The sequence below is a fragment of the Halomonas sp. AOP5-B2-8 genome (assembly GCF_052376475.1).
Classification (GTDB): Bacteria; Pseudomonadota; Gammaproteobacteria; order Pseudomonadales; family Halomonadaceae; genus Vreelandella; species Vreelandella casei.
This window is the reverse complement of record NZ_JBQSVS010000007.1, coordinates 166,494-218,139: the sequence shown is the minus strand read 5'-3', so window position 1 is coordinate 218,139 and position 51,646 is coordinate 166,494. Positions and strand designations below refer to the sequence as shown.

The 51,646-nt window shown below is 55.1% G+C and carries 44 protein-coding genes, 4 tRNA genes and 1 pseudogene (1 of these 49 running past the window's edge); 25 read left to right on the top strand and 24 right to left on the bottom strand.

The genetic code is table 11. The annotated features are described in order from the left end of the window. Window positions 1–27 precede the first annotated feature (27 nt). The 4 genes and pseudogenes from ACT3RP_RS17030 to uvrA form a co-directional block, all read right to left on the bottom strand. Window positions 28–294 (bottom strand): annotated as a pseudogene (locus ACT3RP_RS17030) (SDR family NAD(P)-dependent oxidoreductase); the annotation flags it as partial. Window positions 295–449: 155 nt separating this feature from the next. Next, window positions 450–1,028 (bottom strand): hypothetical protein, encoded by a 579-nt coding sequence (locus ACT3RP_RS17025; protein ID WP_483394206.1) that lies wholly within the window; start codon window positions 1,026–1,028, stop codon window positions 450–452. Continuing rightward, on the bottom strand, window positions 1,028–1,771 hold the full coding sequence (locus tag ACT3RP_RS17020) for a Crp/Fnr family transcriptional regulator (protein WP_096276611.1): 744 nt from the start codon (window positions 1,769–1,771) through the stop codon (window positions 1,028–1,030). Before ACT3RP_RS17020 ends, ACT3RP_RS17025 begins: the two co-directional genes overlap by 1 nt. 162 nt (window positions 1,772–1,933) lie before the next feature. After that, window positions 1,934–4,780 (bottom strand): excinuclease ABC subunit UvrA, encoded by a 2,847-nt coding sequence (uvrA, locus tag ACT3RP_RS17015; protein ID WP_096276609.1) that lies wholly within the window; start codon window positions 4,778–4,780, stop codon window positions 1,934–1,936. A 204-nt stretch (window positions 4,781–4,984) separates the two neighbouring features. Between uvrA and ACT3RP_RS17010 the strand changes: the two genes are divergently transcribed. The 4 genes from ACT3RP_RS17010 to ACT3RP_RS16995 all read left to right on the top strand — a co-directional run bounded on the left by ACT3RP_RS17010 (window position 4,985) and on the right by ACT3RP_RS16995 (window position 8,767). After that, window positions 4,985–6,364 carry an MFS transporter gene (locus ACT3RP_RS17010; protein ID WP_483394205.1) on the top strand — a complete coding sequence of 460 codons (1,380 nt, stop codon included), beginning with the start codon at window positions 4,985–4,987 and terminating at the stop codon, window positions 6,362–6,364. 78 nt (window positions 6,365–6,442) lie between these two features. Beyond that, a complete protein-coding gene (ssb, locus tag ACT3RP_RS17005) occupies window positions 6,443–7,093 on the top strand; it encodes a single-stranded DNA-binding protein (protein WP_483394204.1) in 651 nt (216 codons plus the stop codon). 52 nt (window positions 7,094–7,145) lie between these two features. Continuing rightward, entirely contained in the window at window positions 7,146–8,036 is an 891-nt protein-coding gene (locus tag ACT3RP_RS17000; protein WP_483394203.1) for a sugar nucleotide-binding protein, read from the top strand. Continuing rightward, window positions 8,033–8,767 (top strand): lysophospholipid acyltransferase family protein, encoded by a 735-nt coding sequence (locus tag ACT3RP_RS16995; RefSeq protein ID WP_096276601.1) that lies wholly within the window; start codon window positions 8,033–8,035, stop codon window positions 8,765–8,767. Before ACT3RP_RS17000 ends, ACT3RP_RS16995 begins: the two co-directional genes overlap by 4 nt. 171 nt (window positions 8,768–8,938) lie before the next feature. On the opposite strand, the gene fabB is transcribed toward ACT3RP_RS16995, so the two are convergent. From fabB to ACT3RP_RS16940, 11 genes are all read right to left on the bottom strand, one after another. Continuing rightward, on the bottom strand, window positions 8,939–10,162 hold the full coding sequence (gene fabB / locus ACT3RP_RS16990; RefSeq protein WP_441685826.1) for a beta-ketoacyl-ACP synthase I: 1,224 nt from the start codon (window positions 10,160–10,162) through the stop codon (window positions 8,939–8,941). A 13-nt stretch (window positions 10,163–10,175) separates the two neighbouring features. Further along, window positions 10,176–10,691 (bottom strand): 3-hydroxyacyl-[acyl-carrier-protein] dehydratase FabA, encoded by a 516-nt coding sequence (gene fabA, locus ACT3RP_RS16985; RefSeq protein WP_096276597.1) that lies wholly within the window; start codon window positions 10,689–10,691, stop codon window positions 10,176–10,178. Between the two features lie 294 nt (window positions 10,692–10,985). Then, window positions 10,986–11,495 carry a DUF2878 domain-containing protein gene (locus tag ACT3RP_RS16980; protein ID WP_444672405.1) on the bottom strand — a complete coding sequence of 170 codons (510 nt, stop codon included), beginning with the start codon at window positions 11,493–11,495 and terminating at the stop codon, window positions 10,986–10,988. After that, window positions 11,496–12,764, bottom strand: a complete 1,269-nt coding sequence (locus tag ACT3RP_RS16975) for a class I SAM-dependent methyltransferase (protein WP_483394202.1) — start codon at window positions 12,762–12,764, stop codon at window positions 11,496–11,498. Further along, the gene (locus ACT3RP_RS16970) at window positions 12,761–13,516 is read right to left on the bottom strand and encodes a DUF1365 domain-containing protein (RefSeq protein WP_483394201.1); all 756 of its coding nucleotides are present in this window, start codon (window positions 13,514–13,516) and stop codon (window positions 12,761–12,763) included. Before ACT3RP_RS16970 ends, ACT3RP_RS16975 begins: the two co-directional genes overlap by 4 nt. A 17-nt stretch (window positions 13,517–13,533) precedes the next feature. Further along, entirely contained in the window at window positions 13,534–14,901 is a 1,368-nt protein-coding gene (locus ACT3RP_RS16965; RefSeq protein ID WP_444625730.1) for an NAD(P)/FAD-dependent oxidoreductase, read from the bottom strand. Beyond that, on the bottom strand, window positions 14,898–15,683 hold the full coding sequence (locus ACT3RP_RS16960) for an SDR family NAD(P)-dependent oxidoreductase (protein WP_483394200.1): 786 nt from the start codon (window positions 15,681–15,683) through the stop codon (window positions 14,898–14,900). The genes ACT3RP_RS16965 and ACT3RP_RS16960 overlap by 4 nt, the downstream gene beginning before the upstream one ends. Before the next feature lie 36 nt (window positions 15,684–15,719). Continuing rightward, the gene (locus tag ACT3RP_RS16955) at window positions 15,720–16,151 is read right to left on the bottom strand and encodes a nuclear transport factor 2 family protein (RefSeq protein WP_483394199.1); all 432 of its coding nucleotides are present in this window, start codon (window positions 16,149–16,151) and stop codon (window positions 15,720–15,722) included. A gap of 37 nt (window positions 16,152–16,188) precedes the next feature. Continuing rightward, window positions 16,189–17,601 (bottom strand): deoxyribodipyrimidine photo-lyase, encoded by a 1,413-nt coding sequence (gene phrB, locus ACT3RP_RS16950; RefSeq protein WP_483394198.1) that lies wholly within the window; start codon window positions 17,599–17,601, stop codon window positions 16,189–16,191. Between the two features lie 78 nt (window positions 17,602–17,679). Beyond that, window positions 17,680–18,600, bottom strand: coding sequence for a MerR family transcriptional regulator (locus ACT3RP_RS16945; RefSeq protein ID WP_176483346.1), 921 nt, complete (start codon window positions 18,598–18,600; stop codon window positions 17,680–17,682). A gap of 246 nt (window positions 18,601–18,846) precedes the next feature. Next, window positions 18,847–19,020 (bottom strand): hypothetical protein, encoded by a 174-nt coding sequence (locus ACT3RP_RS16940; protein WP_176483345.1) that lies wholly within the window; start codon window positions 19,018–19,020, stop codon window positions 18,847–18,849. 225 nt (window positions 19,021–19,245) lie between these two features. Here ACT3RP_RS16940 and ACT3RP_RS16935 point away from each other — a divergent pair, with 225 nt between their 5' ends. Continuing rightward, a complete protein-coding gene (locus ACT3RP_RS16935) occupies window positions 19,246–20,148 on the top strand; it encodes a TIGR01777 family oxidoreductase (RefSeq protein WP_441685836.1) in 903 nt (300 codons plus the stop codon). Between the two features lie 13 nt (window positions 20,149–20,161). On the opposite strand, the gene rapA is transcribed toward ACT3RP_RS16935, so the two are convergent. Further along, window positions 20,162–23,107, bottom strand: a complete 2,946-nt coding sequence (gene rapA / locus ACT3RP_RS16930) for an RNA polymerase-associated protein RapA (RefSeq protein ID WP_483394197.1) — start codon at window positions 23,105–23,107, stop codon at window positions 20,162–20,164. Window positions 23,108–23,219: 112 nt separating this feature from the next. Further along, entirely contained in the window at window positions 23,220–24,023 is an 804-nt protein-coding gene (locus ACT3RP_RS16925) for a TlpA family protein disulfide reductase (RefSeq protein WP_483394196.1), read from the bottom strand. A gap of 77 nt (window positions 24,024–24,100) precedes the next feature. Here ACT3RP_RS16925 and ACT3RP_RS16920 point away from each other — a divergent pair, with 77 nt between their 5' ends. From ACT3RP_RS16920 to ACT3RP_RS16910, 3 genes are all read left to right on the top strand, one after another. After that, window positions 24,101–24,337, top strand: a complete 237-nt coding sequence (locus tag ACT3RP_RS16920; protein WP_096276573.1) for a hypothetical protein — start codon at window positions 24,101–24,103, stop codon at window positions 24,335–24,337. Then, a complete protein-coding gene (locus ACT3RP_RS16915; RefSeq protein WP_444625734.1) occupies window positions 24,324–25,871 on the top strand; it encodes a phospholipase D-like domain-containing protein in 1,548 nt (515 codons plus the stop codon). Before ACT3RP_RS16920 ends, ACT3RP_RS16915 begins: the two co-directional genes overlap by 14 nt. A 159-nt stretch (window positions 25,872–26,030) precedes the next feature. Further along, entirely contained in the window at window positions 26,031–27,239 is a 1,209-nt protein-coding gene (locus ACT3RP_RS16910) for an ABC transporter substrate-binding protein (RefSeq protein ID WP_483394195.1), read from the top strand. Window positions 27,240–27,353: 114 nt separating this feature from the next. Here the strand turns inward: ACT3RP_RS16910 and ACT3RP_RS16905 are convergent, their stop codons facing one another. The 6 genes from ACT3RP_RS16905 to typA form a co-directional block, all read right to left on the bottom strand. Continuing rightward, window positions 27,354–28,679 (bottom strand): branched-chain amino acid ABC transporter permease, encoded by a 1,326-nt coding sequence (locus tag ACT3RP_RS16905; protein ID WP_444625735.1) that lies wholly within the window; start codon window positions 28,677–28,679, stop codon window positions 27,354–27,356. Then, window positions 28,679–29,683 carry a branched-chain amino acid ABC transporter permease gene (locus ACT3RP_RS16900; protein WP_193063255.1) on the bottom strand — a complete coding sequence of 335 codons (1,005 nt, stop codon included), beginning with the start codon at window positions 29,681–29,683 and terminating at the stop codon, window positions 28,679–28,681. Before ACT3RP_RS16900 ends, ACT3RP_RS16905 begins: the two co-directional genes overlap by 1 nt. 16 nt (window positions 29,684–29,699) lie before the next feature. Next, window positions 29,700–30,359, bottom strand: a complete 660-nt coding sequence (locus ACT3RP_RS16895) for an ABC transporter ATP-binding protein (RefSeq protein ID WP_226938602.1) — start codon at window positions 30,357–30,359, stop codon at window positions 29,700–29,702. Between the two features lie 181 nt (window positions 30,360–30,540). Then, window positions 30,541–31,311, bottom strand: coding sequence for an ABC transporter ATP-binding protein (locus tag ACT3RP_RS16890; protein WP_483394194.1), 771 nt, complete (start codon window positions 31,309–31,311; stop codon window positions 30,541–30,543). A 49-nt stretch (window positions 31,312–31,360) separates the two neighbouring features. Continuing rightward, on the bottom strand, window positions 31,361–32,806 hold the full coding sequence (locus ACT3RP_RS16885) for a sodium-dependent transporter (protein ID WP_483394193.1): 1,446 nt from the start codon (window positions 32,804–32,806) through the stop codon (window positions 31,361–31,363). Window positions 32,807–33,080: 274 nt separating this feature from the next. After that, the gene (gene typA, locus ACT3RP_RS16880; RefSeq protein ID WP_444625738.1) at window positions 33,081–34,931 is read right to left on the bottom strand and encodes a translational GTPase TypA; all 1,851 of its coding nucleotides are present in this window, start codon (window positions 34,929–34,931) and stop codon (window positions 33,081–33,083) included. 234 nt (window positions 34,932–35,165) lie between these two features. On the opposite strand from typA, the gene ACT3RP_RS16875 reads away from it, so the two are divergent. The 16 genes from ACT3RP_RS16875 to rpsG all read left to right on the top strand — a co-directional run bounded on the left by ACT3RP_RS16875 (window position 35,166) and on the right by rpsG (window position 51,103). After that, window positions 35,166–36,173 (top strand): biotin--[acetyl-CoA-carboxylase] ligase, encoded by a 1,008-nt coding sequence (locus ACT3RP_RS16875; protein ID WP_483394192.1) that lies wholly within the window; start codon window positions 35,166–35,168, stop codon window positions 36,171–36,173. Then, window positions 36,170–37,009, top strand: a complete 840-nt coding sequence (locus ACT3RP_RS16870; protein ID WP_096276552.1) for a type III pantothenate kinase — start codon at window positions 36,170–36,172, stop codon at window positions 37,007–37,009. Before ACT3RP_RS16875 ends, ACT3RP_RS16870 begins: the two co-directional genes overlap by 4 nt. Window positions 37,010–37,140: 131 nt before the next feature. Beyond that, a tRNA-Tyr gene (locus ACT3RP_RS16865) sits at window positions 37,141–37,224 on the top strand. 145 nt (window positions 37,225–37,369) lie between these two features. After that, window positions 37,370–37,443: transfer RNA gene (locus tag ACT3RP_RS16860), tRNA-Gly, on the top strand. Between the two features lie 13 nt (window positions 37,444–37,456). Next, a tRNA-Thr gene (locus ACT3RP_RS16855) sits at window positions 37,457–37,531 on the top strand. Between the two features lie 162 nt (window positions 37,532–37,693). After that, window positions 37,694–37,769 (top strand) — tRNA-Trp (locus ACT3RP_RS16850). Between the two features lie 71 nt (window positions 37,770–37,840). After that, window positions 37,841–38,224, top strand: coding sequence for a preprotein translocase subunit SecE (secE, locus tag ACT3RP_RS16845; RefSeq protein WP_193063244.1), 384 nt, complete (start codon window positions 37,841–37,843; stop codon window positions 38,222–38,224). Window positions 38,225–38,232: 8 nt separating this feature from the next. Next, window positions 38,233–38,766 carry a transcription termination/antitermination protein NusG gene (gene nusG, locus ACT3RP_RS16840; RefSeq protein WP_096276548.1) on the top strand — a complete coding sequence of 178 codons (534 nt, stop codon included), beginning with the start codon at window positions 38,233–38,235 and terminating at the stop codon, window positions 38,764–38,766. 110 nt (window positions 38,767–38,876) lie between these two features. Further along, window positions 38,877–39,308, top strand: a complete 432-nt coding sequence (rplK, locus tag ACT3RP_RS16835; protein WP_007112017.1) for a 50S ribosomal protein L11 — start codon at window positions 38,877–38,879, stop codon at window positions 39,306–39,308. A gap of 2 nt (window positions 39,309–39,310) precedes the next feature. Further along, entirely contained in the window at window positions 39,311–40,003 is a 693-nt protein-coding gene (gene rplA, locus ACT3RP_RS16830; RefSeq protein WP_193063242.1) for a 50S ribosomal protein L1, read from the top strand. 323 nt (window positions 40,004–40,326) lie between these two features. Continuing rightward, entirely contained in the window at window positions 40,327–40,833 is a 507-nt protein-coding gene (gene rplJ / locus ACT3RP_RS16825; RefSeq protein WP_096276544.1) for a 50S ribosomal protein L10, read from the top strand. Between the two features lie 112 nt (window positions 40,834–40,945). Further along, window positions 40,946–41,314 carry a 50S ribosomal protein L7/L12 gene (gene rplL / locus ACT3RP_RS16820; RefSeq protein ID WP_096276542.1) on the top strand — a complete coding sequence of 123 codons (369 nt, stop codon included), beginning with the start codon at window positions 40,946–40,948 and terminating at the stop codon, window positions 41,312–41,314. Window positions 41,315–41,592: 278 nt separating this feature from the next. Next, window positions 41,593–45,669: a DNA-directed RNA polymerase subunit beta gene (rpoB, locus tag ACT3RP_RS16815; RefSeq protein WP_193063240.1), complete on the top strand. Its 4,077-nt coding sequence runs from the start codon at window positions 41,593–41,595 to the stop codon at window positions 45,667–45,669. A 10-nt stretch (window positions 45,670–45,679) separates the two neighbouring features. Further along, window positions 45,680–49,894, top strand: coding sequence for a DNA-directed RNA polymerase subunit beta' (gene rpoC / locus ACT3RP_RS16810; RefSeq protein WP_444625740.1), 4,215 nt, complete (start codon window positions 45,680–45,682; stop codon window positions 49,892–49,894). A 225-nt stretch (window positions 49,895–50,119) separates the two neighbouring features. Further along, a complete protein-coding gene (gene rpsL / locus ACT3RP_RS16805) occupies window positions 50,120–50,494 on the top strand; it encodes a 30S ribosomal protein S12 (protein ID WP_008959173.1) in 375 nt (124 codons plus the stop codon). 138 nt (window positions 50,495–50,632) lie between these two features. Beyond that, entirely contained in the window at window positions 50,633–51,103 is a 471-nt protein-coding gene (rpsG, locus tag ACT3RP_RS16800) for a 30S ribosomal protein S7 (RefSeq protein WP_096276536.1), read from the top strand. On the opposite strand, the gene ACT3RP_RS16795 is transcribed toward rpsG, so the two are convergent. Beyond that, window positions 51,036–51,203: a pentapeptide repeat-containing protein gene (locus ACT3RP_RS16795; protein ID WP_444672415.1), complete on the bottom strand. Its 168-nt coding sequence runs from the start codon at window positions 51,201–51,203 to the stop codon at window positions 51,036–51,038. The two genes, rpsG and ACT3RP_RS16795, sit on opposite strands and share 68 nt — an antisense overlap. Window positions 51,204–51,348: 145 nt before the next feature. On the opposite strand from ACT3RP_RS16795, the gene fusA reads away from it, so the two are divergent. Then, a protein-coding gene (gene fusA / locus ACT3RP_RS16790) for an elongation factor G (RefSeq protein ID WP_444625741.1) crosses the window boundary here: on the top strand, window positions 51,349–51,646 show its 5' end (the start). Its footprint extends 1,826 nt past the window's final position; only the first 298 of its 2,124 coding nucleotides appear in the window; its start codon is at window positions 51,349–51,351; the stop codon falls past the right edge of the window.

The following is a 51,646-nucleotide window of genomic DNA, read 5'->3' as shown; positions in this document are numbered from 1 at the left end:
ACATGCCCCGGGGGATTTTTTTTTGCATTACCATTCAATAGGCTTACCATTCCAATCCCAAAAACTTCCGCTGTCATCGGGAGTCCTCTGTGAAATCACCGCGAGCAGCTGTTCGGCTACAAATGCGGGACTAAAAAGCTTTTCGCTAGGCACTCTTGCCTGAAAGGGTTTAGAGAGGGCGGTATCGGTGGTGCCTGGATGCAGGCAAAGTACGACCGTCTGTTTGTTAAGCCGCTTAAGTTCTATGGCGGCGGTTTTGAACAGCATATTGTGTGCGGCTTTGCTGGCACGGTAGCAGCGCCGTATAGTGATGAGGCAGCAAGCTAAACATGAGAGGCCTTTGAATGTCCGCTAGATCAAGGCTTCCATTGAAACGTCATGTGCAGAGCTTGTCGAGAGAATGGCGTGATCAGTCAGGGGCGTTAATTGAGTACAACGCTCTGCCGCGATTATTTAGAATCACCCGCACCTTCACACTGGCCAAGCATATGATTAATGGCGGTGTCGGCTCCTTTCAAGCTAAAGGTCATGTACCAAGGCTCTCGGTCTTCTTGATCAAAGCCAAGAAACAGCTGCTCACCCTGACGCATATCGGCCATTAACGTCGTGAAGTCGCTTAAGTAAAAATGTGCGTAAAATCCATCGTCGCCGCGTTCGGTAATAAACTCGGCCATGGTATCTATCACCGGCTGCTCATCGATGCGTAGCCGAGAGGGTACTAAGTTCACCGTGCGGCTCTCATCCTGCTGCTGATCAAGCGTGACGCGCATTTCTAGCCACGGTAGATCGCATATGCCAGCCGTCGCGTTTAGGCTCAGCGTCGCGTCCGAGTAGCTAGAGGCTTCAACCGCACGATAGTGCTGTTCACCATCCAGCGAGAGTGTCATTGACTGCCAATCTTCATGGCTTTGCATGTCATCGGTATTAAACGTCACCGCGTTTGCCAAGGGCGTAGCGGCCATCCATGTGATGGCCGTCATAGTAGCAAGCGTTATCGAGCAAGAGCGCAGAGGGTGAATCGCAGACATTATACAGCGTCCCCTAATAGGGGACGGACGTTGTCGTTGAGATAGCAGTTGTCAAACTCACCTTCGTCGCTGAGTGCTTGTAAGTCCGGAATCGTTAAATGATGGCGATCGCGAAAGACCAGCCCATCATCACTGAGCGCGGTGAAGGTGCGGCTAACGTGTACCGGGCTGAGGCCAAGCACATCGGCCAACTGCTCTTGTGAAAGCGGTAGGCGAAACTGGTTGCTAATATCCGGGTTAGTTTGGCGCAGCCGCAGAAACATCTCGTAAAGAAAATGGGCCATTTTCTGACGAGCGCTGCGTCTAGCGAGGGTGATCAACCGTTCGGTTAGCAGTGCCTGCTGGCGGCTACTAATGGCAAACATAACGGATGTGAGTGGCAGCGACTGACGAAATATTTCCAGCATGCGCTTATGCGGGAAATGGCAAATAACGCCATCCTCAATCATGCGCACACTCTCAAGCCGTTGCGAGAATGCAAACTCGCTTAGCCCAATAATATCGCCAGGCAAAAATACTTCAAGAATTTGTCGATCGCCGTTTTCAAGGTGACGATAAGAATAGGCCCAGCCGCTTTTCAACGTGCAGAACTCATTGGCGGTATCGCCCACCTCCCAAAGTAGCGTGCCTGACTTAATCTCAGTAGGGCTTTCCTCGAGGTTGATGAGCAGCTGTTTCTCCTCATCGGTTAGCGAGCAATAGTGGCTAAAATGACTGATAATACAGCTTTTTTCATGGCCCATAACGTGTCCCTTTAAGAGAGAGCAAGTATTTCTCTCTCCTGTTTTTGCTCAATACTACAAAAATATGGCTACCAAAAATGCATGGCCACTATACCCCTCTTGTCGCCAGGAGGGGCTCCCTTGTTACCCTGTGCAACTAAATTTAGCCGCCTTCTCTGGCGGTCAGCGTTTAGTCGCGCGATTACCGCGTGCCAGCAATGGTGCTAAGAAGTGGCCAGTATGCGAGACCTCAAGCTTGGCGATCTGTTCAGGCGTGCCTTCTGCAATAATCTGACCGCCACCTGAGCCACCCTCGGGACCTAGATCAACAATCCAGTCAGCAGTTTTGATCACGTCCAAATTATGCTCAATGACCACGATGGTGTTGCCATGGTCGCGCAGGCGGTGGAGCACCGTGAGCAGTTGGCGAATATCTTCAAAATGCAGGCCGGTGGTGGGCTCATCCAAGATATACAGGGTTTTACCCGTATCACGTTTGGCTAATTCACGAGCGAGTTTAACCCGCTGTGCTTCACCACCCGATAGGGTCGTCGCGCTTTGCCCCAGGCGAATGTAGGAGAGCCCTACATCTAGCAACGTCTGTAGGCGACGAGCAATGGCGGGCACCGGGCTAAAGAACGCCAAAGCATCTTCCACTGTCATGGCCAGCACTTCGTGAATCGTTTTGCCTTTGTAGTGGATATCAAGCGTTTCACGGTTATAACGCTTGCCTTTACACACGTCGCAGGGCACGTAAATATCCGGCAAGAAGTGCATTTCCACCTTGATCATGCCTTCGCCCTGGCACGCCTCACAGCGCCCGCCCTTGACATTAAAGCTGAAGCGCCCTGGCTTATAGCCTCGCGAGCGCGCTTCCTGGGTGCCCGCGAACAGCTCGCGAATCGGTGTGAAAATGCCGGTATAGGTCGCTGGGTTGGAGCGCGGCGTTCGCCCAATCGGGCTTTGGTCAATATCGATAACCTTATCCAGCTGATCGAGCCCCTCAATTTTTTGATAAGGCGCCGGGGTTAGCGTCGTTGCACGGTTCAGTTCTCTTGCCGCAATCGGCATTAAGGTGCCGTTGATCAACGTCGATTTGCCTGACCCAGAGACGCCGGTAATCGCGATAAACAGCCCTAATGGCAGTGTCAACGTAACGTCTTGCAAGTTGTTGCCAGTGGCGCCACGCACAATCAGCTGTTTTTCCGGGTTGCCGGGAATGCGCCAAGGCGGTACGGCGATTTCACGCGTGCCAGAAAGATATTGACCGGTCAGCGAGTTAGGGTTGTCCATCACATCTTGCGGCGTGCCCTGGGCGACAATCTCACCGCCGTGGACGCCAGCCCCTGGGCCAATGTCCAGCACGTGGTCAGCGGCACGGATGGCGTCTTCGTCGTGCTCGACAACAATCACGGTATTGCCCAAATCGCGCAGTCGCTCAAGGGTTTTCAACAGCCGGTCATTGTCGCGCTGGTGCAAGCCAATTGAAGGCTCATCAAGAATATACATAACGCCGACGAGGCCAGCGCCAATCTGGCTGGCTAAGCGAATACGCTGCGCTTCACCGCCGGAAAGCGTGTCAGCGCTGCGCTCCAAGTTGAGATAGTCCAGCCCTACATTGACCAAAAACTCTAGCCGAGCGTGGATCTCATGAACGATTTTATCGGCAATCTCACCCTTGCGCCCCGGTAAGCTGAGGTCGGCAAAGTAGCGCCATGCTTCGCCAATCGGGAAACGCACAATCTCGGCAATGTTGTGATCATCCACGTACACATGGCGCGACTCTTGGCGTAGTCGCGAGCCACTACAGGTAGCGCAGGGCTGCACCGCGATATACTTAGACAGATCATCGCGCACCATGTTGGACTCGGTTTCCCGATAGCGGCGCTGCATATTGGGCAGAACGCCCTCGAAAGCATGCTCGCGGGTGACTTTGCGACCACGATCACCCACGTAGACAAACGGCACCTGCTCATCACCGCTGCCGTTTAAGATAATTTCCTGCTCGTGGCGAGCGAGCTCCTTCCACGGGGTTTCAAGCTCAAAGCGATAGTGCTGAGCCAACGCCTGGAGCTGAGTGAAGTAGTAAATATTGCGTCGATCCCAGCCTTTGATAACGCCCTCCGCCAAGGAAAGCTCAGGATGGCTGATCAGCTTGTCAGGATCGAAATACTGCTGCACGCCCAGGCCATCACAGGTGGGGCAGGCGCCGGCTGGATTGTTGAACGAGAACATGCGCGGCTCAAGCTCTGCCAGCGAGTAGCCGCACACCGGACAGGCAAAGCGCGAGGAGAAGGCAAGATCACCGCGCTCACCGTCCATGAAGTGAATCATGGCGGTCCCATCGGCTAGATTTAGCGCTGTTTCGAAAGATTCCGCCAGCCGTTGAGCAAGGTCATCGCGCACTTTAAAGCGATCAACCACCACGCTGATATCATGCTTTTTGCGCTTATCGAGCGGTGCAATGTCATCGAGTTCAAGCACCTGGCCGTCGACGAGTGCGCGAACAAACCCCTGGGCCCGCAGCTCAGCTAATAATTGAAGGTGCTCACCTTTGCGACCTTTAACGACCGGCGCCAGCAGCATAAGCTTGGTGCCTTCGGCGAGATTCATGACCTGATCGACCATCTGCGAGATAGTTTGCGCTTCTAAGTCTTCACCGTGTTCTGGGCAGCGCGGCGTTCCCGCGCGGGCAAACAGCAGGCGCAGATAGTCATAAATTTCGGTAATCGTGCCCACGGTTGAGCGTGGGTTGTGGGAAGTGGACTTCTGTTCAATAGAGATCGCAGGCGAAAGCCCTTCAATGTGATCCACATCGGGCTTTTCCATGATCGACAGGAACTGACGCGCATAGGTGGAAAGCGATTCCACGTAGCGGCGTTGGCCCTCGGCATATAACGTATCGAACGCCAACGACGATTTGCCCGACCCAGAGAGGCCGGTAATCACAATGAGCTTGTTACGGGGCAGTTCCACATCGATCTGCTTGAGGTTGTGGGTGCGGGCACCCCTGACCAGAATGCTGTCCATCAACACCTCGAATCGCGCGGTAAAAACGTGATTATACGTTTGTCGTGCCCCTCCCGGCAAAACCGCATTATTAACCTGCGGCAACGTGCGACGTTTCCAGCGTGAGCGCAAACCGCTAGAATGGAGGATTATCTCAAAACGTTATGCTTATTCACCGCATGTTTATCCATCACGTAGCTATTTTTCATTGTACACAGGGGCATTATGCGCAAGGTTTCCGCGTTATTGCTGGGCTCTGAACGCCGTGCAATTAGCGGTTTGGCCGGGCTTTATGCGTCTCGTATGCTGGGTTTGTTCATGGTGCTGCCGGTGTTGGCGCTATACGCCGACACGCTGGAAGGATCGACACCTCTGCTAGTGGGCGTGGCGCTGGGTATTTATGGTCTAACTCAGGCGACGCTGCAAATTCCGTTTGGCTTACTTTCAGACCGTATCGGTCGCAAACGGGTGATTGCACTGGGGCTGGTGATTTTTGCGCTTGGCAGCATGGTGGCGGCCCTTTCCGACACCATGGTGGGCATCATCGCCGGGCGGGCCCTCCAGGGCGGGGGCGCCGTTGCAGCGGCTATTATGGCGCTTCTTGCCGATCAAACCCGTGAAGAGGTTCGTACGGCCGCTATGGCGATCATTGGGTTATCGATTGGCGTATCGTTTGCGATTGCCATGGTGTTAGGCCCTTGGCTGGCGGCCTGGGCAGGATTAGCCGGCGTTTTCTGGTTTACTGCGCTACTGACGCTGGTGGGGTTGCTAGTGCTGTGGCGTTGGGTGCCTGCCGCGCCACGCCGTCGCCGCCATCGTGATGTCAGCATGGATCGTCAGCAGTTCAAAAGCGTGATTATGCGCCCCGATTTATGGCGGCTTGACGTGTCGATTTTTTCACTGCATTTGGTACTGATGGCGATCTTTGTGGCGGTTCCTTTCCGTCTATTGGGTGCCGGTGTTCCGATTGAGTATCATGGGCTGTCTTATCTAGGCATTATGGCACTCTCGTTTGTAGCTATGGTGCCGCTCATTGTTGTGGCGGAAAAAAAGCAGCAAATGCGGCTGATGTGTTTGCTGGCAATCGGCGCTATTGTCATTAGCTTGGCAGGGCTCGGGTTGCCATTCTTCGCAGGAGATTGGCTGTTTGTATGGCTGTTTGTGTTCTTTACCGGCTTCAATTTGCTGGAAGCCACATTACCTTCCATGCTCAGTAAGTTGGCGCCAGCCGGAGCGAAAGGCACGGCGATGGGGGTTTACTCTACCAGCCAGTTTTTAGGTGCTTTTTTAGGCGGTACTCTGGGGGGACTTTTGGCCCATTTCGGAGGGCTCAATGCAGTCTTTATTGGCTGTGCAGGGCTGGCCCTTTGCTGGTGGGTGGCAATGTGGTGGATGCCGTCGCCACCGCCGCTATCCAGTGAAATAGTTGCGTTAGATGACACGCATGCGGATACGCTGGACCTACTCATGGAGCATTTAGCCGACGTGGTCGGTGTTGAAGACGTTATGCTGGTGCCGGAAGAACGCTTGGTCTATTTGAAAGTGAATCGCCAGCAGCTGGATCGAGCGACATTGACTAGGCTAATGTCGCCACCCCAATCATAACCAAGCAGGGCCGCGACATTGGCCTTGGCTGGCAATTAACCCTACGTGACACTTATTAAAAGATAAAAGGAGCACCTTATGGCTCGCGGTATTAACAAGGTCATTTTGATTGGTAACCTCGGGCAAGACCCTGAGATGCGCTTCACGCCAAGCGGTACAGCCGTGGCAAATTTGAACGTGGCGACCAGCGATACATGGATGGATCGCCAGAGCGGTCAGCGCCAAGAGCGCACCGAATGGCACCGTGTCGTTATGTTCAATAAGACGGCCGAAATCGCCCAGCAGTACCTGAAAAAAGGCTCTAAAGTCTACATCGAAGGGCGCCTGCAAACGCGTAAATGGCAGGATCAGAACGGCCAGGATCGCTACTCAACTGAAATCGTTGCTAACGATATGCAGATGCTGGATGGCCGTACGGGTGATTTCCAGGGCGGCGGCGCGCCGCAAAATAGCTATCCTCAAAATAACGCTGCTCAGAACGGCCCTGCCCAGAATGCACCGGCTCAGAATAGCCCGGTTCAAAATCATGCCGCACCGAGCAGCCCGGCCCAGCATAATCAGGGGGGCGGTTATTCTCAGCAGAATAGCCCTCAGTCGACGCCTCGCCCCGCGCAGCCAGCACCGTCGCATCAGGGCAATCAAGCACCTCAGCCTCACCAGCAAAACAACAGCTATGGCGCTCCAGATCCGGGCAACTTCGATGACTTCGACGACGAGATTCCGTTCTGAGAGCGCTATTAACCGCGCACCTTAGAATGAGGCGTGACGAGGAGAGGCTGTCTTGAAGCTGCTGATACTGGATGCCGGACATTGCCTGAGCCTGGCATTGGCCCGGGAAGTAAGTCGTCGCACCGACACAGAGCTGGTCATTGAGCAAGGTATGTCTATCACGGCGTCACGTCTTGAGACAATCGCGCCTGACGCTGTGATTATTCCGCCGCTGGCACGTCCGCTGGAGATGGCGCCAGCGGAGGTCACGGCTCATGCTGATGCGGTTGATGCCTGTTTGGATGCCTGCATATCGCAAGACGTAGCGCTGATATGGTGTGTCTCTGATCAGCTCTATGAAGATGGTTTGGACGTTCCTATCGACGAACATGTCGTGCCTGCCCCGCGAGACGAAAGCCTGCGTCGGCTGGTGCAGGCCGGGGATCGTATCCGCGCCGAGCTGCAGCGTCATTTGATTGTGCGCCTAGGCCCGCTGTTTGCTTTAGAGGGCAGCCATGCGTGGCTCAATGACATCATCGATAGTTTGGTCGCTCAAGAAGCGGTACGCGCGGCGGAAGACGTGATTTTTTGCCCGACATCTGCAGATGCTGTCGCGATGGCGCTAATCGGCATGCTTCAGCAACAGATCGGTGGTGCGAATGCTTGGGGGGCGTATCATCTTGCCGGCACCGAGCCCGTCAGCGCTTTTACGTTCACCTCGATGATACGCACTCAGCTGTTAACGCACCTTGAAGGGCGTGGCGAGCAGATTGTGCTGGGTGAGGTGCAACCGCTGAAGCACCATCACGATGCTAAGCTACGGCGCGTTTTAAACTGTCGGCGAGTGCTCGATGTCTTCGGTGTTCATCAAAAACCTTGGCGTTTAGAGGCGGGGCGTATGCTCGATGCATGGTGTTTGACCCGTGAGAATGACCGTGCTGACGATACAGGAGCATCGGCTTGATAAATGTGGTTCGCAGCCTGATCTTTTATGCTGGCTATTTTCTAGCTATGCTGATGATTGGCGTACTCTTTTTACCGATCGCTCCCTTTTTGCCGCTGTCGGGCCGCTATCGATTACTGAATTTGTATAACTACTTCTTAATGGTGTGGTTTCGAATCGCGTGCGGGGTGAGCTACGATATTCAAGGGCGAGAAAATCTGCCTAGCGGCCCCTGTGTGATTCAAGCCAATCATCAGTGCGAATGGGAAACCGTGTTTCTACAGGTGATGAAACCACCGGTATGCACCGTGCTGAAACGCGAATTACTGCGTCTGCCTATTTTTGGCTGGGGGCTACGACTGTTGCGCCCAATTAGCTTGGATCGCTCTAAACCAGCGCGAGCGATGAAGCAGGTGTTGACTCAAGGCGTTGAGCGGCTGGGCACCGGGCTATCGGTACTTATTTTTCCGGAAGGCACGCGGGTTGACCCCGGTCAGCGTAAACGTTACAACAAAAGTGGCAGCGTAGTGGCATGCCGTGCTGGCGTGCCGGTGTTGCCCGTTGCCCATAACGCAGGGGAGCGTTGGCCTGGGCGTCATTGGGTTAAGCGTCCTGGCGTGCTGCGTGTGCGCATTGGCAAGCCCATTGAAACAGCGGGGCGTATGCCCGATGAAGTGCTCGCCGAAGTAGAAGTATGGATCGAGGCACAGCTGCAAGAAATTTCTGAGGTGCCACGACCTACCTCTCGATAACGACATAGCTTTTAACAACATTGTTTTTAACAACATTGTTTTTAACAACATTGTTTTTAACAACATTGTTTTTAACGACATAGCTTTGAACCAATAATGGCGCCCATAGGGCGCCATTATTGTATCAACCGTCGATATTACCCTGCGGTACTTATCAAGCCGGTCGTCGCCCTAGCGTCCATCGTTATAGCGTTGGAAGACCAAGCACGCATTGGTGCCGCCAAAGCCAAAGCTATTAGATAACGCACGCTCGATGGTCACGCCATCTCGGCGTTCGGTGACAATATCAAAGCCATCAGCCTGCTCATCCAACTCTGTGATATTCGCCGAAGCCGCTACAAAGCTGTGCTGCATCATCAGCAGTGAATAGATCGCTTCCTGCACGCCAGTAGCGCCTAACGAGTGGCCGGTGAGCGATTTAGTTGAGCTCATCGCAGGCGTTGTGTTGCCAAAGACCATGCGTATGGCTTTTAACTCCGCAACATCACCTACCGGCGTCGACGTGCCGTGGGTATTGATGTAATCAATAGTGCCGTCAACCGTGGCCATCGCTTGATGCATGCAGCGCATGGCACCTTCGCCGGAAGGGGCGACCATATCATGGCCGTCGGAGGTCGCGCCGTAACCCACCAGCTCGCCATAGATCTTGGCGCCGCGCGCTTTAGCATGCTCCAACTCTTCCAGTACCAGCATGCCGCCGCCGCCTGCAATGACAAAGCCATCGCGCGCTTTATCGTAGGGGCGCGATGCCTTATCAGGCGTGTCGTTGTAGTGGGTCGAGAGAGCACCCATGGCATCAAAGAGGCAGGAAAGTGTCCAGTGCTCTTCTTCACCGCCGCCGGCAAACACCACGTCCTGCTTGTTTAGCTGAATTTGCTCCATTGCACTGCCAATACAGTGTGCAGACGTCGCACAGGCAGAAGAGATAGAGAAATTCACGCCTTTGATTTTGAACGGCGTCGCTAAGCACGCAGAAACGGTGCTACCCATTGTACGCGTGACTCGATAAGGCCCAACGCGGCGCAGGCCTTTTTCGCGCAGCACATCGGCTGCCTCGACTTGGTTGGCGCTTGAGGCACCACCAGAGCCGGCAATAAGGCCAGTACGCTCATTGGATACCTGTTCGTCACTGAGACCCGCATCTTCGATAGCTTGCGCCATAGAAACATACGCGTAGGCCGCGGCGTCACCCATAAATCGACGCAGCTTACGGTCGATCAGCGCGTCAAGGTCAATATCGACGCTGCCCGCTACATGGCTACGGAAGCCACGCTCAGCATACTCTTCCTTAAAACGAATACCGCTACGCCCATTTTTGAGCGCGTCCAGGACCTGTCGTTGGTCATTGCCAAGGCAAGATACAATGCCAAGGCCGGTGACTACCACTCGTCGCATGGGAGCCTCCTGTTCAGAAATTCGCAGTGGAGGTGAATAGGCCAACGCGCAGATCATTAGCCTGATAGATGTCGCGTCCGTCGACGGTTACCGTTCCGTCGGCGATACCCAAAATGAGGCGGCGGGTAATAATACGCTTAATATTAATACTATAGGTCACTTTTTTAGCCTCAGGCAGGATCTGTCCGCTGAACTTGACCTCACCACAGCCCAGCGCGCGTCCGCGACCTGGATGGCCTAGCCAGCCCAAATAGAAACCGACCAGTTGCCACATGGCATCAAGGCCTAAACAGCCAGGCATGACAGGATCACCAGGGAAGTGGCAGTCAAAAAACCACAAATCAGAGGCGATATCCAGCTCAGCGATCAGTTCGCCCTTGCCATGCTCACCGCCTTCTTCGTGAATGTGCTTGATGCGATCAAGCATCAGCATGTTAGGAGCTGGAAGCTGTGCATTTCCAGGGCCAAAGAGCTCGCCACGCGAGCAGGCCAGCAGTTCTTCGCGATTAAAGGAATGTTGCTTGGTCACTGAATCGTTCCGAGTATCAAGATGGTTGTTGGCCGCATGCGGCACCTAGAGCCGAGGCATAGCACCGGAGCATAACACGTGAGTCTAGCGTCAACGCTCGGCCCGCAAGGCAAAGCCTAGTCTACTTCCCGAAACCGCTGAATGCACGCCATCCTCTACCTGCCCTGTATTTTTACCACTTCCTTGCTGCGTCTGAAAGCGTGTAATAAGAGATGGCAATTCCATTAAATAGGAGGAGTTTGCGATTTCGTACTTTAAATAGAGCATTATGGCTTGCTAAAGGCGAGGTAATCATTAGAGGCTACTTTGCCGAATAGTAATATACCGGCTAATGCCGTAACAAAGCGTTGCCCATACAAGCGCATGAACGGGAAGAAGCCAGGGAGCTAGGCTCACTCCCGCGAGCAGTGCGCCGCCGTAATAAGACAGCGGGGCGCTGACGGCGCCACACAGTGCGGCCAGCCACGGGAAGCGCCACAGCCAGGCAAGCGAGTGATAAGCCAGCGTGGCAAACAGTGGCCATAGCATCCACAGCCAAAGCGGTATTAGGCCAAACACTAGTGCTTGGTTATGAAAATCAAAGCCGCCTAGTAGGCGTAAGCTGCCATCAATGACCAGCCCGAGCAGCGTAAACACGGCGATAAATTGCCATTCCCCTGGCCGCCTGAAGCGCCACAGGTGCCATGTTAATAATCCGCCTCCTGCAACCGCTGCAACCCATGGGCCACCTAACACGCAGAGCAGCCAGCCCGCCTCAAAGCGCAGGGCGTTAAACAGCAGTGCTTGCCATCGGCGTGCTGCCATTTACAGTGCGCCCGTTAACGGCGTTGGTTTGGCGGCTGGTTTCGCCAGCAGGAGGTGGCAGGTGCCGATAGAGCGTTCAATAAAGCCGCCCTCGCAATAGCACAGATAATAGCGCCACATGCGGATAAAACGCTCGTCATAGCCCAGCTTGCGCACTTGCTCAAGGTTGGCTTCAAAACGATGGCGCCATTCGCGCAGCGTGCGCGCATAATGTGGGCCGATTTCGTCTAATGCCAGCACGTTAAACGACGTTTTGCGCATAACGCTGCTTAGCATGGCATGGTGCGAAGGTAGAAACCCACCGGGAAAAATGTAGCGTTTGATAAAATCCATGTCGCGCTTTGCATCTTCAAAGCGCTGATCACGAATGGTGATGGCTTGCAGCATGGCTTGGCCATCATCGGTCAGGAGGCTATCCAACTTATTTAGATAGGTGTCGAGATACTGATGACCTACCGCCTCTATCATCTCTACCGAAATGAGCCGGTCATAGCGGCCGGTTAATTCACGATAATCCTGCTTTAGCAGAGTGATTCTGTCGGCCAAGCCCTCTTCCTGAATACGGCGCTGGGTGTGAGCATGCTGCTCATCCGAAATAGTGGTTGTCGTGACACGGCAGCCGCGAGTTTTTGCTGCGTGAATGGCCAGTCCCCCCCAGCCTGTGCCGATCTCTAACAGATGATGCTCTGGCTGTACGTCGAGCTTTTCAAGCATCAGATCAAGCTTATAGGTGGAGGCCTCTTCCAGGCTAGCTTCTGGATGAGGGAACACCGCGCTGGAATACATCCAGTGATGGCGATCTAAAAAAGTCGAAAATAGATCGTTACCTATATCGTAGTGCGCGGCGATGTTGCGTTTAGAGCCGCTTAAGCTGTTGCGCTGAAAGCGATAGGCAGCACCCAGCAGCCAGCGAGCAAAGCGCGCGCTGCCGTTTTCCATTTTGCCATTCACCTGCTCAAGGTTGGCAGCGAACAGGCGTACCAGGGCGACGAGGTCGTCTGCATCCCAATCGCCGTCCATATAAGATTCAGCCGCGCCGACGGTGCCCCCGAAAGCCAGCCGTTTCCAGGCCCTGGAGTGGCGAATGACCACGGTGACCTGCAGTGACCCTTCCTGGCCCAGGTGATGACACTGGTCGCCTTCAATCAGCGTAATGCGACCGCCGCGAAAAGTATTCAACTGGGCCATGAGCCGTGGTTTTAACCAGCGAGTAAAGCGATCCTGGCTAACCGGTTGAACGTCCGGTGGCGTGGAATTCAGCGTGGTCATTTTGAGCCCTCCTTGCGCTTAGGATGGTTATGAATGGGGACACCCTTTAACCATACGCGCAGCGCTTCAAAATGGATGCCTGCGACCGTTTTTAAGCTCATCCATGGCTGGCGGAGCAGTGTTTTAATGAGCACCGGGCGGGTAGCCGGGGCGGCCTTGAGCAACAGCGTGGCGTCAAAATGGCGCTGCTCGTTTTGCCAGTTCTCCATATGTAAAAAGAGCATGTCTTCCGGGGTGTTAAATTTCCAACGGTAGGTCATGTCCATCGGATTGAAGGGCGATACGTGCAGGTCTTTATCAAAATGCGCATGATGGCTGTGCCTTAGAGGGTCCACGGCGCTAGCGTACCGAGTCCGTTCACGCCAAGGGGTGTTAGTCACTTCGCTTAACACCGCTGCCAGTCGCCCCTGCTGATCAAAGGCGTAATAGACTGAAATAGGATTAAACATGCAGCCTAACGTGCGCAGTTGGGTCAATACGCAGATTCGACCACTTGGCGCGCTACCCAGCTGGCGAATGAGTTCTTCGCGTACAGCCGTTTTAAGCGGGCGGTCTACCGGGCCGAGATAGTCTTCGCGGCGAAAGCGGGCTAGTGCCGGCCGCCGGGCGCTAAACCCCGGCACCTTGTCGAACAGTTCTGGCAGCTCATCAAGATCCAGCCACGCCATCCACACCTGGTAGCTAAAGGTATGAGACTTCGGCATAAAGCGGCGGTGGCGAAGGGTGCCGCGATAAATGCGCGAGCGGGGCATGGTAGTTGTCCCCGCCATCATCCCAGCCCCTCAGCACCTTGCGGCGTCACCAGTTCATGGGCAGGCAGTGCGGATGGCTCGTCGGGTGTTGGGGCCGACTCATCACACCCCAGCGCTTGGGCGACGCGCAGAGCACTCCATACGCCGTCTTCGTGGAAGCCGTTGCGCCAATAGGCGCCGCAAAAGTGAGTCCGCTGAGCCGTGGACGATATCTCGGCGTGGCGAGCCTGGGCGGCTTGGCCCTCCAGCGTGAACTGTGGATGCGCGTAGCGGTAGTGCCCCAGCACTTTGCTGGGGTCAATGCTGGCGCTGTCGTTCAAGGTGACACAAAACGTGGTGTCACTTTCTATGCGCTGAAGAATATTCATGTCATAGGTGACAGAAACCCGCTCATCGCTATCGCGCTTATCTAAGCGGTAATTCCAGCTCGCCCAGGCGCGCTTACGGCGCGGTAGAAGGGCGGTATCGGTATGCAGCACAACGTCGTTAGTTTGATACGGCATGGCGCCGAGCACGTCGCGCTCGACGTTACTCGCGTCGCCCAGCATCGCCAGTGCCTGGTCGGCATGGCAGGCCAGCACTACCTGATCAAAGTGCTGAGAACCGGATGCGGTGGTAATCGTGACACCAGCGCTTTCGCGGGTAATACGTGTCACCGGCGTATTGAGATGAATGCGCGACGCATAGGGCGCCGTTAAGCTGGGGATATAGCTTTTTGAACCCCCGATCAAGGTGTACCACTGAGGACGATGACTGACCGACAGCAGGCCGTGATTGCGAAAAAAGCGTACAAAAAAGGCCAGCGGAAAGGCGCGCAAATCGCTAATGCTGGCTGACCAAATCGCGGCCCCCATGGGCAGCAAATAGTGGCGTTGAAAATCGCGGCTGTAATGATGTTGGTCTAGATACTCGCCCAGCGTCATGTGATCGGGAAGCTGCTGACTTTCTAGCGCTTTGGTCGCCTGTTTATTAAAGCGCATGATATCGCCCAGCAGGCGATAGAAAGACGGATTGAACAGATTACGCCGCTGGGCAAATAGCGACGTTAAGGTATGCCCGTTGTACTCAAAATCGCGCTTCGTTTCGTGAACCGAAAAGCTCATTTCTGTCGCCTGAGCGGCAACGCCCAGCGTCGCCAGCAAACGCTGAAAGTGCGGATAGGTCCAGTCGTTAAACACAATAAAGCCGGTGTCAATAGCGTATGAGCGACCCTCAACGTCCACGTCCATGGTGGCGGTATGACCGCCCAGGCGCGAGTCGGCCTCAAACAGCGTCACTTCATGCTGAGCGGACAGATACCAGCCAGCGGCCATACCGCTAATGCCGCTACCGACAATCGCAATACGCTGCGATGCCACTGGCCCGTGGGCTGCCGTCGAACTCATGACGATTCCTTCTGAGCGCGGGTCATGCGCAGGCCAATTTGGCGGCGTACGGCGGGGGGCAAAATGCCCAGGAACTTGACGAGATACGTAAAGCGGCGCGGAAAGTGGATATCCAGGCGACCTTTCACTAGCCCTGCAATAATGGCGTCGGCCGCTTGTTCTGCGGTCACCTGCATTGGCATGGGGAAGTCATTACGTTCGGTCAGCGGTGTCTTCACAAAACCAGGGTGGATAACGCTGACATCGATGCCTTCCTGGTCAAGATCTAAGCGCAGCGATTCCAGAAAGTAGCTGACGGCGGCTTTCGATGCCCCGTAGGCTTCCGCACGGGGAAGCGGGAGATAGGCGGAGGCGCTAGACGTTGCCGCCAGTCGCGCGGGCAGGCCTTCTTGGCGTGCCGCTCGCAGTAGCGGCAGCGCGGCCTCAACGCCGTACAGCGTACCCAATAGATTCGGTTTAAATACCCGCTCGACTAAATCCATATCGAACTGCTGAGCATTAAGGTATTCGCAGGTGCCTGCGTTAAACAGCGCCAAGTCCAGCGCGCCTAAGCGCTCGCGGATGGTCTCACCAGCGTCAAGCACCGCCTGACGATCGCTAATGTCCAGCGCCAGATAAGAAGCATGAGGATGGCCCTCGCACAGAGCCTCCAACGCCTCAACGTTGCGTGCGCTAAGCACCACGTGATGGCCTTGGGCAATGAGCTTGCGTGACAGCGCCTCACCAATGCCGGACGTCGCGCCGGTTAACCAAATGCGTTGGGGCGTTTTCCATGTGCTCATCAAACCTCCTAATGCGCCCCAATGCTATATATCAGCTTAGTTAAGGCGTTTTTTTAACCAGCGAATGATGCTGCCCATCAGCGGTAAATGCTCATAAAGCATGGCGCCAGCATCAAAGTAATCGCGATGTTTAGAAACGCGGCCATCTTCAGCAAACGTTAAGGCGCTGCATCCGTCTATTTCTATCGTACGTCCGCCAGCTAACTTTGGATGCACAAACGCCATGGTCCAAGTCACGAATCCTTGGTCACCCTGACATTGTTGAACGTGATAGGTGAATTGGCAGCGCTCAACGTTTTCATACATGCTGGAAAAATAGCGCCCTAAGGCGTCGCGACCTTCAATGTGGTGCAGTGGATCGTTGAAAACAATATTTTCAGTATATACCTCGTATAATTTTTCTGTACAGGTTCTGTCTAGTTTGTTGAAGAAGCTACAAAATGCTGCCAGCGCCGTAGGATCAGCCATAGAAATCTCCCTAACTGTACCGTGAATATAGTAGTGGCTATTTACTGAGCGCTTTAAAGGCATCTAAGGCACGCAGGCGAGCCGCCTTGTGATCGACAATGGGGGCAGGGTAGTCCACATCGGTGAGCAGGTCTTGGCGAGGCGCATGGCGCACCTTCGCCGGCAGTTCAGCCAGCTCGGGCAGCCAATGGGCAATAAACTCACCCTCTGCATCAAAGCGGGTCGACTGGGTCGTAGGATTGAAAATACGAAAATAAGGTGCGGCGTCCGTGCCCGTTGACGCTGCCCACTGCCAGCCGCCGTTGTTAGCGCAGAACTCCCCATCCACCAGATGGCGCATAAAGAAGGCTTCGCCGCGCCGCCAATCAATCAATAGATGCTTACTCAAAAACATCGCCGTGACCATACGCAGGCGATTATGCATCCAGCCTGTGTTTACCAGCTGACGCATGGCCGCATCGACGAGAGGATAGCCGGTGCGCCCTTCGCACCAGGCCTGAAAGCCTTCATCATCATCACGCCATGCCAGCTGTTTTGTGTGTTCCTGAAAGGGGTGATAGCGGCAGACCTGGGGAAAGCCAACTGCGACGTGTTGATAGAATTCGCGCCAGATCAGCTCATTGACCCAGGTGGCTAAACCCAGGTCGCCATCGCCTAAATGACCGCTATTTTCGGCCATTACCGCTTGTAAACACTGGCGGTGGGAGATCATGCCTAGCGCTAGGTAAGGGGAAAGTTCGCTGGTGCCGCGCACCTTAGGCAAGTCACGTTGGGCCTTATAATGGCGCCCGCGAAAGCGCAAAAACCGCGCTAAGTTATCGGCCGCAGCGCTTTCACCGGCCGGCCAAAGGCGCTCATCAATAGGCGTCTCGTTAAGTTTGGGCAGTGACGGCAGCGGGTCGCTATTAATCGCCAGTTTGGCCTGTACGCTGGGCGTATCGCGCAGCGCGAGCTGATCGGTGGTGATGTGCTTGTGCCATGCGTTGGAGAACGGTGTAAATACGCCATAGTAGCTGCCTTTGCCTGTTAGCAGGCTGCCGGGTGCGAAAGCCACGCTATCGTGATAGCCATGGGCCGCAATGCCGGCCTGCTTAAAGGCGTCCTGCACGACTTGGTCTCGGCGCCGTTCGTTGAGTGCGTATTCATGATTAAAATGCAGCTGTTCTACGTCGTGTTCGCGTGCGATTTCAAGTAATACCGCTGGCGCCTGGTCATAGCGCTCAATGTCGCGATGCAGCAGCGGGATATTCAAGCCGTTGAGCGCTGTTTTCAGCGCTGCTACGCCGCGCCCCCAAAAATCTAGCTTATTGGCACCGTGGCCGTGCTCTTGCCACTGGGGAATACTGCGCAAAAACACCGCTATTACAGGGCCTTTGGCCGCAGCGGCGGCGAGTGCGCTGTTGTCATCAATGCGCAGGTCGCTGCGCAGCCAAATCAACTGTCGTTTCATAGAATCTCCGGCGCGGCATAAACAAAAAAAATGGCCGCTCACCGCGAGGGCGAACGGCCAAGATAAAAATGAGCGGTTTTACAGTACGCCTGACTCGCGTAGCAGAGGGCGCAAGCGAGCAATCGCTTGAGGAAGATCATCGCCCAGCAGATGTAGCGGCCCATCGCGCAAGTCGTCCGCACGCAGGCGAGCGACCTCGCCACACACTCCAATAGGTACGTTGAGCGCCTTAGCCGCATTGGGTAGCTCGTGCTTGATATAGCGATCGCTTTCACGCTGGCCGCTGGAAAGCAGCACCATCGATGAGTGCAGCCGCGCCACGGCCTGTGGTAGCGCCTCTAATGGCAATGAGTGATCTAGCATTTGCACTCGGTAGCCCTGCTCGCTGGCCATTAACGCGGACATCAGCACCCACAGAGGCCCCGGATCATCGGGCATCGCATTGAGTAAAATCAGCGGCCCGCGAGTGGTTTGATTAGCATAGTGCAAGCGAATGCCGACTTGGCTGCGTAAAAAGGCTTCCAAGGTGCGGCGCACTAGCGGATCTGGGCTAATCGCCCATTTAGCTTCTAGCGTTAAAATAACCGGTTGCCACAGCTCGTCGATCGCAATACTTAGCGGGTAAAGCGCCAGGCTTTGATGATAAAACGCCTCTAATTTCGGCAAATCTAGCGCTTCTATAATGCCTTGCAGCTGCTGGCGCTGGCTGGTCCAGTCACCGGCATCTGTCGCAGGGGCTTCAATTGTTTCTGGCTGGTCAAGCAAGTCCACGACTTGACTGACCGGCACACCACGATTTAACCACTGCAGAATGCGTTCGATGCGGGTAATGTCGTTCTGGGCATAGAGGCGGTGGCCTTTCGGCGTGCGCTGGGGGCGAATAAGCCCGTAGCGTCTTTCCCAAGCGCGGAGGGTGACGGAGTTCACGCCGGTTAAACGAGACACTTCCCGTATGGGGTAAAGCGGTGTATCGGGTGGGTGGGTCGCCTTGAAACTCATGGGCGCCAGTACCTCTTCTTAGTTAACTGCCGTTGAGTCGTAAACGTTGGCATCGTCGTTAGCTGCAGCATAGGGCTACAGGTGCATCGCATTGTTCGCCGCGGCGAAGATGATTCATATTCCATGTAACGTTGTCCGATTAAAAAGCTGAACATGAACACGGTACTGTATGCCCATTTGTACAACTTGTCGCTACTCGGTACAACCTTTATAAGAATCCTTCTTACTAGTAAATATTTGTAACTATTAAACCGACCGGCCTATTAGCGCTTCTCCTAAGCGATGCCCTGATAACCAGGCATCTTCAACACGGCCATCGCTAAAACTGTCACCGCATAACGCCAACCCATCTCGACTGTATAAGTATTCACTGTCGCAGGGCGTCGCCAGCTCGGCGTAGCGCCAGCGATGGGCGCCCATGTCAATGACCGATGGCAGCAGGGAAGGGGTCGGCAGAATGCTTGCGATGTCATCATAGTTCCTCTAGGCCTTCGTCTTTCGCAAACATAGTTTTCACGATAGTTAGGCGTGTATTAGTCAAATTGTAGCAGGTTGGTATAAATGTCGTACAATGTAAGGGTCACTTTACGATGCCGCATGACGCGGTGATGAGTTTGCTCAGGCGGCATCAACAGGAGTAATAGCATGCGCGTATTAATAACCGGCGGCAGTGGCTTTGTCGGCCAGCGACTATGCCAGCAGCTGATTGAGCAAGGCCATGAGGTGCAGGTGGTTTCCCGACACCCGCACAAGGTACGTCAACGACTGCCTAGCGGCTGTGACATACGCGATAGCGCTCAGGCATTTATTCAATCGCCGCCGGACGCCATGATTAATCTAGCCGGCGAACCAATTGCTGCCAAGCGCTGGAGCGACGAGCAAAAAGCCAAGCTGATTAACTCGCGAAAGGCGGCGACACAACAGCTAGTAGCGCTGTGTGAGCAGTTGCAGGCTAACGGCCAGCCGCTGCCGAAGGTTATGGTGTCGGGCTCGGCAATGGGCTATTACGGCGATCAGGGCAACCGTGAGGTAAGCGAAGACACGGTGCCCAACGAGGAGTTTGCCCATCGGCTATGCCAGCAATGGGAGGCTGCGGCCCAGCCGATTGAGGCGCTGGGTGTGCGCTTAGCGATTGTGCGGATTGGATTAGTGCTGGAGACAGGTGGAGGCAGCCTGCAAAAGATGCTGCCGCCATTTAAGCTGGGTTTAGGGGGCCGTTTTGGCAGTGGCGAGCAGTTTATGCCATGGATTCACCGCGATGATTTAGTCGCAGCGCTGCTATTTCTGGTTCACCAGAACAACCTAAGCGGTGCTTTTAATGCCAGCGCGCCGCATCCTGTCACCAATGCTGTCTTTACCAAAACCTTGGCCAAGCAGCTCAACCGCCCGGCCATTTTCCCGGTACCCGCCTTTGTACTCAAAGCGGGATTTGGTGAAATGTCACGGCTGCTGCTGACCGGTGCCGACATGCGCCCGGAACGCCTTGAGGCCGCTGGGTTTACTTTCCAGTATCCCACCTTGGACAAGGCGCTTGGGGCCATTCTTTGAGCAACAAAAAAGCTTAACGATCGGCGTCAACGGTGATAATCACCCGCACGGAATCAAGCCGCAGACGGGTGTTTTCAATCGCGTCGCTGAGCGCCTGGCGTTCGTCCTTCAGTGCGTCGATTTCAACACTACGCACCGCCGGGTTGTGCTCGGCCAGCGCGGTTAAACGAGCAAGCTCAGCGTCCAACTGATCACGCATGCGCGCCTCGGCATTTTCTACAATGCTGGGCAGCTGGCGCTCAGCTTCGCTCTCACCTTGAGTGAGCAGGCCACGCAGCTGATCGTGACGGCTTTTGATCAGGTCGCGCGCCAGCGATTTATTGACCTTCTGCAGATTTTTACTCAGCCCAGTGAAGGAGATTTTGCTGGTCAGATTGGCGCCTGATTCATCCAGCAATACGCGCACGGCAGTGGGCGGCAAGAACCGGTTTAGATGCAGTTTTTTGGGCGCAGGACACTGGGTGCGAAACACCAGTTCGGTCATCAAACGGCCGCTGGGAATAGCGTCGTGGCGCAGCAGCGCGAGCGCCGAGTTACCCATAGTGCCGTCCAGTACGCGGCCCATCATTTCGCGTACCAGCGGGTGCTCCCAGGAAAGCCGCTGCACATCGTCGCGCGCTAGCGCCTGGCTGCGGCTATACGTGGCGGTAAAGCCTTCTTCGCCTTTCACCAGGCCGGGCAGCCCATCCAGCATGTGCTGGCTGGGCTGCAGGTGCATTAAACCCTTGCCAATCTCCTGGCTGTCTACCCCGAAAATATCCAGCGCGCGTTCAAGATAGCGCGGCAAGGCGGTGTCATCGTCAAGCTCGCGTACGGCATCAATGACCTGCTGAGCGCGGGCTGGACGGCAGGCATTCAGCTCCAGCAGGCGATTACGCCCCGCATCGTGCTCGGCCAGTTTGGCGTTAAATAGCGTGCGCGTTTCAGCGATAATCTCGTCAAGCGCTTCATCATCCAGCAGTGCGTCAGCCAGGGCGTCGCCAAAGGCATCATACAAATCGTTGCCGACCCCGTGAGGTGCGCTAAAAGCATCCATACCTTCGTGATACCAGCGCAGCAAGCGTTCGCCGGGGCTACCTTCAAAGGTAGGGATATGCAGCTCAATCGCATGACGCTGGCCAATACGATCCAGGCGGCCAATACGCTGCTCCAACTGATCCGGGTGTTGGGGCATGTCGAACATAACCAGATGGCGGCAGAACTGAAAGTTGCGCCCCTCTGAGCCAATTTCCGAGCACACCAGCACCTGTACGCCTTCATCTTCATCGGCAAAGGCCGCCGCTGCACGGTCACGCTCTATCAGTGAAAGGTCTTCGTGGAATACCGGTGCGTTGTAGCCACCCAGTACACGCAGCCCTTCGGCGAGACCTTCTGCGGTTTCACGATGGTGAGCAATGACCAGGACTTTTTCGTTGGCGAAGCCGCTGTCGCTATCGTCGCTGAGTTTTTCCAGCAGCCAATTAACCCTAGGATCGATGTGCCACCAGTCTTCGCTATTGAGCGGGTCGTTGCTGAGTTCGCGGTAGGCGGCATCGGGATAGATCAGCACATCCGGGTGATCCATCCCGGTCTCAATTAGCAGTTCATCGAGGTAGTCGTCGTCACGCTCGAGGCGGCGAACGACGCGGCGGTAAGCTGAGGGCAGCGCTAGCGGGGCTAAGTTTAAGCGCCGCTCAGGAAAGCCCCCTACGTGGCGTCGGCTGTTGCGAAACATCACGCGCCCCGTGCCGTGGCGGTCAAGCAGTGCCTCTCTCAGCTGAGCGCGCGCGGCATCTTGCTGTTCGCTACTGGCCTCCACGTTGCAGAGGGTGGCCAACAGCGCCTGGCTATCACGGTCATCGGCGACGGCGGAAACGGCGGCGCGCGCGTTAGGATCGCTTGGCAGTGTCTCTAAAGCATCGATGGCGCGAGCAACGTCGGTGTAATGGCCTTCTTCTGCCTGAAAGCGCGCTAGGTCGTGGTAGCGCTCGCCATCCAGCAAGCGCAGACGGGCAAAGTGGCTTTTGATGCCCATCTGTTCTGGCGTAGCGGTAAGCAGCAATAGGCCCGGAATGGCCGCGGACAGTTGCTCTACACACCGATAGCCGGGGCCGCTGCCTTCCTCGCTCCAGTCGAGGTGGTGGGCTTCATCGACAATCAGTAGATCAAACTGGCTGGCGAGTGCCTGTTCTTGACGCTTCGGGTTGGCAAACAGCCAGCCTTGGCTCGCCAGTACAAGCTGGGCATTTTCAAACGGGTTCTCGTTCCCGTAGGCCTGGCTTTGGATTTCATCTAACAGCGAGACCTTGAGTGAGAAACGCCGTAGTAGTTCGACTAGCCACTGGTGAGTAAGGCTATCGGGCACCAGGATCAGCGCGCGCTCTACGCGGCCATTGAGCAACAGGCGGTGCAGAATCAGGCCGGCTTCGATGGTTTTACCCAAACCCACTTCGTCCGCCAGCAGCACGCGTGGGGCGTGGCGATGGGCGACTTCATCGGCGATGTAGAGCTGGTGGGGAATTAAATCGATCCGCGGCCCAGAAAAGCCCAGCGCGCTATGCTGCTCAACGCGTTGGTAGTGGTGCAGGGTGCGAAAACGCAGGTCAAACCAGTCGTTACGATCGACTTGACCGGTCAACAGACGGTCGCGAGCCTGGTCAAACTGCATGGTATCAGCGAGCTTGGCTTCGGGCAGTTCGCGCGTGTTGCCCTCTTTGTCTTCACCAATGTAGGTGATCAGGCCATGGGATTCTTTGCTGTCATCGACAATGATCTGCCAACCGTCGGCTGAAAGCACGCGGTCGCCGCTACCGAACATCACGCGGGTGAGCGGGGCTTGACGGGTATTGTAGGTACGGGTTTCCTGGCTGGCACTGAACAAAATGGTAACGCTACGGGCGTCGCAGTTAAGCACGGTGCCAAGCCCAAGCTCAGCTTCGCCGTCGCTAATCCAGCGTTGGCCGGGAGAAAAATCGCTCATGATGCCTCGGAGGAGTCTGCAAAACGGGTTGTCTACCGCCGGAGGGGAAACCGGCGGCAACAGGGCGGGGGATTCTAACGCAAAGCGGCGGGGGGATTAAGGTGTATCGCTATCAATCTTCTAACCAGCGGTCCAGATGGGCGCGGGTGAGCTCACCCACGTGAACATCCAGCGTATTGCCCTGACGGTCGAACAGCACGGTGGTGGGCAGCCCGGGGGCTTTAAAAAGCGCCATTAATTGCTGGCTGGGATCACGCAGCGCATAGCGAAACTTCAGCTGCTGATCGTCCAGGTAGCGTACTGTGGGCAGTAGGTCTTCGCCCTGATTGGCGACGACGACGCTAATACCCTCACGCTGTGCGGCGGCCTCAAGTAGCGGCATTTCGCGCCGACACGGTGGGCACCAAGTGGCCCACAAGTTGACGATAATGAGATCACCACTTTTCGTCAGCGAGGGTAGATGCACGTCATTACCGTCCACATCTTCCAAGGTCACGTCCGGCAGGCTATCAACGACAAAGTCATTGCCCAAAGGCCCAAGCATGACCAGCATCAGCCATAGACTAGACGCAGCGGCGAGTAGCGCCATCGCACCGCCCATTGCCATTAGCCGTGCGCGTAAGTTCCAGGCGGTCCATGCTAATCCCGCAGTGAGGCCCCATAGGCCGTGATAACCCGGTTGCCAAACTTTTAGTATTTCAAGCGGTGCGCTGCTGTAGCTATCAAGATTGAGCAGTATGTGGCCTGCTCGCGCGCCGATGAGCCAGGCAATAATCAGCCCGTAAAACCAGCGCTGTTGGGCCTGGCGTGAAAGTCCTAACAACCACCCGGCGCACAGCAACAGCAGCAATGCACAGCCAATGGCATAAAGCCGAGGCAGCGAAATTAACAGTGGCCCAAGAGCAATAGCGTTCATGAGTTTCCAATTATGTTTTCCGTGAAGCAGGTACACTAGCAGACCATACCCGGCGAGCAGAACATTACGGAGACGTTATGCCCCCCCCCGCTTTTGATCGGCTGCGCGCGTTAGCGATCGGCTCCCAAGCGATTGGCTTGATATTGATTATTACCCTGGAAACAGTCATGCGGGATGCGGCCCGTCCCTGGCAGGGCGTTGTTCTAGCCGTCATGCTTGTGACGGCGCTAGCGCTCGCGCTGGTGCGCCTTTATCGGCGTAATCAAGCTCGCAAACGTTGGGCTCAGCGCCTGGACGATCATGACGATGCCTAGCGCTGGCCGCTGGTCTCAATGGTTCTGCTTGCTGTGGCTGTGCAGCCTGTTGGTAGGCTGCACTCACGCGGTGGTGCGCGAACATCATACCGCGCTTTCCTTAACCGACGCGCGGGATACCTGGCTCGGCACGCGAGCGCATCAGGCGCTAGCGGAGCAAACGGAGCCTGATGGTTTTGCGTTACTGGCCAATGGGCAGCAAGCATTTGCTGCCCGGGTCGGATTGATTCGCCAAGCACAGCGCGAGTTAGATATTCAAACCTATCTGTTGGGCGATGGACAAACCACACGCTTGATTCTATCGCAGTTGCTCGAGGCGGCTGAAGAGGGCGTTCGCGTGCGGCTGCTGGTCGATGATATCGGCGCGATTGGGCAGGGTGAGCGCCTAGCGGCACTGGCAAGCCATCCGGGTATTCATGTACGCGTTTATAACCCGCTGCCGGTAGGACGGGGGCATCTACTCACGCGGGTATTGGCGTCCGCTGTGAACCCCGCGCAGCAGCATCGGCGTATGCATAACAAGCTGTGGGTGGCTGACAACAGCGTCGCTATCGTGGGTGGGCGTAACCTGGGCGACGAGTATTTTGATGCCAACGACTCGCGCAATTTTGCTGATTTAGATTTTGCGACCATTGGCGCCGTCGTGCCCGAGCTTTCGCGCAGTTTTGATGTGTATTGGAATCACGGTTTGGCGCAGCCGATTGAGCGCTATCACGCGGTCAATAGCGATGCTTGGCAAACGCTTAAAGCCGGGCTTGCGGCGTGGTTAGATGATAATGCCGACTCGGAATACTTTAACGAGCTGCGCCACCGGTCGCGTAATGCCCCGCCTTGGGAAACGTTGCACTGGGGAGAAGGGCTGGCTATGTGGGATTCTCCGGGCAAGCTGTCGTCCGCGACACCTGAGTGGTCTGACACTCTGCTTGGTGAGTTAACCGAGGCCACCGAGCTTAGCCAGCGGCTGGTGATTATTTCGGCCTACTTTGTGCCCACCGAGCCCGGCGTTAAACGCCTAACCGAGCTAGCAGACCGCGGTGTGACCGTTGAGATTATTACCAATTCACTGGAGTCCACGGATGCCGCCGTGGTGCACGGCGCTTATGCGCCCTGGCGTAAAACGCTGCTAGAGCACGGTGTCAGGCTGTACGAGCTGCGACCAGAGCAAGAAGCCGGCAGCGACGATGGTATGCGCGTGCCCGGCGCCTCTGCCTCGGCGCTGCATATCAAGGCGCTAAGTTTTGACGATCAGCTTTTCGTGGGGTCATTTAACGCTGACCCGCGGTCTATCTATTGGAATACTGAGCTTGGCGTGCTGGCGCGTAGTGAGTCATTAATGCAGGCATTTAACGAGCTGGTGGCCGTAGGGCAAGAGCCGTCGCTAAGCTACCGGATTGATCTGACGCCGGACGGTGAGCTGAGTTGGCACCTTGAAAGCGAGGGTGAAATGGAGGTTTTAACCGCTGAGCCCGGCAGCGCTTGGCGTCACTTCAACGCATGGTTAAGCCATACACTCAAGCTAGAGCGCTGGTTGTAGTGTGTTTGTCGCTGGTTTTAGCTTGTTTATCAAAGTAGCGTTAGAAACCGGCGCTTGTATTTTTGGCGTTCCAGTTCCAGATTAATAGCAGCCCTGCATGTGAACAGTGGGGCGCATTAAAAAAACAGACAGGTTTTTTCACTGGGAGCGACAAACAATATGATCAATAAGCGCGTATTAGCCACCGCTGTGGCGGCCTCTTCGCTGGCAATGGCCGGATTTGCTCAGGCCGAGGTGAAGGTTGGCTTCTTGGGCGGCTTCACGGGCGGTATTGAGAGCTTAACGCCACCGATTTTTGCCGGTGCGCAGCTGGCCGTTCAGCAAGTGAATGAGCAGGGCGGCATTTTAGACGGCCAAACGTTAGTGATGCCATCTGGCGACACCACCTGCTCCGATGCATCGGCTGCCTCTAACGCCGCCGACCGTATGGTCAACTCTGAGAACGTTACCGCTATTGTTGGTGCGCTATGTACCGGTGCCACGATTGCCGCGGCTAATAACGCCGCCGTTCCTGGCGGTGTGCTGATGGTCTCGCCAGCCTCAACGGCACCGGCAGTCACCGAGCTTGATGACAATGACTTAGTCTTCCGGACAGTCCCCTCTGATGCTTTCCAAGGCGAGATGCTCGCTAAGCTATTGCTCGACAAAGGGATCGATGCGGTCGCCGTCACCTATGTCAATAACGACTACGGCCAGGGCCTGTCGGATGCTTTTGGCGAGGCCTTTGAAGCCGGCGGCGGTGAAGTGGCGGAAAACCTTGCCCACGAAGATAATCGTGCGGACTACCGCTCTGAGCTGGGTTCACTCTCGGCCAGCGGTGTCGAGACGCTGGTAGTGCTGGCCTATGCCGACACCTCGGGTCAAACCGTGCTGCGTCAAGCCTATGAAAGCGGCATGTTTACGCAGTACGTGGGCGCTGACGGAATGGTAGGTGATAGCCTCATTGAGGCTATTGGCGCTGACGTGCTTGATGGCATGATCGCTACTCGCCCCGGTAGCCCCGACCTACCCGGTACGGATATCTTTATTGAAGCGGCGCAGGCTGCAGAGCTAGACCCGAGCGCGGTGTTTGCCGCCCAGGCTTATGATGCCGCGTTCCTGGTGGCATTGGCCATTGAGCAAAATGGCAGCGCTGATCGTGAAGGGCTTTCTGAGGCGCTGCGCAGTGTTTCCAGCGCACCGGGTGAGGTCATTCTGCCCGGCGAGTGGGAAAAAGCGGTTGAGCTGATTGCGTCAGGTACTGACATCAACTACGAAGGCGCCTCCGGCTCCCATGAGTTCGACGACAACGGCGATGTGCCCGGCGTCGTGGTTGAAATGGTAGTTGAAGATGGCACCTTTACCAGTAAAGGTCTGGTTGATCTTTAAGCGCAAAATGTCAGTAGTTTGAGCACCGGATGATGGTGCCCGACGACTGGCGCTACATGTAGAAATACCCGGCTGATGCAGCCGGGTATTTTTTTCGCTCAACATTGGCAAGGGTTAGCTGTGGTTCTTGATCTTTTCCGGTAGCAACCCTTTGGGCGCAAAGCGCAGCACCATCGTGATCAGCAGGCCAATCACCAGTACGCGTGCCTGTAGGGCGCGGCTATCCATATTGCTGGGTGCATCCCAGCCGAAGGCGCCTTCACCGAAAGCCACCGCAAGTTGCATCAAAAACAGCGCTAGCGGCTCGGACATAATCCAGATGATGTACACCGCCACGGCACCTAAAATCGTGCCCAGGTTATTGCCCGGCCCACCAAGGATCACCATGACTAGCACTAGGAACGTGTGGTTGAGTGGCAGGTAGCCTTGGGGGTCAAAAAGGCTGTTAAAGGTGCCCAGCATGCCGCCGCCTAATCCCATTAGCACGCAGCCCAGTACAAAGATTTCTAAGCGGCGCTTATTGATATCTTTGCCCATCGCGGCAGCGGAGACTTCGTTATCGCGAATCGCCCGGATCATTCGCCCCCAAGGCGCATGGTAGGCGCGATGGAGAAGAAAGAAGATGGCGGCAATCACTACCGCGGTAAATGACAGATAGATGGCCCGAGAAAGCGTGAAGCCTAGCTCCGCCGGCCCTGGCGTCGGCCAGGGTAGGGGAGACACCGTGGCGGTGCCGCGGGTGAGCCAGTCCGAGTTTTTCAGAAACGCTTTAATGATCTCGGCAATGCCTAGGGTGGCGATGGCAAGATAGTCGCTGCGTAAGCCTAGGCATATATGGCCGATAAAGTAGCCCACGCCGCCGGCTAATGCGCCGCCAACAATCCAACCGGTCCAAGCGGGCAGGCCAAAGCCGCCCACAAATCCTGCCCGCGATTGAATTTCACCGGTGACCTCACGCAGCAGGCTGATAACCACCATATAAAGCACGAGTGCCAAGGCAACGGCGATCAACGTACGCAGTTTCTTAGGCACGCCCAGGCGGTCAAGTTTGGTGGCTGCGACGACCAGAAGCGTGGCAGCGATACCATAGAGCAATACGCGCCCTAGCTCGCCCGGCAGCTCGGTTCCCCAGAAGGCATCGTTCACCGGTACGCTGAACAGCATCGCGCAAAAACCGCCGAGCGCGACAAAGCCCATGACCCCGGCATTGAACTGGCCGGCGTAGCCCCACTGGATGGTGAGGCCTAGGGCAAGAATGGCATAGCAGGCAGCTTCCACTAACATTCGCGTGCTGTAGGCGGCGCCCATGACGGCGTATACCGCTAACACGGCGATTAGCAGCACCCCGAACAAAATGAGCTCGCGCAGCGGGAAGCGACGTGCCTGAGTGGCGTCTTTAGGGGTATAGGCAGGGTTGCGCGTTTTGGCTGAATTGCTCATTAGATCACCTTGCCCTTAAAGAGTCCGGTGGGACGCCATACCAAAATGGCCACGAGAATGAAAAACGGCACCACGATTTTGTATTCTGTGCCTACAAAGGCCAGGTTCGACGGTAGCTCCAGCCAGGCCGGCAGGCTGTCGTGAAAGGGGCGTAGCAGTACGTTCCAGTTAAACACCGCTAGCGTTTCCGCAAACCCCACCACAAAGCCCCCGGCAATCGCGCCATAAGGGTGGCCCACGCCGCCCACAATGGCCGCAGCAAAAATAGGCAGCAGCAGAAAAAAGCTTAGGTCGGGCTTGAAGGTCACGTCCAGGGCGAGCAGGGTGCCGGCAGTAGCGGCCAGCGCTCCTGCAATCATCCATGTCACGGCCACAATGGTGTTGGTGTTAATCCCCGATGCCTGGGCAAGTTCAGGGTTATCTGACATCGCCCGCATCGCCTTGCCAAGCCGTGAGCGATGAAGAAATAGATGCAGTGCGACAACGGCAACCAGCGTAAGCACAAACAGATAAATTTGCGGCTCGGTGATCACGATGGGCGCGCGAGCACCTTCAAAGGGCAGGGCGAGGCGAAAGATTTCTTTACGGTCATCGACATACAGACTTTGCCCGCTAGTGCCTGCAAATAGCCGGATAAGCCCCTGCAAAATAAGCGTGACGCCCAGCGAGCCAATAACCAGCACGATGGGCTTTACCCCATGAGCGCGCAGTGGTTTGTAGAACGCTTTGTCGATGCCTACCGCTAATGCAGCGGTCAGCAGCATGGCCAGCGGTAGCATTAAGATAGCGGTGGGGATGCCAAGGCTCGCACCTGCGGCTGGAAACAGGGTGGTGAGCAGTAGCACCATAAAGGCACCGAAGGTCATCATGTCGGCATGGGCAAAATGGGCAAAGCGCATAATGCTGAATATCAGCGTTACGCCGACGGCTCCTATGGCATAGATGGAGCCGCTCACGCTGCCCGCAATCACCACATTATTAATAAAAAAAGCCAGTTCGTTCACGTGTTTCTCCCTGGGGCTAGCCGCCCAAAAAGCTTTTAGCGACGTCCGGATTAGCCAGCAGTGCGGCCCCTGTGTCGGTAAAGCGGTTTTGGCCAGCGGCTAGCACGAAGCCTTTATCGGCAATCGCCAACGCCTGCTTGGCATTCTGTTCCACCATCAAAATGCCAACGCCTGCGGCATTGATCTGTTTGACGCGATCAAAAATTTCATTCATGTACAGCGGTGATAGCCCTGCAGTGGGTTCATCAAGTAACAGCAGGCTAGGCTCGGCCATAAGCGCGCGCCCCATGGCGACCATTTGGCGCTGACCGCCAGAAAGCTCGCCGGCGGGCTGGCGACGCTTCTCATGAAGCGGCGGGAAGAACTCATATACCTGCGCGAGCATCCGCTTGACGTTTTGCGGCTTTAAAAATGCGCCCATCTCCAGGTTTTCCTGCACGGAAAGACTAGGGAAAATATTTTTCTCCTGAGGCACAAAACCCATACCACGCTGTACCAGCTGGTTAGGCGGCAAGTTATGAATCGGCTGGCCGAGGAGCAGTATGTCGCCCTGGTTGACATGTAAAAGGCCAAAAATCGCCTTCAGCATGGTGGATTTACCTGCCCCGTTAGGGCCAACGATAACGCCAATTTCATCCGCTGCTAGCGTCATGTTTACCCCGTTAAGGATATTCATACTGCCGTAGCCACCGTGCACATCGCGCGCGTCGATTAATGGCCGGTGTGCCGTTTCAATGGTTGAAGCCCCGACTGTTGAGGGGCCGATGTTTGCAGGCATAGGGTAAGGAGTCTCTGCTAGGTCACTTACAGGAAGCGACATCATTGTAATCATTGGGTGTGGCTAGATTCGGTCACGCTTAGGCGGCATCGCTGCCAAAGTAAGCTTCGATGACCTCTGGGTTATTCTGAATATCGCTAATGTGGCCTTCCACCATGACGCTGCCTTGGGCCAGCACAATGACCGGATCACACAAACGGGCAATCATTTCCATGTCGTGCTCAATGACTAAGAAGGTGTAGCCCATCTCGCGATTCAAGCGCTCGATATTGCCTATTAAATCGCCCAGCAGCGTGCGGTTTACCCCGGCGGCGATCTCATCTAAGAGCACGACTTTGGCATCGCTCATCATGGTACGGCCTAGCTCAAGCAGTTTTTTCTGCCCGCCCGACAGATTGCCCGCCAGCTCGTTACGCACGTGGTGCAGACCCACGAAGTCGATGACTTCCAGCGCGCGGCGGCGCACCTCGGCTTCTTCCCGGCGCACCGTGGCAGGCCGTAACCACGCGCTAAATAAATCCTCACCGGCTTGTTTGGGCGGCACCATCATCAGGTTTTCCAGCGCGCTCATCTGGCTAAATTCGTGGGCAATCTGAAAGGTGCGCAGCAACCCTTTATGAAACCGCTGGTCGGCGCTGAGCGCCGTTATATCTTCACCATCAAGCAACACGCGACCGCTGTCGGGGGGCAGTGAGCCGGCAATCAGATTAAACAGCGTCGATTTGCCCGCGCCATTGGGACCGATCATGCCGGTAATAGAGCCTTTTTCTACTTGTATAGAGCAGTCGTTAATAACCTGCAGGCCCCCAAATGCTTTGTTGACTCGCTGTACTTCAATAAGAGGGATCATGGTGTCTCCACGCGATGCAGGCGGCTAAGAAGCCGCCTGCGCACTATTATTAAGTTATTTGTCGTGGTTTTTTGAGCCACCGCTGGCTGGCAGCAAATGCGCCGACGATCAGTAGCGCGCCAAGGGTGGGGATAAGATAGCCATCCACCAGAGGAATCGTGCGTAAAAACACAAAGGCTACCGCCGCGGGCGCGACAAAGCGCACCAGGAACCGCCAGCATCTAAACCAAGTGACGTTGGTGCCCAATTCTTTCATCACCTCGCTTTGGGTGAGCGTCCACCCTGCAAACAAGGCAATCATCAGGCCACCTATGGGCATAAAGATATTGGTCAGTAGTTCAATGAAATCAAACGCGGTGCGCCCAAAGAGGAGGTGGAAAATCGTCCCCTCGGCCCACACGTTAAAGCTCACGACGGTTAATAGCCCCATCGCCCAGGCGGCGGTGGCCATAATAGCGACCGCCTGCGGGCGGGTCATATCAAAGCGCTCCACCAGAAAAGCCGCAACGGGTTCAATCAGCGAAATAGATGAGCTGATCGCGGCGCCAAGCACCAATATAAAGAATACGCCGCCGACCAGCGCGCCCATCGGCATGTTGGAGAACGCTAACGGTAAGGTAACAAACATAAGCCCAGGGCCTTGCCCCGTTTCCAGGCCTGCGCCAAATACCAGCGCGAAAATAGCTAAGCCGGCCACCATCGCTACGGCGGTATCAACAATGGCCACGGCAAAGGCCGTGCGGGTCAGCGACACGTTGCTGGGCATATAGGCGCCATAGGCCATAATCGCCCCCATCCCTAGGCTCAGCGTGAAAAATGATTGCCCCATTGCCTGAAGCCAGCCCTCTAAGCTGAGGTCGGCAAGATTGAAGGTGAACAAGAAGGTCGCGGCGGCGCCCACATCGCCATTGATCACGCTGTAGGCCAGCACTACCAGCAGAATCACAAACAGCGCAGGCATCATAATGCGTAGCCCGGCTTCGATGCCGTTATGAATGCCCATGCCGACAATAAGCGCCGAGGCGGCAATAAATAGCGTGTGGTAGAGCGTCATCAAGCCCGGTGCCGCCAGTAGCGCATCAAAGCCTTGGCTAATCGTTTGCGCATCGGCACCGACTAGCGAGCCGGTGAGCATCAGCCAGGTGTAGTGAATCGCCCAGCCGGCAATCACGGAGTAGAAGCTTAAAATTAAAAAGGCGGAGGCGGCGCCCAGCCAGCCAATCGATTCCCACGCACGGGAAGTGCGGTGTGTTTTGGTGAGGTGTCGCATACCCATAATCGGGCTTTGACGGCTGGTGCGCCCCAGCATGATTTCAGCAATCAAAATAGGAATGCCGACCGCGAAAATCGTCAGCGCGTAAATCAGAATAAAAGCGCCGCCGCCGTTTTCACCGACCAGATAAGGAAAACGCCATAAATTGCCCAGACCGACGGCAGAGCCAACGGCGGCCAGAAGAAACGTGCCTTTGTGCGTCCAGACGTTATGACCGCTCATGGATAAGAGTGTCCAGGTTCGGGTGCAAGAACGGGGATAAGTATCCAAACACCTGTATGAATATAGATAAGTCAGCGTGCCATGGACGCGCCGAAGTTAGCGTTACTGTGCGATAGAATGCGCCGTCTTTCCAGAGCACTAGCGTTTAGGTTGCGTTAAGGAGCATGGCTTGGCAATTGGCTCGCGGTTAATGAAACATTGAAAAGCGCGGCGTACAGGCACAAAAAAGCCCGCTTGCGCGGGCTTTAATGATTTACCTATACGACTAATAGGCTTACTTCTTGCTATAACGCTTACGCTCGGTTTCTTTGAGCAGCTTTTTACGCAACCGGATGTGTACCGGCGTTACTTCGACTAGCTCGTCGGAATCGAGGAACTCAATCGCCTGCTCCAGCGAGAATTTCACCGGCGGCGTCAACACGATGTTCTCGTCGTTACCGGTAGAACGCATGTTGTCGAGCTTCTTACCTTTAGTGGGGTTAACCACCATGTCGTTAGCACGATTGTTGATACCAATCAGCATGCCTTCGTAAACTTCCGTGGCGTGATCGATAATCAGCTTGCCGCGCTCTTGCAGTGCATACAGCGCATAGGCAAGGGCTTTGCCGTCAACCATCGAGACCAATACACCGTTACGACGCTCGATAGAGGCATCAGGCTTCAGTTGACCGTAGTGATCAAAGCGGCTGGTCAAAATGCCGGTGCCGGAGGTCAGGGTCAGGAACTGACCGCGGAAACCGATCAGACCGCGTGCAGGAATAATAAAGTCGAGGCGAACCCGTCCTTTACCATCGGGCAGCATGTTGGTCATCTCGCCTTTGCGGTAACCCAGCTCTTCCATGATAGAGCCTTGATGCTGCTCTTCACAGTCGATGATGACTTCTTCGTACGGCTCTTGCTTCTCGCCGTCGATTTCTTTGATGATAACTTCTGGGCGGCCAACGGCCAGCTCAAAGCCTTCACGACGCATGGTTTCGATCAGCACCGAAAGGTGCAGTTCGCCACGGCCTGACACTTTGAATTTCTCAGGGGTTTCGCCCTGTTCAACGCGCAGCGCTACGTTGTGAATCAGCTCTTGCTCAAGACGATCCTTGATATTACGGCTGGTCACAAACTTACCGTCTTTACCTGCGAACGGTGAATCGTTGACCTGGAAGGTCATCGAAACGGTCGGCTCGTCGACAGATAGCGGCGGCAGTGCTTGGACATTCGCAGGATCACACAGGGTGTCAGAAATCGATAGATCATCGATGCCGGTGATGCAAACGATGTCGCCTGCGGTGGCTTCGTTGGTCTGCACACGCTCAAGACCCATATGCGTCATGACCTGGCCGATTTTGCCCTTGCGTACGTTGCCGTCAACGCCGATCACTGAGATCTGCTGGTTCGGCTTCACCGCGCCGCGCTTGATGCGGCCAAGGCCGATAACGCCTACGTAGCTGTTGTAGTCCAGTGCAGAGATCTGCATCTGGAAGGGGCCGTTAAGCTCAACCTGAGGCGGCTCAACGATATCGACGATGGCTTGGAACATGGGATCCATGTTGTCAGCCAGCGCGTCAGGATCCATACCCGCAATGCCGTTTAGGGCAGAGCAGTAGATGATCGGGAAGTCGAGCTGTTCGTCGGATGCGCCCAGGTTGTCGAAAAGATCGAAAATCTGGTCGATAACCCAGTCAGGGCGAGCGCCGGGGCGGTCAATTTTATTGACGACCACGATCGGACGAAGGCCTTGGGCGAACGCCTTTTGGGTTACAAAGCGAGTTTGCGGCATCGGACCGTCGACGGCGTCTACTAATAGTAGTACCGAGTCGACCATCGACATAACGCGCTCAACTTCACCGCCGAAATCGGCGTGCCCAGGCGTATCCACGATGTTGATGTGGTAGTCATTACCGTGGCTGTCTTGCCACTGGATGGCCGTATTCTTGGCCAAAATAGTAATGCCGCGCTCTTTTTCCTGATCGCTTGAGTCCATAACGCGCTCTTGACCTTCCGCTTTGCGGTCAAGGGTGCCGGACTGGCTCAGGAGTTTATCGACCAGAGTTGTTTTGCCGTGGTCAACGTGGGCAATGATCGCTACGTTGCGCAGGTTATTAACCGCGCTGGAATTTTGCTGGTTTTGCATGCTGGGAGAGAACTCTTGTGAACACCCGTTTGTCCACGGGTCGGAAAATGCGGGTCGCAAGGGCTGGCAAATGCCGACCATCTTGGCTCAGGGCTTGCGTCCAACGATTATTCTACCATGTTGAAGGCTTCGCTGATATTACTGGCGCACTTATCGACCTTCGTCGCCCCCAGGAAAGTTTTCGGACTGGGGCTCCATCCGCTAGAATAGCGCTTTTCCCACTGGGGCAGGAGCATGACCATCGGTAATCTGATGCGTTTATTAAGCGATGGCGAGGTTCATTCTGGCGAGCAGCTGGGTGAGACGCTGGGTATTTCTCGTGCTGCGGTGTGGAAGCAGTTAAAAAAATTAGAAGTGCTGGGCGTTGAAATTATCGCAGTGAAAGGCCGCGGCTATCGACTGTCGCAGCGGCTGGAGCCCCTGGAGGGCGCTAAAATCGTTGAGCGGCTGCCTGCTCAAGCGCGTCATCACCTTACGCGGCTGTTTGTTGAAGATCAGTTGCCCTCCAGCAATGAGTATCTGCGCCAGCGTTTTGAGCAGGGTGCCGGGCATGGCGAAGTTTGTTTGGTTGAGCTGCAAACCGCTGGGCGCGGCCGGCGTGGGCGGGTTTGGTCGACGCCCTGGGGGCAAAGCCTCATGCTCTCGTTGGGCTGGCGGTTTGAATCCGGTATTGCGGTGCTGGAAGGTTTGAGTCTGGCGGTCGGCGTGGTCGTGGCCCAGGTGCTTGAGCAGCACGGCGTGGCGCCGAAGTTGAAATGGCCGAACGATATTTTGCTCTCTGAGCAGGCACCGACGGGCGACGCTGGCGCGCATAGTGAACTGGGCAAGCTGGCCGGTATTCTTGTCGAAGTCACGGGGGATGCTGGCGGTCCGTGTGAAGTGGTGATCGGCATGGGTATGAATCTGTGGCTACCGGCTGCACAGCGCGCCGCGATTGATCAACCTGTAGCGGCGCTTTTCGAGCGCCTGCCCGATATCTCGCGTAACCAGCTGGCCTCCGATGTGGTGGCGGGTTTATTGTCCATGCTGGCTAATTTTGAGCGAGTGGGTTTTAGTGCTTGGCGCGATGGCTGGAATGATCGTCATGCCTATGCAGGGCTGCCCGTTCGCGTTATTCAAGGACAACAAACCAGTGATGCCGTCGCAGGGGACGTGGATGAGAGTGGTAATCTGTGGGTTACTGAAAATGATCACTCTCGACGCCTCGCTGGCGGTGAGATCAGCGTGCGTAGGCGTTTATGATTCTGGATCTTGATATCGGCAACACGCTGTCTAAATGGCGGCTGAAGGATGCCGAGAGTAGCGAGATACGTTCACGCGGGGCAGTCTGGACGCGTGAAGAGTGGCGCCCCGGAGCTGATATTCCCGATCTCGATGTCGTCGAGGCGGTGCGTATCTCCAGCGTGGCGCGAGCGGCGGTGTTGGAGGAGACGGTCGCGTTACTGCGCCGCCGCGTTCGCCATGTGCACGTTGCCCACTCGACGTATGAAGCGCTGGGAGTTATTAACGGCTATGAAGAGCCTGGGCGCTTAGGTGTCGATCGTTGGATGGGAGCGCTGGCCGGCTATCAGTTGGCCGGTGGGTGCTGCGCGGTGGACTGCGGTAGCGCAATTACTATCGACTTCGTACTGCCGGGAGGCAGTCATCTCGGTGGCTATATCATTCCCGGCCTGCGGCTGATGAAAGAGAGTTTAAAACTTGGCACCCGCAACGTAGCGATCGATCCAGAAAGCGAGGCCGACGAGCTGCTAGAGCCTGGCCGGCGGACGGTTGACGCGGTGAATCACGGTATCTATATGGCGGCGGTCAGTGCTATTAATCGCATCTATAGTGAAGTGTGCGATCAGGAGGGCATTGCACTGCCGATGTTGCTAACCGGTGGCGATGCGCGGGTAGTGTCGCGGGGCGTGCAAGTGCCTCATGCGGTATGGCCCGATATGGTTTATGGCGGACTAGAGGCCTGTTTTCCAATGACCTTCGCTGAGCGAGCGGGTAAAATGTCCGGCGCGCCGCGAGTACCTGAACCTGTTTCGCTAGAAAAGATTCGTGCAGGACTTGCATTCTCAATGCTGCTTTGACAAAATGCAGCGCGCTCTAGGGCGTGTCACAGATGCAACATTTCGCTAAAAGTTATGCGATGAGCTTTGATAAATAAGTGATTATCTGGCTTGACACTGTGATAGAGGTTGGCATAATGTGCCGCCACGTTGGAGAGATTCCCGAGTGGCCAAAGGGAGCAGACTGTAAATCTGCCGCGTAAGCTTCGAAGGTTCGAATCCTTCTCTCTCCACCAGATTTATATGCCAGCGATTGTTTTCGATGAGATTGCTTTCGATGGCGTAGAATGAAAAGCCGGTAGCGGGCACGGTCTACAGTTCAGTTTTACCAAGCTGTAGATTGGCAGGGCGGCGCAGCGGGTTGTCATTCGAGACAGGTTCGCGGGCGTAGTTCAAAGGTAGAACCTCAGCCTTCCAAGCTGATGGTGCGGGTTCGATTCCCGCCGCCCGCTCCAGTTGATGTGTTTCGCTCATGTAGCTCAGGGGTAGAGCACACCCTTGGTAAGGGTGAGGTCGACGGTTCAATTCCGTCCATGAGCTCCATATTGCGAAAAAAGCGAGCCGAGCTCGCTTTTTTTGTTTCTGTAGTTAGGCGAAGATTGGTGCCTGAGTGCAGGGTGGGGGTTGCCAGGAGTGGTTTTCTCCGCTACCATGGCGCCCGCTGTTGTCTAGGCGTTTTAAAGCGCTTGTGCAATGTGATGATACAGGCCAGTGGCTCAATTGGCAGAGCAGCGGTCTCCAAAACCGCAGGTTGGGGGTTCGAGTCCCTCCTGGCCTGCCAACCTTCCCCAGGTTGGCATGTTATTTTTCAGAATTCCTTTACTGTAGCTGCACCCTAAGGAGTCTCGTTTTATGAAGCCTGGTTCTGTAAAGCACGGTACCGAGGTGCAACAGGCGCGCCATGACGGGCTCAAGTGGGCAGCGGTTATAGCGCTGCTTGTCGTTGCTGTCGTTGGTAATACCTATTTCGCCAATATTGGCCTGCTCTACCGCGTCATTGGCGTAGTGGTGTTGTGTGTGATTGCTGGTTTGATCGCGCTGACCACTGCCAAAGGTCGTGATTTAGTGGAGCTAGCCGTTAGCGCCAAGAAAGAGATTCAGCGCGTTGTATGGCCGACCCGTCCCGAAACAATTCAGACCACCGCAATTGTTCTGGTGGCTGTTGTTGTGGTGGGTTTGATGCTGTGGTTGATTGACACTCTTCTTGGCTGGGCAATGTCCGGCGTCATTGGTTAGGAGTTTTCATGTCCAAACGTTGGTACGTCGTTCACGCTTATTCTGGGTTTGAAAAGCATGTCATGCGTTCACTGATTGAGCGTGTGAAGATGTATGGCATGGAAGATCGCTTTGGCGAGATTCTGGTGCCGACAGAAGAAGTCGTCGAAATGCGTGACGGTAAGCGACGCAAGAGTGAGCGAAAATTCTATCCCGGCTACGTATTGGTCGAGATGGAAATGGCCGACGAAACATGGCACCTGGTTAATGAAACACCCCGCGTTATGGGTTTCATTGGCGGTACCAAAGAAAAGCCGGCTGCTATTACCTCTCGCGAAGCGGATGCTATTTTGCTGCGCGTTAAAGATGGTACTGACAAGCCGCGGCCCAAAACAATGTTTGAGCCGGGTCAGTCAGTGCGTGTAGTCGATGGTCCGTTTGCAGATTTCAACGGCGTCGTTGAAGAAGTGAATTATGAAAAGAGTCGCCTGCAGGTCAGCGTGCTGATCTTTGGGCGCTCTACGCCTGTTGAGTTAGAATTTTCTCAGGTTGAAAAAGAGTAAGTTCGCAGGTTGAGAAAGAGTAAGCACGATATTCGTGCGAGGCGGCTAAATAGCCGTTTCGCTGGTACCGGGGAGCCTTCGGGCGTTATTACCCAATTGGAGTAAAAACGATGGCCAAGAAAGTACAGGCTTACATCAAGCTGCAGGTTGCTGCAGGTAAAGCCAATCCAAGTCCGCCGGTAGGTCCAGCACTGGGTCAGCACGGCGTGAACATCATGGAATTCTGTAAAGCGTTCAACGCCGCGACTCAAGAAATTGAGCCGGGCCTGCCGACGCCAGTTGTGATCACTGTCTACTCAGACCGTAGCTTCACGTTCGTCACCAAAACACCGCCTGCTGCCGTGCTGCTGAAAAAAGCCGCTGGTATCAAGTCGGGTTCCGGTGAGCCGAACAAGAAGAAAGTCGGTACCGTTACGCGTGAGCAGCTTGAAGAGATCGCCAAGACTAAAGAGCCTGATTTGACGGCTGCTAATCTTGACGCCGCAGTGCGCACCATTGCTGGCAGTGCTCGCAGCATGGGCCTAAACGTGGAGGGTCTTTGATCATGGCTAAACTGTCTAAGCGTGCGAAGGTAATTCGCGAGAAAGTAGACACTAATAAAGCTTACTCTATTGAAGAAGCCGTAGCGCTGCTCTCTGAGCTGTCTACCGTTAAATTCAAAGAGTCTGTTGATGTTGCCATCAACCTAGGCGTTGACCCACGTAAATCTGACCAGGTAGTGCGTGGCGCTACGGTTATGCCTAACGGCACTGGTAAAGATGTACGTGTCGCGGTCTTCACTCAGGGTGCCAATGCCGAAGCCGCTAAAGAAGCGGGCGCCGACATTGTGGGCATGGAAGATTTAGCTGAGCAAGTGAAAAAAGGCGTGATGGATTTTGACGTCGTTATCGCTTCTCCTGACGCAATGCGCGTTGTCGGTCAGCTGGGTCAGATTTTAGGTCCGCGCGGCCTGATGCCTAACCCCAAAGTTGGCACCGTGACGCCTGACGTCGCGACAGCGGTTAAGAATGCTAAAGCTGGTCAGGTACGTTTCCGTACCGACAAAAACGGCATTATCCACACTACCCTGGGTAAAGTGGATTTTGACGTAGCAGCCATTAACGGTAACTTAGAAGCACTGGTTGCCGACCTTAAGCGCCTCAAGCCGAGCGCGTCGAAAGGCATTTACTTCAAAAAAATGACGCTGTCCACTACTATGGGCCCGGGTCTAACAATCGATCACTCTGCTTTTGCGTAAAGCGGGCGATCGTTGGTTTTTTTGAAAGAACAGAGCAAGAACTTTGCGGTCCCCCGTTTGGTGACTACCACTGGCCGGGGCATCGTCAAAGACCGCAGGTGCCGCACTTAGTACGTACAGCTTGTACGCACAAGGGCGGCTTAATTGCCCCATAAGCGCCTGCGCAGATGGTGTGGCCGCCAGTTGGTTAAAGCTTTAAGCAGCTTTCTGGTGAGCACCATCCCTAAGGCTTCTCACGCTTTCTAGCTGTATGGCAGGGCGGTGTGGGAAGAGATGGTAACCACCGGAACCTTCTTGGGTTCCGGCACGAAGGAGTGATCACTGTGCCACTAGCACTTGAAGGCAAGAAAGCGATTGTTGCCGAGGTCAGTGAAGCGGCCAAGGGCGCACTCTCCGTCGTAGTTGCTGATTCTCGCGGCGTAACGGTTGGTAAAATGACCGATCTGCGTAAGCAGGCGCGTGAGAATGGCGTAGAGCTACGTGTTGTCCGTAACACGTTGGCTCGCCGCGCACTCGAGGGCACTCAGTGGGAGTGCTTAAACGATAGCTTCGTTGGTCCTACGTTGTTGGCCTTCTCTACAGAACACCCGGGCGCTGCCGCTCGACTGTTCAAAGAGTTTGCTAAAGTAGACAAAAACTTCGAAGTGAAAGCGTTGGCCTACGAAGGTGAGCTGATTCCGGCTGCTGACATCGATCGTCTAGCAACCCTACCGACTTACGACGAAGCAATTGCCAAGTTGATGTCGGTAATGAAAGAAGCCTCCGCTGGCAAGCTGGTTCGTACTCTGGCCGCCCTGCGCGATCAGAAGCAAGAAGCAGAAGCTGCATAAGCAGCGTTTCTTGCAGGCAGCGTGAACTGTTTTATCGGCGTGCTGCCTGAACCAAGCAATGAATCCTGAGTTCTCGGCTGACCGAGACTCCCGCAAAGTTAGGAATGAGACAATGGCACTGACCAAAGACGATATCATCAATGCAGTAGCCGACATGTCCGTAATGGAAGTTGTCGAGCTGATCGAAGCAATGGAAGAGAAATTCGGCGTTTCTGCAGCGGCTGCCGTTATGGCTGGTCCTGCTGCTGGCGGCGAAGTTGCTGAAGAACAGACTGAGTTTGACGTTGTTCTGACCTCTGCTGGTGAGAAGAAAGTTAACGTGATCAAAGCAGTTCGTGAGATCACCGGTCTTGGCTTGAAAGAAGCTAAAGGCGCTGTTGATGGCGCTCCTGCGACCATCAAAGAAGGCCTGTCTAAAGACGACGCTGAAGCTGCTAAAGCTAAGCTGGAAGAAGCGGGCGCCACCGTCGAGCTCAAGTAATTTTTGTGCGGACGGCTTTGCGCGCTGCGTAAGCTTCCACGGCTGGCGGCGGGATATCCCGCTGCCGGCCTTTTTCTGTTGTAACTGATGTTTACTAGCAGCAGCGGCAGAAATGTAAGAACGTAATTGAATATAGTGTTATCGACTACAGTGTTATCGAACTAGATTTTCGACGGCGAGCTACCGATTTAGGAGCTTGCTGTCTGCGTCTGACGAAGCCCGCCGGGCAGCGATGACCACGCATCGGTCACCCATGGTGAACAAGCTGGGGAATACAGATGGCTTACTCATATACTGAGAAAAAACGCATCCGCAAGGATTTCGGCAAACTGCCCCAAGTGATGGATGTGCCTTACTTGTTGGCTATCCAGCTTGATTCCTATTACGACTTCCTCCAGCAAGATCGTTCGCCCGACGAGCGTCACGAAGTCGGCCTGAACGCGGCGTTTAAGTCCGTGTTTCCGATTGAGAGCTTCTCCGGCAATGCGGCGCTTGAGTATGTCAGCTACCGTTTCGGCACGCCGGCGTTCGATGTTAAGGAATGCCAGCTACGCGGCGTCACTTACTCCGCTCCGCTGCGCGTTAAGGTTCGCTTGATCATCTATGATCGCGACTCTTCGAACAAAGCAATCAAAGATATAAAAGAGCAGGAAGTCTACATGGGGGAAATCCCCCTGATGACCGAGAACGGTACCTTTGTTATCAACGGTACTGAGCGGGTTATCGTTTCCCAGCTCCACCGCTCGCCCGGTGTGTTCTTCGATCACGACAAAGGCAAGAGCCACTCTTCCGGCAAACTGCTCTACTCAGCCCGCGTTATTCCTTACCGTGGCTCCTGGTTAGACTTTGAGTTTGATCCCAAAGACAACGTCTTTGTGCGTATTGACCGTCGCCGTAAATTACCGGCCTCGGTGTTGATGCGTGCGCTGGGAATGAGCACCGAAGAGATCCTGGCCGAATTCTTTGAAACCAGCGTCTTCCACATCGAGAAATCAGGTTTCTCTGTGGAGCTGGTGCCGTCGCGTCTACGCGGTGAAACCGCTACGTTTGATATCAAAGATACCGCCGGTGAGACGATTGTTGAAGAAGGTCGTCGGATTACCCAGAAGCACATTCGTCAGCTTGAAAAAGCCGGCCTTGAGCGCCTGGATGTGCCGATGGAGTATCTCTTTGGTAAAACGCTAGCCAAAGACCAAATCGACACTAAAACCGGTGAGCTGATCTGTCCGTGTAATACCGAGATCACCCCGGAAGTGCTGGAGCGTATGGCTCAGGGCGGCATTGCGCTGATTGAGACCCTGTACACCAACGATCTAGACTGCGGTTCTTTCGTCTCCGATACCTTGAAGCTGGATGCTACGAATTCCGCGCTTGAAGCATTGGTCGAAATTTATCGCATGATGCGTCCAGGCGAGCCGCCCACTAAAGAGTCTGCAGAGACGCTGTTCAACAACCTGTTCTTCTCTGAGGACCGCTACGACCTGTCGGGCGTTGGCCGCATGAAGTTCAACCGTCGCCTGCGTCGCGAGACTGACACAGGCTCTGGGGTATTGGATCGCAAAGACATCCTCGACGTGCTGCGCGAGCTGATCAGTATTCGTAACGGCTTCGGTGACGTTGACGATATCGATCACCTGGGTAACCGCCGTATTCGCTGTGTAGGCGAAATGGCCGAAAACCAGTTCCGCGTTGGCTTAGTGCGCGTAGAGCGCGCCGTTAAAGAGCGTCTTTCCATGGCGGAAAGCGAAGGCCTGATGCCCCAAGACTTGATCAACGCCAAGCCCGTAGCGGCGGCGGTGAAAGAGTTCTTCGGTTCCAGCCAGCTTTCGCAATTTATGGACCAAAACAACCCGCTTTCTGAGGTTACCCACAAGCGTCGTGTGTCTGCACTCGGCCCCGGTGGTTTGACCCGTGAGCGTGCTGGCTTCGAAGTACGTGACGTACACGCCACGCACTACGGGCGTCTATGCCCAATCGAAACGCCAGAAGGCCCGAACATCGGCCTGATTAACTCCTTGGCAACATATAGCCACACCAACAGCTACGGCTTTCTAGAAACGCCGTACCGGAAAGTGGTTGATCGCCAGCTGACTGACGACATCGTTCACCTTTCGGCGATCGAAGAGGGCGATTTCGTTATCGCTCAGGCGTCGGCGGCGGTCGATGAGTCTAACAAGCTGACCGATGACCTGGTGCAGGTGCGTCACCGCGGTGAAACCACCTTTATGCGTCCCGAGCAGGTTACCCTGATGGACGTATCGCCTCGTCAGGTAGTTTCGGTCGCTGCGGCATTGATTCCGTTCCTGGAGCACGATGACGCCAACCGCGCCTTGATGGGTTCGAACATGCAGCGTCAGGCAGTGCCGACACTGCGTGCTGATAAACCGCTGGTAGGTACCGGCATGGAGCGCTTTGTTGCTCGTGACTCCGGTGTCTGTGCGGTCGCGAACCGTGGCGGCGTGATTGACTCCGTTGACGCTCGCCGCGTGGTCGTACGTGTCAATGAAGATGAAATCATCGGCGGTGAAGCCGGTGTTGATATCTACAACCTGACCAAGTACACCCGCTCGAACCAAAACACCTGTATGAACCAGCGCCCCATCGTGCGTCCTGGTGACAGCGTAGCGCGCGGCGATATTCTTGCCGACGGCCCGTCTGTCGACATGGGTGATCTGGCCCTGGGCCAGAACATGCGCATCGCGTTCATGCCTTGGAACGGTTACAACTTCGAAGACTCCATCCTGCTTTCTGAGCGGGTGGTTCAAGAAGACCGTTTCACTACGATTCACATTCAGGAACTGACCTGTGTGTCTCGTGACACCAAGTTGGGCTCGGAAGAAATCACTGCCGATATTCCTAATGTAGGTGAATCCGCGCTCTCCAAACTGGATGAAGCCGGCGTCGTTTACATCGGTGCTGAAGTAGGCCCTGGTGACATTCTGGTTGGTAAAGTAACGCCGAAGGGTGAAACCCAGCTGACGCCAGAAGAGAAGCTGCTGCGTGCCATCTTCGGTGAGAAAGCGTCTGACGTTAAAGACACCTCGCTGCGTGCCCCTACCGGCATGAAAGGGACGGTCATTGATGTCCAGGTCTTCACCCGTGATGGCGTAGAGAAAGATTCGCGCGCGCTGACCATTGAACGGATGCAGCTTGATGAGGTTCGTAAGGACCTTCAAGAAACATACCGTATTGCCGAAGAAGCGACGTTTGAGCGTCTTCAGCGCACCCTGGAAGGTCAAGCGGTTAACGGCGGCCCGAACCTTAAGAAAGGCGATGTGCTTGATGATGCCTATCTTGAAGAGCTGCCACGTCAGCAGTGGTTCAAACTGCGTATGCAGGATGAGTCGTTTAATGAGCTGCTTGCTCAGGCCGACGAACAGCTGGAAAACCGTCGTAAAGAAATGGACGAGCGCTTTGAAGATAAGAAGCGCAAGTTAACCCAGGGCGATGACCTCGCGCCGGGCGTGCTGAAAATCGTCAAAGTTTATATGGCCGTCAAGCGCCGCATTCAGCCGGGCGATAAGATGGCCGGTCGTCACGGTAACAAAGGTGTTATCTCGGCGATTATGCCGATTGAAGATATGCCGTTCGATGAGAAGGGCGAGCCGGTCGACGTGGTGCTTAACCCGCTGGGTGTACCGTCACGTATGAACGTCGGTCAGATCCTTGAAACTCACTTGGGTATGGCGGCACGTGGCTTAGGCGTCAAGATTGAAGCCATGCTGCGCGATGCACGCGGTCAACAAGTTGCCGAAATTCGCGACTTCTTGGGTCAGATCTACAATACGCCAGGTACTCGCGTTGAAGATCTCGATTCTCTGACCGATGATGAAATCATCGCGCTGGCGAAGAACCTGAAAGGCGGTGTGCCCATGGCGACGCCGGTGTTTGACGGTGCTAAAGAGCACGAAATCAAGCATCTGCTGAAACTGGCGGACATTCCTGAGTCAGGTCAGATGGCCCTGTTTGATGGCCGTACCGGTGACGTCTTTGATCGTCCGGTTACCGTCGGCTATATGTACATGTTGAAGCTTAACCACTTGGTAGACGACAAGATGCACGCGCGTTCTACCGGTTCTTACTCGCTGGTTACCCAGCAGCCCTTGGGTGGTAAGGCGCAGTTCGGTGGTCAGCGCTTCGGTGAGATGGAAGTGTGGGCGTTGGAAGCTTACGGCGCGGCATACACGCTACAAGAAATGCTCACCGTCAAGTCGGACGACGTCGAAGGCCGCACCAAGATGTATAAAAACATCGTGGATGGCGACCACACCATGCAGGCAGGCATGCCGGAATCCTTCAACGTACTCGTGAAGGAAATCCGCTCGCTGGGCATCGATATCGAGTTAGAGAGCTAGGAGCCGTCCCATGAAAGATTTGGTGAAAGTACTCAAATCGCAGTCTCAGTCCGAAGAATTTGACGCGATCAAGATTACCCTGGCGTCGCCGGACATGATTCGCTCCTGGTCGTTTGGCGAGGTGAAGAAGCCTGAGACCATTAACTACCGTACCTTTAAACCGGAGCGGGACGGCCTGTTCTGCGCCAAGATTTTTGGCCCGGTAAAGGACTACGAATGCCTGTGCGGCAAATATAAGCGCATGAAGCATCGCGGTATTATCTGCGAAAAATGTGGCGTTGAAGTCACCAAAGCCGCCGTGCGCCGTGAGCGCATGGGGCACATTGAGCTTGCCTCACCGGTCGCTCACATTTGGTTTCTGAAGTCATTGCCGTCGCGTATCGGCATGTTCCTCGATATGACGTTGCGTGATATCGAGCGCGTGCTGTATTTCGAAAGCTTTGTGGTGATCGATCCAGGCATGACCACGCTAGAGCGCGGTCAGCTGCTGAACGACGAGCAGTACTTCGAGGCACTGGAAGAGTTTGGCGACGACTTTGATGCCCGCATGGGTGCCGAAGCCGTTCAAGAACTGCTGAAAGACATCGATCTGGAAGAAGAGATTAATCATCTGCGTGAAGAAATTCCGCAGACGAACTCTGAGACCAAGATCAAGAAGCTTTCTAAGCGCCTGAAACTGCTTGAAGCGTTCTACCACTCTGGCAATGCGCCCGCGTGGATGGTCATGGAAGTGCTGCCCGTGCTGCCGCCGGATCTGCGTCCGCTGGTACCGCTGGACGGTGGCCGCTTCGCGACCTCTGATCTCAACGACCTTTACCGTCGTGTGATCAACCGCAACAACCGTTTGAAGCGTCTGCTGGATCTTAATGCGCCGGATATCATTGTGCGCAACGAGAAACGCATGCTTCAAGAAGCCGTTGATGCGTTGCTCGATAACGGTCGTCGTGGCCGTGCGATCACGGGCTCTAATAAGCGTCCGTTGAAATCACTTGCCGACATGATCAAAGGTAAGCAGGGCCGCTTCCGCCAGAACTTGTTGGGTAAGCGCGTCGATTACTCGGGCCGTTCAGTAATCACCGTGGGCCCGACGCTGCGTCTGCACCAGTGTGGTCTGCCGAAGAAAATGGCGCTGGAGCTGTTCAAGCCGTTTATCTACTCCAAGCTTCAGTCGCTGGGCTACGCCTCGACGATTAAAGCCGCCAAGAAGATGGTTGAGCGCGAGTTGCCGGAAGTATGGGACATCCTTGCCGATGTTATCCGCGAGCATCCGGTACTGCTTAACCGTGCGCCTACGCTTCACCGTTTGGGTATCCAGGCGTTTGAGCCGCTGTTGATCGAAGGTAAGGCGATTCAGCTGCATCCGCTGGTCTGTGCTGCCTACAACGCCGACTTTGACGGTGACCAGATGGCGGTACACGTACCGTTAACGCTGGAAGCGCAGCTTGAAGCGCGTGCGCTGATGATGGCGACAAACAACGTGCTGTCGCCTGCTAACGGCGAGCCGATTATCGTACCGTCGCAAGACGTTGTTCTGGGTCTGTACTACATGACCCGCGAAAAGATCAACGCCAAAGGCGAGGGCATGGTGTTCTCTGACCTCAACGAGGTAGAGCGCGCGTTTGGTACTCAGTCGGTCGCGCTACACGCTCGTGTCAAAGTGCGTTTAGACGAGATCGACGTAGAAGAAGAAACTGGCGAGCGCAGCTTCCACCGCCGCATTTATGACACGACGGTGGGTCGTGCCATGCTATTCCGTATTTTACCGGAAGGCGTGCCGTTCGCGCTGATTGATCAGCCGATGAAGAAGAAGGCGATCTCCAGTCTGATCAACGAAGTGTATCGTCGTGCTGGTCTGAAGCCGGCCGTTATCTTCGCTGACCAACTGATGTATACCGGCTTCCGTTTGGCCACCTGGTCCGGTGCTTCTATCGGTGTTAACGACTTCGTTATTCCCGATGAAAAAACCGCGATTGTTGACGCCGCTGAAGCCGAAGTTAAAGAAATTGAAGACCAGTTCTCTTCTGGCCTAGTAACAGCGGGTGAGAAGTACAACAAGGTTATCGATATTTGGTCCAAGGCCAACGATAAAGTCGCCAAGGCGATGATGGTCGGTATCTCTAAAGAAACCGTCATCGATCGTGATGGCAACGAAGTTGAGCAGGATTCGTTTAACAGCGTCTTCATCATGGCTGATTCCGGGGCGCGTGGTTCTGCTGCCCAGATCCGTCAGTTGGCCGGTATGCGTGGCCTGATGGCCAAGCCGGATGGTTCGATCATCGAAACGCCGATTGTTGCCAACTTCCGTGAAGGTTTGAACGTACTTCAGTACTTCATCTCGACTCACGGTGCGCGTAAAGGTTTGGCGGATACGGCACTAAAAACAGCTAACTCCGGTTATCTGACGCGTCGTCTGGTCGACGTGGCGCAAGACTTGGTTATTACCGAAGTTGATTGCGACACTGAGAACGGTTTGACGCTGCACCCGATCATCGAAGGCGGCGACATCATTGTACCGCTCTCTCAGCGTGTGTTGGGTCGTGTTGTTGCACAAGAAGTCGTGCATCCGGGTACCGGCGAGATCTTGATTCCTCGCACAACATTGCTGGACGAGAAGTGGTGCGCCGAGCTTGACACCATGGGTGTCGACGAAATTATCGTGCGCTCGACCATTACCTGTGAAACTGCTCACGGTGTATGTGCTTCTTGTTACGGTCGTGACTTGGCGCGTGGCCATCAGGTCAACATTGGCGAGGCTGTCGGCGTTATCGCGGCACAGTCAATTGGCGAGCCGGGTACCCAGCTGACCATGCGTACGTTCCACATCGGTGGTGCGGCATCGCGTTCTTCTGCGGTTGACAGCGTACAGGTTAAGCACGGTGGCAAGGTTCGTCTGCATAACATCAAGCACGTTGAGCGTGTCGACGGCAAATTGGTCGTGGTCTCTCGTTCCAGCGCCTTGGCAGTTGCCGATGAGCATGGCCGTGAGCGTGAGTACTACAAGCTGCCCTATGGTGCTGAGCTTTCCGTACGTGACGGCGATGTCGTTGATGCCGGTGCCATTGTTGCTAAATGGGATCCGCACACTCACCCGATCGTTGCTGAAGTAGAAGGTAAGGCGCAGTTTATCGATCTCGACGAAGGTGTCACCATGCACCGCAGCGTCGATGAAATGACCGGCCTGTCTTCTATTGAAGTTATCGAATCGGCGGCACGTCCGATCTCTGGTCGCGATAAGCGCCCGATGGTAATGCTGCAAGATAGCGCGGGCGAGTACGTGTCTGTTTCCGGTTCAAACACGCCGGTACAGTACTTGCTGCCTGGTAACTCGATTATTTCGGTTGATGACGGTGTCACTATCGGTGTGGGTGAAGTGGTTGCCCGTATTCCTGTAGAGGCTTCGGCTAACAAAGATATCACCGGTGGTCTGCCACGGGTTGCTGACTTGTTTGAAGCACGTAAGCCGAAAGAGTCGTCTATCTTGGCGGAAATCAGCGGTGTTGTTAGCTTCGGTAAAGAAACTAAAGGTAAGCGTCGTTTGATGATTACCCCGGAGTCTGGCGATCCGTTTGAAGCCTTGATTCCGAAATGGCGTCAAATCGCCGTCTTCGAAGGTGAAGCCGTCGAGAAGGGTGAAGTTATTTCTGATGGCCCGAGCAATCCTCACGATATCCTGCGTTTGCTGGGTGTTGAGGAACTTGCCAAGTACATCACTGCCGAAGTGCAGGACGTTTATCGTCTGCAGGGCGTAGGTATCAACGATAAGCACATCGAAGTGATCGTGCGTCAGATGCTGCGCAAGGTAGAGCTTACCGACTCAGGTGACTCTGATTTCATCACCGGCGACCAAGCTGAGCTGGTTCGCGTGCTGGAGCAGAACGTTCGTCTCGAGAAAGAGAAGAAATTCCCGGCTAAGTATCAGCGTATGCTGCTGGGTATTACCAAGGCCAGTTTGGCCACCGAGTCGTTCATCTCTGCGGCCTCCTTCCAGGAGACAACACGAGTACTGACCGAAGCAGCGGTGACCGGCAAACGCGATTATCTGCGCGGCCTGAAAGAAAACGTGGTAGTGGGTCGTCTCATACCAGCCGGTACGGGTTTGACTCACCACGCAGAGCGTCGTCGCAAGCGCGAAGACGTTGAGCAACTGTTCAACCCCTCGGCCACCGAGGTAGAGCAGGAGCTAGGTGCTCAGCTAACCGCTCTCGATTCTGACGATGAGCTGTAACGCTGGGACTAGAAATAGTAAGTGAAGACAGTAAGTGAAAACGTAAGTAAAACGAATAGCTGACCTGAAAAGCGCAGTCTTGCCGGTTAAACCGCCGGCAAGGCTTGACGCCACATAGGGTCAGCCTTTAGAATGCGCAGCCTTTAACAGTGGGGTGGGTGCGCCCGCATCCGCTGCTTGTATTTGTTAAAAGGCTAAGGCAACCATTGGAGTCAGCTAAACACCATGGCAACGATTAATCAGCTAGTGCGCAAGCCGCGCAAGCGCCCCGTCACCAAAAGTGACGTGCCAGCGCTGCAGGCCTGTCCGCAAAAACGCGGCGTATGTACGCGCGTTTACACCACCACCCCGAAGAAGCCTAACTCGGCCCTGCGTAAGGTTTGCCGTGTGCGCCTTACCAACGGTTTCGAAGTATCTTCTTACATCGGTGGTGAAGGTCACAACCTTCAAGAACACTCTGTCGTTTTGATTCGTGGCGGCCGTGTAAAGGATTTGCCAGGTGTGCGTTATCACACCGTTCGTGGCGCCCTTGACACCTCCGGCGTTCAAAATCGTCGTCAGGGTCGTTCTAAATACGGTACTAAGCGTCCTAAGTCCTAAGTCTACGCTTAGAGTCTGCTGAGTAACGTTTTTCACGAATTTGACGGTCTGATAAGAGTAAGGTCGGGCGCCGCGAGTACTAGTAGGCGCAGCACGAGTCCCGGGTTTACCTGAAAGATCCTTAATTGAGGGCTTATCATGCCTAGAAGAAGAGTAGTAGCTAAACGCGACATCCTGCCGGATCCTAAGTTCGGAAGTGAGCGTCTGGCGAAGTTCATGAACCACCTGATGGTCAGCGGCAAAAAGTCCATAGCTGAGCGCATCGTCTACGGTGCGTTGGACAAGGTTGCCGAGCGTAGTAAAGAAGATCCGCTGGAAATCTTCGACAAGGCGTTGGAAGCCATCCAGCCTATGGTCGAAGTGAAGTCGCGCCGTGTGGGTGGTGCGACCTATCAGGTGCCGGTTGAAGTTCGTCCGTCACGCCGTCAAGCGCTTGCAATGCGCTGGCTGGTAGACGCTGCGCGTCGTCGCGGTGAGAAAACCATGGTGCACCGTCTGGCTGGTGAAATGCTGGATGCTGCTGAAGGTAAAGGTTCTGCTGTTAAGAAGCGCGAAGACGTGCATCGCATGGCAGAAGCCAACAAAGCCTTCTCGCACTACCGTTTCTAGATTTCGCGTTTTTAGATTTTTTAAATTCGGCGTTTCTAAAATCGGCGTTTTTAAACTCGGCGTTTTTGAGTACGACGTTTTTAAGTTCGGGTTTATATATGCACGTAGTTCAGCATGCGAATGTACGCTGAGTCGCTGTGTTGCAATACTTAGCCACTATCCTTCTAGGGTAGTGGCGGTAGCATAAGCCTCGCTTGCATGCGCCGCTAAATTAACGAGCATCGCCAACAAATGGGAGTTTCATCGTGGCACGCAAGACTCCACTGAATCGTTATCGCAATATCGGTATCGTTGCTCACGTTGACGCGGGTAAAACCACGACAACTGAGCGCGTACTGTTCTACACCGGCCTTTCCCACAAAGTGGGTGAAGTGCACGACGGTGCTGCGACGACAGACTGGATGGAGCAGGAGCAGGAGCGTGGTATCACTATCACCTCTGCTGCTGTTACTACCTTCTGGCAAGGCATGAGCAAGCAGTTTCCTGAGCACCGTATCAATATTATCGACACCCCAGGGCACGTTGACTTCACGATTGAAGTTG

Bases quoted from the DNA above. Each gene is read 5' to 3' on its own strand.
- rpoC (WP_444625740.1), top strand. From the start codon at position 45,680: ATGAAAGATTTGGTGAAAGTACTCAAATCGCAGTCTCAGTCCGAAGAA.
- ACT3RP_RS16980 (WP_444672405.1), bottom strand. From the start codon at position 11,495: ATGGCAGCACGCCGATGGCAAGCACTGCTGTTTAACGCCCTGCGCTTT.
- secE (WP_193063244.1), top strand. From the start codon at position 37,841: ATGAAGCCTGGTTCTGTAAAGCACGGTACCGAGGTGCAACAGGCGCGC.
- ACT3RP_RS17020 (WP_096276611.1), bottom strand. From the start codon at position 1,771: ATGGGCCATGAAAAAAGCTGTATTATCAGTCATTTTAGCCACTATTGC.
- ACT3RP_RS16910 (WP_483394195.1), top strand. From the start codon at position 26,031: ATGATCAATAAGCGCGTATTAGCCACCGCTGTGGCGGCCTCTTCGCTG.
- rplA (WP_193063242.1), top strand. From the start codon at position 39,311: ATGGCTAAACTGTCTAAGCGTGCGAAGGTAATTCGCGAGAAAGTAGAC.
- typA (WP_444625738.1), bottom strand. From the start codon at position 34,931: ATGCAAAACCAGCAAAATTCCAGCGCGGTTAATAACCTGCGCAACGTA.
- ACT3RP_RS17025 (WP_483394206.1), bottom strand. From the start codon at position 1,028: ATGTCTGCGATTCACCCTCTGCGCTCTTGCTCGATAACGCTTGCTACT.
- ACT3RP_RS16905 (WP_444625735.1), bottom strand. From the start codon at position 28,679: ATGAGCAATTCAGCCAAAACGCGCAACCCTGCCTATACCCCTAAAGAC.
- ACT3RP_RS16870 (WP_096276552.1), top strand. From the start codon at position 36,170: ATGATTCTGGATCTTGATATCGGCAACACGCTGTCTAAATGGCGGCTG.
- rapA (WP_483394197.1), bottom strand. From the start codon at position 23,107: ATGAGCGATTTTTCTCCCGGCCAACGCTGGATTAGCGACGGCGAAGCT.
- ACT3RP_RS16920 (WP_096276573.1), top strand. From the start codon at position 24,101: ATGCCCCCCCCCGCTTTTGATCGGCTGCGCGCGTTAGCGATCGGCTCC.
- ACT3RP_RS16925 (WP_483394196.1), bottom strand. From the start codon at position 24,023: ATGAACGCTATTGCTCTTGGGCCACTGTTAATTTCGCTGCCTCGGCTT.
- rpsL (WP_008959173.1), top strand. From the start codon at position 50,120: ATGGCAACGATTAATCAGCTAGTGCGCAAGCCGCGCAAGCGCCCCGTC.
- nusG (WP_096276548.1), top strand. From the start codon at position 38,233: ATGTCCAAACGTTGGTACGTCGTTCACGCTTATTCTGGGTTTGAAAAG.
- ACT3RP_RS16915 (WP_444625734.1), top strand. From the start codon at position 24,324: ATGACGATGCCTAGCGCTGGCCGCTGGTCTCAATGGTTCTGCTTGCTG.
- uvrA (WP_096276609.1), bottom strand. From the start codon at position 4,780: ATGGACAGCATTCTGGTCAGGGGTGCCCGCACCCACAACCTCAAGCAG.
- ACT3RP_RS16975 (WP_483394202.1), bottom strand. From the start codon at position 12,764: ATGACCACGCTGAATTCCACGCCACCGGACGTTCAACCGGTTAGCCAG.
- ACT3RP_RS16895 (WP_226938602.1), bottom strand. From the start codon at position 30,359: ATGAATATCCTTAACGGGGTAAACATGACGCTAGCAGCGGATGAAATT.
- ssb (WP_483394204.1), top strand. From the start codon at position 6,443: ATGGCTCGCGGTATTAACAAGGTCATTTTGATTGGTAACCTCGGGCAA.
- ACT3RP_RS16885 (WP_483394193.1), bottom strand. From the start codon at position 32,806: ATGAGCGGTCATAACGTCTGGACGCACAAAGGCACGTTTCTTCTGGCC.
- rpsG (WP_096276536.1), top strand. From the start codon at position 50,633: ATGCCTAGAAGAAGAGTAGTAGCTAAACGCGACATCCTGCCGGATCCT.
- ACT3RP_RS16940 (WP_176483345.1), bottom strand. From the start codon at position 19,020: ATGGGCGCCCATCGCTGGCGCTACGCCGAGCTGGCGACGCCCTGCGAC.
- rplK (WP_007112017.1), top strand. From the start codon at position 38,877: ATGGCCAAGAAAGTACAGGCTTACATCAAGCTGCAGGTTGCTGCAGGT.
- ACT3RP_RS16945 (WP_176483346.1), bottom strand. From the start codon at position 18,600: ATGAGTTTCAAGGCGACCCACCCACCCGATACACCGCTTTACCCCATA.
- rplL (WP_096276542.1), top strand. From the start codon at position 40,946: ATGGCACTGACCAAAGACGATATCATCAATGCAGTAGCCGACATGTCC.
- rpoB (WP_193063240.1), top strand. From the start codon at position 41,593: ATGGCTTACTCATATACTGAGAAAAAACGCATCCGCAAGGATTTCGGC.
- phrB (WP_483394198.1), bottom strand. From the start codon at position 17,601: ATGAAACGACAGTTGATTTGGCTGCGCAGCGACCTGCGCATTGATGAC.
- ACT3RP_RS16935 (WP_441685836.1), top strand. From the start codon at position 19,246: ATGCGCGTATTAATAACCGGCGGCAGTGGCTTTGTCGGCCAGCGACTA.
- ACT3RP_RS16955 (WP_483394199.1), bottom strand. From the start codon at position 16,151: ATGGCTGATCCTACGGCGCTGGCAGCATTTTGTAGCTTCTTCAACAAA.
- fabB (WP_441685826.1), bottom strand. From the start codon at position 10,162: ATGCGACGAGTGGTAGTCACCGGCCTTGGCATTGTATCTTGCCTTGGC.
- ACT3RP_RS16890 (WP_483394194.1), bottom strand. From the start codon at position 31,311: ATGATCCCTCTTATTGAAGTACAGCGAGTCAACAAAGCATTTGGGGGC.
- ACT3RP_RS16960 (WP_483394200.1), bottom strand. From the start codon at position 15,683: ATGAGCACATGGAAAACGCCCCAACGCATTTGGTTAACCGGCGCGACG.
- ACT3RP_RS17010 (WP_483394205.1), top strand. From the start codon at position 4,985: ATGCGCAAGGTTTCCGCGTTATTGCTGGGCTCTGAACGCCGTGCAATT.
- ACT3RP_RS16965 (WP_444625730.1), bottom strand. From the start codon at position 14,901: ATGAGTTCGACGGCAGCCCACGGGCCAGTGGCATCGCAGCGTATTGCG.
- ACT3RP_RS16970 (WP_483394201.1), bottom strand. From the start codon at position 13,516: ATGCCCCGCTCGCGCATTTATCGCGGCACCCTTCGCCACCGCCGCTTT.
- ACT3RP_RS16875 (WP_483394192.1), top strand. From the start codon at position 35,166: ATGACCATCGGTAATCTGATGCGTTTATTAAGCGATGGCGAGGTTCAT.